Annotated in this window: 56 protein-coding genes (2 of these 56 cut by a window edge); 28 read left to right on the top strand and 28 right to left on the bottom strand. The window is 63.7% G+C overall.

Going from position 1 to position 55,991, the window contains the following annotated elements; translation table 11 throughout:
- A protein-coding gene (locus NKI66_RS05480; protein WP_023808843.1) for an NAD(P)/FAD-dependent oxidoreductase crosses the window boundary here: on the top strand, window positions 1–112 show its 3' portion. The gene continues 1,160 nt to the left of window position 1, outside the view; the window shows 112 of its 1,272 coding nt (coding positions 1,161–1,272); its start codon lies off the left edge, out of view; the stop codon is at window positions 110–112.
- Between the two features lie 2 nt (window positions 113–114).
- Here NKI66_RS05480 and NKI66_RS05485 read toward each other — a convergent pair whose 3' ends face one another.
- Window positions 115–1,008: a LysR family transcriptional regulator gene (locus tag NKI66_RS05485; RefSeq protein ID WP_023808842.1), complete on the bottom strand. Its 894-nt coding sequence runs from the start codon at window positions 1,006–1,008 to the stop codon at window positions 115–117.
- Window positions 1,009–1,136: 128 nt separating this feature from the next.
- On the opposite strand from NKI66_RS05485, the gene NKI66_RS05490 reads away from it, so the two are divergent.
- Both NKI66_RS05490 and NKI66_RS05495 read left to right on the top strand, forming a co-directional pair.
- The gene (locus tag NKI66_RS05490; RefSeq protein WP_023808841.1) at window positions 1,137–2,474 is read left to right on the top strand and encodes an aromatic ring-hydroxylating oxygenase subunit alpha; all 1,338 of its coding nucleotides are present in this window, start codon (window positions 1,137–1,139) and stop codon (window positions 2,472–2,474) included.
- An 86-nt stretch (window positions 2,475–2,560) separates the two neighbouring features.
- The gene (locus NKI66_RS05495) at window positions 2,561–4,207 is read left to right on the top strand and encodes an acetolactate synthase large subunit (protein ID WP_352751152.1); all 1,647 of its coding nucleotides are present in this window, start codon (window positions 2,561–2,563) and stop codon (window positions 4,205–4,207) included.
- Window positions 4,208–4,251: 44 nt separating this feature from the next.
- Here NKI66_RS05495 and NKI66_RS05500 read toward each other — a convergent pair whose 3' ends face one another.
- The 8 genes from NKI66_RS05500 to NKI66_RS05535 form a co-directional block, all read right to left on the bottom strand.
- Window positions 4,252–5,421, bottom strand: a complete 1,170-nt coding sequence (locus NKI66_RS05500; RefSeq protein WP_352751153.1) for a substrate-binding protein — start codon at window positions 5,419–5,421, stop codon at window positions 4,252–4,254.
- A gap of 42 nt (window positions 5,422–5,463) precedes the next feature.
- Window positions 5,464–6,165, bottom strand: a complete 702-nt coding sequence (locus tag NKI66_RS05505) for an ABC transporter ATP-binding protein (RefSeq protein WP_352751155.1) — start codon at window positions 6,163–6,165, stop codon at window positions 5,464–5,466.
- A gap of 2 nt (window positions 6,166–6,167) precedes the next feature.
- Window positions 6,168–6,872, bottom strand: coding sequence for an ATP-binding cassette domain-containing protein (locus tag NKI66_RS05510; protein ID WP_023808837.1), 705 nt, complete (start codon window positions 6,870–6,872; stop codon window positions 6,168–6,170).
- Window positions 6,869–7,855, bottom strand: a complete 987-nt coding sequence (locus tag NKI66_RS05515; RefSeq protein ID WP_352751157.1) for a branched-chain amino acid ABC transporter permease — start codon at window positions 7,853–7,855, stop codon at window positions 6,869–6,871. Before NKI66_RS05515 ends, NKI66_RS05510 begins: the two co-directional genes overlap by 4 nt.
- Complete coding sequence (gene urtB / locus NKI66_RS05520) at window positions 7,852–8,709, bottom strand: urea ABC transporter permease subunit UrtB (RefSeq protein WP_352751159.1); 858 nt, start codon at window positions 8,707–8,709, stop codon at window positions 7,852–7,854. Before urtB ends, NKI66_RS05515 begins: the two co-directional genes overlap by 4 nt.
- A gap of 4 nt (window positions 8,710–8,713) precedes the next feature.
- Window positions 8,714–9,835 (bottom strand): histone deacetylase-like amidohydrolase, encoded by a 1,122-nt coding sequence (locus NKI66_RS05525; protein WP_023808834.1) that lies wholly within the window; start codon window positions 9,833–9,835, stop codon window positions 8,714–8,716.
- Window positions 9,836–9,916: 81 nt separating this feature from the next.
- Window positions 9,917–12,643: a winged helix-turn-helix domain-containing protein gene (locus tag NKI66_RS05530; RefSeq protein WP_352628492.1), complete on the bottom strand. Its 2,727-nt coding sequence runs from the start codon at window positions 12,641–12,643 to the stop codon at window positions 9,917–9,919.
- A complete protein-coding gene (locus NKI66_RS05535; RefSeq protein WP_245273050.1) occupies window positions 12,640–13,341 on the bottom strand; it encodes a GNAT family N-acetyltransferase in 702 nt (233 codons plus the stop codon). Before NKI66_RS05535 ends, NKI66_RS05530 begins: the two co-directional genes overlap by 4 nt.
- Window positions 13,342–13,509: 168 nt before the next feature.
- On the opposite strand from NKI66_RS05535, the gene NKI66_RS05540 reads away from it, so the two are divergent.
- The 4 genes from NKI66_RS05540 to NKI66_RS05555 are packed head-to-tail and all read left to right on the top strand — an operon-like array spanning window position 13,510 to window position 17,841.
- Window positions 13,510–14,805 carry an ArgE/DapE family deacylase gene (locus NKI66_RS05540; RefSeq protein ID WP_164892806.1) on the top strand — a complete coding sequence of 432 codons (1,296 nt, stop codon included), beginning with the start codon at window positions 13,510–13,512 and terminating at the stop codon, window positions 14,803–14,805.
- A complete protein-coding gene (locus NKI66_RS05545) occupies window positions 14,802–15,860 on the top strand; it encodes a phosphotransferase (protein WP_023808830.1) in 1,059 nt (352 codons plus the stop codon). Before NKI66_RS05540 ends, NKI66_RS05545 begins: the two co-directional genes overlap by 4 nt.
- Window positions 15,861–17,171 (top strand): aspartate aminotransferase family protein, encoded by a 1,311-nt coding sequence (locus NKI66_RS05550; protein WP_031212279.1) that lies wholly within the window; start codon window positions 15,861–15,863, stop codon window positions 17,169–17,171.
- A gap of 13 nt (window positions 17,172–17,184) precedes the next feature.
- The gene (locus NKI66_RS05555) at window positions 17,185–17,841 is read left to right on the top strand and encodes a GntR family transcriptional regulator (RefSeq protein ID WP_023808828.1); all 657 of its coding nucleotides are present in this window, start codon (window positions 17,185–17,187) and stop codon (window positions 17,839–17,841) included.
- 8 nt (window positions 17,842–17,849) lie between these two features.
- Here the strand turns inward: NKI66_RS05555 and NKI66_RS05560 are convergent, their stop codons facing one another.
- Genes NKI66_RS05560 through NKI66_RS05580 form a run of 5 tightly spaced genes read right to left on the bottom strand, consistent with a single transcriptional unit; the run spans window position 17,850 to window position 22,579 of the window.
- On the bottom strand, window positions 17,850–19,154 hold the full coding sequence (locus tag NKI66_RS05560; RefSeq protein ID WP_023808827.1) for an NAD(P)/FAD-dependent oxidoreductase: 1,305 nt from the start codon (window positions 19,152–19,154) through the stop codon (window positions 17,850–17,852).
- Window positions 19,151–20,134 carry a branched-chain amino acid ABC transporter permease gene (locus NKI66_RS05565; protein WP_023808826.1) on the bottom strand — a complete coding sequence of 328 codons (984 nt, stop codon included), beginning with the start codon at window positions 20,132–20,134 and terminating at the stop codon, window positions 19,151–19,153. Before NKI66_RS05565 ends, NKI66_RS05560 begins: the two co-directional genes overlap by 4 nt.
- Window positions 20,131–21,039, bottom strand: coding sequence for a branched-chain amino acid ABC transporter permease (locus NKI66_RS05570; protein WP_352751163.1), 909 nt, complete (start codon window positions 21,037–21,039; stop codon window positions 20,131–20,133). The genes NKI66_RS05565 and NKI66_RS05570 overlap by 4 nt, the downstream gene beginning before the upstream one ends.
- The gene (locus NKI66_RS05575) at window positions 21,036–21,785 is read right to left on the bottom strand and encodes a branched-chain amino acid ABC transporter ATP-binding protein (RefSeq protein ID WP_352751165.1); all 750 of its coding nucleotides are present in this window, start codon (window positions 21,783–21,785) and stop codon (window positions 21,036–21,038) included. Before NKI66_RS05575 ends, NKI66_RS05570 begins: the two co-directional genes overlap by 4 nt.
- Window positions 21,782–22,579 carry an ABC transporter ATP-binding protein gene (locus NKI66_RS05580; protein ID WP_352751166.1) on the bottom strand — a complete coding sequence of 266 codons (798 nt, stop codon included), beginning with the start codon at window positions 22,577–22,579 and terminating at the stop codon, window positions 21,782–21,784. The genes NKI66_RS05575 and NKI66_RS05580 overlap by 4 nt, the downstream gene beginning before the upstream one ends.
- A 126-nt stretch (window positions 22,580–22,705) precedes the next feature.
- Here NKI66_RS05580 and NKI66_RS05585 point away from each other — a divergent pair, with 126 nt between their 5' ends.
- From NKI66_RS05585 to NKI66_RS05615, 7 genes are all read left to right on the top strand, one after another.
- Entirely contained in the window at window positions 22,706–23,440 is a 735-nt protein-coding gene (locus NKI66_RS05585) for a GntR family transcriptional regulator (protein ID WP_352751168.1), read from the top strand.
- The gene (locus NKI66_RS05590) at window positions 23,437–23,919 is read left to right on the top strand and encodes a DUF3830 family protein (protein WP_352673978.1); all 483 of its coding nucleotides are present in this window, start codon (window positions 23,437–23,439) and stop codon (window positions 23,917–23,919) included. The genes NKI66_RS05585 and NKI66_RS05590 overlap by 4 nt, the downstream gene beginning before the upstream one ends.
- Before the next feature lies 1 nt (window position 23,920).
- A complete protein-coding gene (locus NKI66_RS05595; protein ID WP_352673979.1) occupies window positions 23,921–24,274 on the top strand; it encodes a TIGR04076 family protein in 354 nt (117 codons plus the stop codon).
- Window positions 24,271–25,326, top strand: a complete 1,056-nt coding sequence (locus NKI66_RS05600; protein ID WP_352751170.1) for an aldo/keto reductase — start codon at window positions 24,271–24,273, stop codon at window positions 25,324–25,326. Before NKI66_RS05595 ends, NKI66_RS05600 begins: the two co-directional genes overlap by 4 nt.
- Window positions 25,323–25,751: a DUF4440 domain-containing protein gene (locus tag NKI66_RS05605; protein WP_023808818.1), complete on the top strand. Its 429-nt coding sequence runs from the start codon at window positions 25,323–25,325 to the stop codon at window positions 25,749–25,751. The genes NKI66_RS05600 and NKI66_RS05605 overlap by 4 nt, the downstream gene beginning before the upstream one ends.
- A gap of 48 nt (window positions 25,752–25,799) precedes the next feature.
- Complete coding sequence (locus tag NKI66_RS05610; protein WP_127327037.1) at window positions 25,800–27,059, top strand: ABC transporter substrate-binding protein; 1,260 nt, start codon at window positions 25,800–25,802, stop codon at window positions 27,057–27,059.
- Window positions 27,060–27,204: 145 nt separating this feature from the next.
- Window positions 27,205–28,608, top strand: coding sequence for an FAD-binding oxidoreductase (locus tag NKI66_RS05615; RefSeq protein WP_352751173.1), 1,404 nt, complete (start codon window positions 27,205–27,207; stop codon window positions 28,606–28,608).
- Between the two features lie 15 nt (window positions 28,609–28,623).
- On the opposite strand, the gene NKI66_RS05620 is transcribed toward NKI66_RS05615, so the two are convergent.
- The 8 genes from NKI66_RS05620 to NKI66_RS05655 all read right to left on the bottom strand — a co-directional run bounded on the left by NKI66_RS05620 (window position 28,624) and on the right by NKI66_RS05655 (window position 36,892).
- Window positions 28,624–29,424 carry an ABC transporter permease gene (locus NKI66_RS05620; protein WP_128302376.1) on the bottom strand — a complete coding sequence of 267 codons (801 nt, stop codon included), beginning with the start codon at window positions 29,422–29,424 and terminating at the stop codon, window positions 28,624–28,626.
- The gene (locus NKI66_RS05625) at window positions 29,421–30,293 is read right to left on the bottom strand and encodes an ABC transporter permease (RefSeq protein ID WP_352609326.1); all 873 of its coding nucleotides are present in this window, start codon (window positions 30,291–30,293) and stop codon (window positions 29,421–29,423) included. The genes NKI66_RS05620 and NKI66_RS05625 overlap by 4 nt, the downstream gene beginning before the upstream one ends.
- Window positions 30,290–31,393: an ABC transporter ATP-binding protein gene (locus tag NKI66_RS05630; protein ID WP_352751176.1), complete on the bottom strand. Its 1,104-nt coding sequence runs from the start codon at window positions 31,391–31,393 to the stop codon at window positions 30,290–30,292. Before NKI66_RS05630 ends, NKI66_RS05625 begins: the two co-directional genes overlap by 4 nt.
- A 75-nt stretch (window positions 31,394–31,468) precedes the next feature.
- Complete coding sequence (locus tag NKI66_RS05635; protein ID WP_352751178.1) at window positions 31,469–32,494, bottom strand: ABC transporter substrate-binding protein; 1,026 nt, start codon at window positions 32,492–32,494, stop codon at window positions 31,469–31,471.
- Between the two features lie 52 nt (window positions 32,495–32,546).
- Entirely contained in the window at window positions 32,547–33,545 is a 999-nt protein-coding gene (gene araD1 / locus NKI66_RS05640; RefSeq protein WP_352609329.1) for an AraD1 family protein, read from the bottom strand.
- A 34-nt stretch (window positions 33,546–33,579) separates the two neighbouring features.
- Window positions 33,580–34,356 (bottom strand): SDR family NAD(P)-dependent oxidoreductase, encoded by a 777-nt coding sequence (locus NKI66_RS05645; protein ID WP_128302381.1) that lies wholly within the window; start codon window positions 34,354–34,356, stop codon window positions 33,580–33,582.
- 11 nt (window positions 34,357–34,367) lie between these two features.
- The gene (locus NKI66_RS05650; RefSeq protein WP_128302382.1) at window positions 34,368–36,095 is read right to left on the bottom strand and encodes an IlvD/Edd family dehydratase; all 1,728 of its coding nucleotides are present in this window, start codon (window positions 36,093–36,095) and stop codon (window positions 34,368–34,370) included.
- The gene (locus tag NKI66_RS05655) at window positions 36,092–36,892 is read right to left on the bottom strand and encodes a FadR/GntR family transcriptional regulator (RefSeq protein ID WP_352751180.1); all 801 of its coding nucleotides are present in this window, start codon (window positions 36,890–36,892) and stop codon (window positions 36,092–36,094) included. Before NKI66_RS05655 ends, NKI66_RS05650 begins: the two co-directional genes overlap by 4 nt.
- 51 nt (window positions 36,893–36,943) lie before the next feature.
- On the opposite strand from NKI66_RS05655, the gene NKI66_RS05660 reads away from it, so the two are divergent.
- Window positions 36,944–37,873, top strand: a complete 930-nt coding sequence (locus NKI66_RS05660; RefSeq protein WP_023808809.1) for an aldose 1-epimerase — start codon at window positions 36,944–36,946, stop codon at window positions 37,871–37,873.
- Window positions 37,874–37,891: 18 nt separating this feature from the next.
- Here NKI66_RS05660 and pcaQ read toward each other — a convergent pair whose 3' ends face one another.
- Window positions 37,892–38,809, bottom strand: coding sequence for a pca operon transcription factor PcaQ (pcaQ, locus tag NKI66_RS05665; RefSeq protein ID WP_023808808.1), 918 nt, complete (start codon window positions 38,807–38,809; stop codon window positions 37,892–37,894).
- A 92-nt stretch (window positions 38,810–38,901) separates the two neighbouring features.
- Between pcaQ and pcaD the strand changes: the two genes are divergently transcribed.
- Genes pcaD through pobA form a run of 6 tightly spaced genes read left to right on the top strand, consistent with a single transcriptional unit; the run spans window position 38,902 to window position 43,711 of the window.
- Window positions 38,902–39,711, top strand: coding sequence for a 3-oxoadipate enol-lactonase (gene pcaD, locus NKI66_RS05670; RefSeq protein WP_023808807.1), 810 nt, complete (start codon window positions 38,902–38,904; stop codon window positions 39,709–39,711).
- Window positions 39,704–40,111, top strand: coding sequence for a 4-carboxymuconolactone decarboxylase (gene pcaC / locus NKI66_RS05675; RefSeq protein WP_023808806.1), 408 nt, complete (start codon window positions 39,704–39,706; stop codon window positions 40,109–40,111). Before pcaD ends, pcaC begins: the two co-directional genes overlap by 8 nt.
- Window positions 40,101–40,853 (top strand): protocatechuate 3,4-dioxygenase subunit beta, encoded by a 753-nt coding sequence (pcaH, locus tag NKI66_RS05680; protein ID WP_023808805.1) that lies wholly within the window; start codon window positions 40,101–40,103, stop codon window positions 40,851–40,853. The genes pcaC and pcaH overlap by 11 nt, the downstream gene beginning before the upstream one ends.
- Complete coding sequence (gene pcaG / locus NKI66_RS05685) at window positions 40,853–41,467, top strand: protocatechuate 3,4-dioxygenase subunit alpha (protein ID WP_023808804.1); 615 nt, start codon at window positions 40,853–40,855, stop codon at window positions 41,465–41,467. Before pcaH ends, pcaG begins: the two co-directional genes overlap by 1 nt.
- Before the next feature lie 19 nt (window positions 41,468–41,486).
- Window positions 41,487–42,539: a 3-carboxy-cis,cis-muconate cycloisomerase gene (locus NKI66_RS05690; protein ID WP_023808803.1), complete on the top strand. Its 1,053-nt coding sequence runs from the start codon at window positions 41,487–41,489 to the stop codon at window positions 42,537–42,539.
- A complete protein-coding gene (gene pobA, locus NKI66_RS05695; protein ID WP_023808802.1) occupies window positions 42,539–43,711 on the top strand; it encodes a 4-hydroxybenzoate 3-monooxygenase in 1,173 nt (390 codons plus the stop codon). The genes NKI66_RS05690 and pobA overlap by 1 nt, the downstream gene beginning before the upstream one ends.
- A 10-nt stretch (window positions 43,712–43,721) precedes the next feature.
- On the opposite strand, the gene NKI66_RS05700 is transcribed toward pobA, so the two are convergent.
- The gene (locus tag NKI66_RS05700; RefSeq protein WP_023808801.1) at window positions 43,722–44,192 is read right to left on the bottom strand and encodes an NUDIX hydrolase; all 471 of its coding nucleotides are present in this window, start codon (window positions 44,190–44,192) and stop codon (window positions 43,722–43,724) included.
- 173 nt (window positions 44,193–44,365) lie between these two features.
- On the opposite strand from NKI66_RS05700, the gene NKI66_RS05705 reads away from it, so the two are divergent.
- Window positions 44,366–44,899: a sterol desaturase family protein gene (locus NKI66_RS05705; protein WP_023808800.1), complete on the top strand. Its 534-nt coding sequence runs from the start codon at window positions 44,366–44,368 to the stop codon at window positions 44,897–44,899.
- A gap of 26 nt (window positions 44,900–44,925) precedes the next feature.
- On the opposite strand, the gene rsgA is transcribed toward NKI66_RS05705, so the two are convergent.
- Window positions 44,926–45,936, bottom strand: coding sequence for a ribosome small subunit-dependent GTPase A (gene rsgA, locus NKI66_RS05710; protein WP_031212275.1), 1,011 nt, complete (start codon window positions 45,934–45,936; stop codon window positions 44,926–44,928).
- Between the two features lie 412 nt (window positions 45,937–46,348).
- Here rsgA and NKI66_RS05715 point away from each other — a divergent pair, with 412 nt between their 5' ends.
- Entirely contained in the window at window positions 46,349–47,383 is a 1,035-nt protein-coding gene (locus NKI66_RS05715; protein ID WP_023808798.1) for a LacI family DNA-binding transcriptional regulator, read from the top strand.
- 10 nt (window positions 47,384–47,393) lie between these two features.
- Here the strand turns inward: NKI66_RS05715 and NKI66_RS05720 are convergent, their stop codons facing one another.
- The 3 genes from NKI66_RS05720 to NKI66_RS05730 form a co-directional block, all read right to left on the bottom strand.
- The gene (locus NKI66_RS05720) at window positions 47,394–48,335 is read right to left on the bottom strand and encodes an alpha/beta hydrolase (protein WP_023808797.1); all 942 of its coding nucleotides are present in this window, start codon (window positions 48,333–48,335) and stop codon (window positions 47,394–47,396) included.
- Window positions 48,336–48,345: 10 nt separating this feature from the next.
- Window positions 48,346–49,494, bottom strand: a complete 1,149-nt coding sequence (locus NKI66_RS05725; protein ID WP_023808796.1) for a Gfo/Idh/MocA family protein — start codon at window positions 49,492–49,494, stop codon at window positions 48,346–48,348.
- 267 nt (window positions 49,495–49,761) lie between these two features.
- Complete coding sequence (locus NKI66_RS05730) at window positions 49,762–50,523, bottom strand: DeoR/GlpR family DNA-binding transcription regulator (protein ID WP_023808795.1); 762 nt, start codon at window positions 50,521–50,523, stop codon at window positions 49,762–49,764.
- Window positions 50,524–50,684: 161 nt separating this feature from the next.
- Between NKI66_RS05730 and NKI66_RS05735 the strand changes: the two genes are divergently transcribed.
- The 5 genes from NKI66_RS05735 to NKI66_RS05755 form a co-directional block, all read left to right on the top strand.
- Entirely contained in the window at window positions 50,685–51,485 is an 801-nt protein-coding gene (locus tag NKI66_RS05735) for a beta/alpha barrel domain-containing protein (protein ID WP_023808794.1), read from the top strand.
- 3 nt (window positions 51,486–51,488) lie between these two features.
- Entirely contained in the window at window positions 51,489–52,439 is a 951-nt protein-coding gene (locus NKI66_RS05740; protein WP_023808793.1) for a PfkB family carbohydrate kinase, read from the top strand.
- 88 nt (window positions 52,440–52,527) lie between these two features.
- Entirely contained in the window at window positions 52,528–53,673 is a 1,146-nt protein-coding gene (locus tag NKI66_RS05745) for an ABC transporter ATP-binding protein (protein WP_352751187.1), read from the top strand.
- 110 nt (window positions 53,674–53,783) lie between these two features.
- Window positions 53,784–55,031: an ABC transporter substrate-binding protein gene (locus NKI66_RS05750; protein WP_352440061.1), complete on the top strand. Its 1,248-nt coding sequence runs from the start codon at window positions 53,784–53,786 to the stop codon at window positions 55,029–55,031.
- Between the two features lie 137 nt (window positions 55,032–55,168).
- Window positions 55,169–55,991: the 5' portion of a carbohydrate ABC transporter permease gene (locus NKI66_RS05755; RefSeq protein WP_352751188.1), read on the top strand. 74 nt of this gene lie beyond the right edge of the window; the window shows 823 of its 897 coding nt (coding positions 1–823); the start codon lies at window positions 55,169–55,171; the stop codon falls past the right edge of the window.

Here is a 55,991-nt window from a genome sequence, read left to right on the forward strand (position 1 = left end):
CCGTGTCGATCGCTACGCCTCCGATGCCTTCAAGTCGGAAGCAGAGATCGAGGCCGCCATGCCGGCCTGGGGCGCGCGTCATGAGGCGTCGCGATTTGGCCGCGAGGCTTGATGTCAGCAGTCGTCGACGCTGCCGAGCAGCGCCTGCGCCACCGCCCTGACCACCGGGCCGGCATTCTTCCTCGTGACGATGTGGAAGGAGCCGGCGTGACGACGCGAGGTCTTCGTCAGCCGGACGAGCTGGCCGCGGCGCAGATGCTCGTCGGCAAACCCGGCCCAGGCGAGCGCGGCGCCGCGCCCGGCGATGGTTTCGTGGATCATCGATATGTAGCCCGTGAACCGAGGTCCATCGAGTTTCCGGTCGGTTCCGATCCACGATTGCCAGCTGTCGATCGCGCCCGGCGGCGTCACCTGATGCAGCAGCGGCACTGCTATGAAAGCCTCTGGGTCTTCCGAGGCGAGCGCCGGATAACGCGCCAGGAACGCCGGTGCGCAGACCGGGAACCATTCACCGTCGAGCAGTTTTTCGGTCACGAATTCGGACCATTGCCCGGCTTCGCCGAAGCGGATCGACAGCGCCACTTCAGGCTGGTCGAAATCCCTGTAGTCGGTGGATGTCTGCAACAGCACCCGGCCATCGGCAACCTGCGATGTGATGAGGCCGAAGCGCGGCATCAGCCATGCCTGCGCGAAGTCGTGGCTGCAGCCGACCACGAATGTATCGCTGTCGTGCGCGGTCAAATCCTCGACCGCTTGCCTGATGGTGCCGAGACCCTCGCGGATCGCTTCGGCTAGCGTGTTGCCGGCCCCGGTGACGGCGACGCGGTTGCCTTTGCGCGCGAACAGCTCGACCGACAGCTGGCGCTCGAGATTGGCGACGTGCCTGCTGACCGCCGATTGGGCGATGTTCAGCTCCTGAGCGGCCAACGTCAGCCCGCCATGCCTGGCGGCAGCCTCGAAGACGACCATGGCGTTCAGCAGGGGAAGCGATGTCTTGAGGGTTTTCACAATCCAAACCTGCCTTCATGCCTTTTCGATATGAAGGTCTATCATTTCTGTGTTTGCCGCAAGCCTTTCCGCATCGCACATTCCTATCGAAACGTCATCCTAACGCCAGCGAGCAGAAAGGTGTTGCAGTGCAGGCCTATACACCGAACAGCCAGCCTATCGACAGAAGCGAGACCGTCAGGCTGATCGACCGGCAACGTCCGGACTGGTCGCTGGAACAGGCCTTTTATGCCGACCCTACGATCTTCGCGCTGGAACGTGACTTGTGGTTTCCGCGCCAATGGATGCTTGTCGCCCATGCCAGCGAGGTCCCTGAAAAGGGCCGCTACATCGTGCGCCAGCTGTTCGACGAAGAGATCATCGTCGTGCGCTTCGGCGATGGCGAGGAGGACATCGCGGCCTACTACAATGTCTGCACCCATCGCGGCTCGCGGCTCTGCGCCAAGGATGGTCGCGGCAAGCTTCTGGTCTGCCCATATCATGCCTGGTCGTTCAGGCTGACCGGCAAATTGCAGTCGCGGCAGGACCTTCCTACAAGCGCCGATCCGGAAACGCTCGGCCTGCACCGGGTGCCCTGCAAGAGTTTCGGCGGCCTGGTATTCTGCGGCCTCGATGCCAAGTCGTTGCCCGACATCCAGCCTGTCGCGGACGGGCTGACCGGTGGCTTGCGCGAGAACGGCCTCGACCGCGCACGCATCGTTGCGCGCAGGAATTACCTGACCAAGGCGAACTGGAAGCTGGTGCTCGAGAACTTCCTTGAATGCTATCACTGCCGTCCGGCTCACCCCGAATATTACCGCGTCAACGGTCATGTCAAAGTGACCGCGACCCGCGATGCCGACAAGGCGGTCGAGTGGCAGAACGAAATCGAGGCCTGGCACAGCGTCATCGGCGATGCCGAGTTCCACAAGGGCGCGTGGCAGGCTGGCGACCTGGACACGATGCCGTTCGCCATGCACCGCAAGCCGATCGGCTCCGGCCGTAACACGCTGTCCAATACGGGCGAGGGGGTCTCGTGCCTGATGGGTGGTCGTCGTGCCTATGATGGCGGCGAAAGCGGCTTTCGGCTCGGACGCCTGTCGTTTGCAAGTGCTGCCAATGACTATGTCACGCTGTTCCAGATGATACCGCGCAACGCCATGGAAACAGACGTCATCCTGACTTGGCTCGTCGACAAGGATGCCGATAACGACGTCGACGCCGATGCGATCAGCTGGATGTGGGACATCACCACGGTGCAGGACAAGAAGATCACCGAAGACAATGCCGACGGCATCATGTCGCGCGCCTACCGGCCGGGGCCCTATACGCCGCTGGAAAGCCAGACCTCGTTCTTCGTGCAGACCTATCTGTCGGAACTGCGCTCGCTGATCACCGGCACGCGCGGCGCGACCGTCAGCCAATGGTCTGCGCCGAAGGAACTTTTCGCTTCGCCGAAAGCGGCGAGTTGCAACACGCGCCTCTGACCCGCGGCCGAAGATGCCTCTTTGAGGCGTCGCATTCCGATGCCATATGAAGGGGGGCCGACGGAATGTTGCGGGAGAGACAGTTTATGACCAAAGGTTCGGATCTGTTCGTCGCGGCCCTCGAGAACGAAGGGGTCGAACGGATTTTCGGCATTCCGGGCGAAGAAAATCTCGATATCGTCGAATCCATCCGCCGCTCCTCGATCCAGCTGATCCTGACCCGCCACGAGCAGGCAGCGGCCTTCATGGCCGCCACCTATGGCAGGCTCACCGGCAAGCCGGGTGTGTGCATCACCACCCTTGGCCCAGGCGCGCTCAATCTTTCGACGGGTTCGGCCTATGCGCTGCTCGGCGCGATGCCGATGATCATGATCACCGGCCAGAAGGGCATCCTGTCATCCCGGCAGGCGCGCTTTCAGATCGTCGACATCGTCGCGGCGATGAAGCCGCTGACCAAGCTGTCGCGCCAGATCGTCTCGCCGAAGATGATCCCCTCGCTGGTGCGCGAAGCTTTCCGTGTCGCCCAGGAAGAGCGTCCCGGTCCCGTACATCTGGAACTGCCGGAAGACATTGCGGCGGCCGAGTGCGAACCGATCGCGCTGGTGCCGACGCACCCGGTCGAACTGCCGCTGGCCAGTCCAGGCGCGCTTGATCGCGCCGCCCGTATGATCCTGGAAGCCAGGCGCCCGCTGCTGATGTTCGGCGCGGCGGCGTCGCGACCGCGCGTGACCCCCGACGTCGCGCAGTTCGTGCTGCGGACGCAAATTCCCTATTTCACCACGCAGATGGGCAAGGGCACCGTGCCTGGCGGCACGGAGCTCTATATGGGAACGGCAGCCCTTTCGGAGCGCGACTACGTGCACGAGGCCATCGAGCAGGCCGATCTGATCATCACCATCGGTCACGACACCGTGGAGAAGCCGCCCTTCATCATGGGGGCGAAGGGGCCGAAGGTCATTCATGTCGGCTACCAATCAGCCGATGTCGAGCAGGTCTATTTCCCGCAAGCCGAAATCGTCGGCGACCTCGGCCCTTCGCTGGCGCTGCTGGCCGACCGCATCGAGGGCAAGATCCCCAACGCGCAGGTCCTGCTGCCGCTGCGGGAAGGCATTCTGAGCCGGATCGCCGCGCGGGCCACCGAAGATCGCTTCACGCCGCAGCGCATCGTGCACGACGTGCGCGCCGTGATGCCGGCCGACGGGATCCTCGCCCTCGACAACGGCATGTACAAGATCTGGTTCGCGCGCAACTACCGGACGCGCATGGCAAACACGATCCTGCTCGACAATGCGCTGGCCACCATGGGCGCGGGCTTGCCGTCGGCGATGATGGCGGCACTGCTCTATCCGCAGCGCCGTGTCATGGCCATCTGCGGCGATGGCGGCTTCATGATGAACAGCCAGGAATTGGAGACCGCCGTCAGGCTCAAGCTCAACCTCGTCGTCCTGCTGCTCGAGGACCATGCCTATGGCATGATCCGCTGGAAGCAGGCGGTTGACGAATTTCCGGATTTCGGCATGACCTTCGGCAATCCCGATTTCGTCAAGTATGCCGAGGCTTATGGCGCCAAGGGCACCAGGGTTGCAGAGATCGCCGACTTGCGGCCGGCGCTGGAACAGGCCTTCACCGGCGGCGGCGTGCATCTCGTCGTCGTGCCTATCGACTATTCCGAAAACACCAGGGTGCTCGTCGACGAATTGCGCGAGCGGCTGCCTGCGCCGCAAGCGGGCTGACGGCAGCGACAAAGCCGCCGTCAGGATTGCTTGGGCGGAAGACCCTACACCTTGCAGTAAGGCGTTACCGGCGCGATGGTGCCGAAATCCTTAGCGATCTCGTAGCCGATGCCGTCGGCCGCCGCCTTGCCTACATAGGAATGGCAGAGTGTGTGGTTGTTGGTGGCGTCGACGCGGATCTTGCCTTGCGGTGCGTCGAACTCGATCGACGGCAGCGCGACCAATACATCGTCGTCCTTCAGCGATCCCGCCTTCTCCGCGGCCAGCGCGTAGAGATGCAGGCCGTTGTAGCCGGCCTCCCCGATGCCGTTGACCATCTTCTCCTGGCCGAATTTCTCACGGAAGCTGGAGATGAACTTTTTGTTGACCGGATTGTCCAGCGCCATCCAGTAGGGCTGCGGCGCATAGGTGCCGGCCGCAACGCCGGGCGGCAGCGCGTCCTTGTTGAAGACCTCGTCGAGCGGGGCGATCAGCGGCTGCTTGATGTCGAAGCTGCGATACTGCTTGAGCTGGGTGACGGCGTCGTTGCCGACCACCATCGACCAGACGACATCGGGCTTCAGCGACTTGATCTTCTGGAAGGCCGGGCCGAAATCTGTGGTCCCGAACGGATAGTAATCGGCGCCGATGATCTTGCCGCCGGCCTTCTCATAGGCCGCCGTGATCGCCTCGGTCATCTTCTGCGGCCAGGCATAGTCCGAAGCCATGACATAGATCGTCTTGCCGAGGTTCTCTGCCACCCATGGCATCATCGGGTCGACCTGCTGCATCGGGATCGGGCCGGTGGCGACGAAGTAGCGGTTGCATTCGCCGCCTTCGAAATTGGTCGGGTAGAAGAACAGCTTCTTGGCCTTCGAGGTGACCGACAGCGTGGCGCTGCGCTCAGGCGAAATGATCGTGCCCATGATCACGTCGACCTTGTCTTCGTTGATGAGCTTGCGCGCCTTGTCGATGGAGCCCTTGGTCGTGGTCTGGTTGTCCTCGATGATGAGTTCGACCTGGCGCCCGCCAATGCCGTTGGCGGCGTTGAGTTCGGCGGCGGCGAGCTTGTAGCAATTGAGCAACGTCTCGCCGAGGATCGCCTGCAGTCCGGTGATCGGGATCGACAGGCCGACCTTGACGGTGTCGGCGGCGCGCAGGATCGACGGCGCGCCGACTATGGCGAAGGCGGCGGCAGCGCCGCCCGATTTCAAGACAGTTCTTCTGCTTATCATTGTTGTGTTCCCTTCCAGTCCCAGGCGCGCCCCATGCACGCCTTACAAAGCCAACAGGTCCTTCAGCAGGGTCTCGTCGGCGAAGGTCTCAGGCGCACCTTCGTGGACGATCCTGCCCTTCTCCATCACCAGGCAGCGGTCCGATGCCTTGAGAACGAGATCGAGATTCTGCTCGACAAGAATGATCGCGATGCCGCGCTCGCGGGCGATGCGCGGCACCAGTTCGGCGATCGACTGCACGATGTTCGGCTGGATGCCTTCCGAGGGCTCGTCGAGCAGCAGCACCGAGGGCAGGCCGCAGAGCGCGCGGCCGATCGCCAGCATTTGCTGCTGGCCGCCCGAAAGCGTGCCGGCGACCTGCGCTTCGCGTTCGCGCAGGATTGGAAAATAGCCGAAGATGTCGGCCGGAATGCCGCCGTCGCCACGGTCCTTGGCAGCGCGGGTGCCGACCTCCAGGTTTTGCCGCACCGTCAGCTGGTTAAAGATCCCGCGCCCCTGCGGCACATGCGCGATGCCTGCGCGCGCACGGCGGAAAGCCGGCGCGTTGGTGAGATCCTTGTCTCCGAGAACCACCACCCCGCCGCTTGCCCGCAAGCCGCCGGAGATGACGCGCAGCAGCGTTGTCTTGCCTGCGCCGTTACGGCCGAGCAAGCCCACGACTTCGCCCAGCGCGACGCTGAGGTCGATGCCGTTCAGCACGGGGAGCAGACCGTAGCCGGCCGACACCGCCATTGTTCGCAGCATGATCAGCGCCTCCCCAGATAGACATCGCGGACCATCTCGTCGGTCTCGATGTCATGGAAAGGACCGCTGCGCAGCCGGCGTCCCTGATGCAGCACCAACGTCTCGCAGTTCAGCGCCCGCACGAAGCGGATGTCGTGCTCGACGGCAACGATCGAGAATTCACCTTTGAGTCGCAGCAGCATCTGCGCCGTCGCCAGCGTCTCCTGCGGCGTCATGCCGGCAGTGGGTTCATCGAGCAACAGCAGGCGCGGCTCTATCGCCAACGCCATGCCGATCTCCAGCCATTGCTTCTGGCCATGCGCGAGTTCGCCGGCCAACGTGGCGGCGCGGTTGGTCAGCGCGACCAGCTCCAAGAGTTCGCCAACCGGGCGCGCAGGCGAAGGCGCCCCCCAGCGCGCGACCTTGAGATTATCCTCCACCGAGAGGCTCGGGAAGACAGAGGGGATCTGGAACTTGCGGGCAATGCCGAGCCGGGCGATGCGATGCAGCGGCAAGCCGGCTATGTCGTGGCCGAGGAAGCGCACGCTGCCGCTGGTCGGACGCAGCGTGCCGGTCAGCACGTTGAGGAAGGTGCTCTTGCCAGCGCCGTTCGGCCCGATGATGCAGCAGAGTTCCTTGTCGCGCACCGTGAGGTTCAGAGCCTCCAGCGCCTGCAGCCCGCCAAAGCGGATACCGACGTTCTCGGCCTGCAGCAGGATGTCGCTCATTGCGCGCGCCTCCCGCCCTTGAACAGGCCTTTCAGCCGCGCGTAGATCGACAGGATGCCATCCGGCAGGACGAAGACGATGATGACGAAGACACAGCCGAGCAGAAGGGGCCACAGGCTCGGGTTGAAGCTGCTGATCGTCTGCTGCGCGCGCTGAATGAAGATGGCGCCCAGTACTGGCCCAAGCAGCGTGCCGCGCCCGCCGACCGCCACCCAGACGATCACCTCCGTCGACAGGAGCAGTCCGGACAGGTCGGGCGCCACCAGTCCTGCCATGCAGACATAGAGCGCGCCGGCAAGTCCGGCGATCGCCGCCGACAAGACGAAAGTAACGAGCAGCCGCAACGGCGCATTGTGGCCGAGCGCGGCCGCCCGGACTTCATTGTCCTGGATTGCGGTCAGCACCGTGCCCCAGCGGCCGCGGCTGATCGACCACAGCGCCACCACCGTCACGGCGACGATAGCCGAGACGAAGATATAGGAGGGCAGATCCTGGCTCAGATCGACATGCAGGCCGCCAAGATCGAACTCGATCGGCGGAATGCCGATCAGGCCGCTGTCGCCGCCGGTGACCGAACTCCAGGAAACCGCGGCCTGCTGGCAGATGACGCCCATGGCCAGCGTGACGATGGTGAAATAGCTGCCACGAATGCCGCCGAAGAACAGGAAGTAGCCGATGATGGCGGCGACGAAGGCCGCACCCGCCACCGCACCGATGATGCCAAGCAGGCTTCCGAAGGGGATGGCATCATTGAGCGTAACCAGCGCCATGATGTAGCCGCCGATGCCGAAGAAGGCGGCGTGGCCGAAACACAGGATTCCGGTGCGGCCCCAGAAGAAGTCGAGGCTCGCCGCGAACAGGCCGAAGATCAGCGCGTCGCGGATCACCGTCAACTGATAGCCGCCGGCAAAGAACGGATAGATGATCGCGAGCGCCACGCAGACGGCAAAGATCATCAGCCAGTTGCGGTCGCGGGCGATCATCGCGACGCTCCGTTGAACAGGCCGTTGGGCCGCAGACGGACAGCGACGATGGCAGCCAGCAGCACGATCGCCTGCGCCAGCGACGGCGAAATCTGATAGTTGAGGATGCTGGTCAGTCCGCCGACGAAGACGCTGCCGGCGACAAGGCCGCCGATCGAGCCGACACCACCGACGATGACGACGAAGAAGGCGTTGGCGAGATAGTTCACCCCCATCTGCGGCAGCACGATTGCCAGCGGTGCGACCAGTCCGCCGGCAAGGCCGGCGATTGCCGCGCCGAAGGTGAAGGCGATGGCGTAGGTGCGCCGGGTATTGATGCCGACGCCTTCGGCCATCTCGCGGTTCTGGATGACGGTGCGGATGTCGAGACCGAAGGGCGTCCGGCTGATCAACAGGATGACGCCGAGCAAGGTCAGCATGGCAATGCCGATCAGGATCAGCCGGTAGGCCGGATAGACGGTAAAGAAAAGATCGAGCGTGCCCTCGATCGGCGGCGTCACCGGCTTGGCGCCGAGCCCGAAGATCAGTTCCAGCCCTTGCTGCAGGATCAGGCTGACGCCCCAGGTGGCAAGCACGGTCGAGACCGGCCTGGAATAGAGATGGCGGATGATGGCGAACTCGAGGATACAGCCGACCACCGCGCCGACAACGGGCGCCGCCGCCAGGCCCAGCCAGAACGAGCCGCCCACGCTCTGGACGAAATAAACCGCGAAAGCGCCGACGGTGACGAACTCGCCATGCGCCAAATTGGTCACGTTCATCAGCCCGAAGCTGATCGCCAGCCCGAGCCCGACCAGCATCAGGATACTGATCAGCGTCAGCGCATTGAGCAGCGTGGTGATGAGAAAATCCATCGCGTCAGGCCGCACTGGCGAGACGTTGGCGCAGGCCGGCGAGCAGGCCTTCGGCGGCATCGATCGCCGCGGCCTGATGCGACTGCAGATCCTGCCCCGCCCATTCGTCGATATGCTCCGACAACGGGTCGACCACTTCGGTGCGATGGTTGGCCAGAGTCTCGATGACGGCATGGCCGCAGAACGGCACATAGCCCTCGGAGTAGCCGCCCTCATGGGTCATCATCAGGCGCCCTTGCGAAGTTTCGGCGGCCAGCGCCACCATGCGCGCGGCGAGCCGCCTGAAGCATTCGCTGTTGAGCATCATGCGGCCGAGCGGATCAAAGCCGGACGCATCGAAGCCGGACGCGACGATGACGAGGTCCGGTCTGTAGGCACGCAGCGCCGGCGCGACGACACGGTCGAAAGTCGCTTCATAGGCGCCGGTGCCGCTGCCCGCCGGCAGCGGTATGTTTATGTTGTAGCCTTCGCCGGCATCTTTGCCGTTGTCGGCCAGCGCACCGCGCCCGGTCGGGTAGAGATTGTCCTGATGCAAGGAAATGGTCAGCACCGACGGGTCGGAATAGAACACCGTCTCGGTGCCGTTGCCGTGGTGCACATCCCAGTCCACCACTGCGGCGCGGCCAAGCAGGCCTTCATGCTGCAGCCGGCGGACAGCGACGCCGATGTTGGAGAACAGGCAGTTGCCCATCGCCTGATCAGGCTCGGCATGGTGCCCCGGCGGCCGCGCCAGCGCATAGGCATTGTCGACGCGTCCGGTCAGCACGGCGCGCATCGCGGCATAGGTGGTGCCGGCAGACAGCAGCGCGATGTCGAAGCTGTTGAGGCCGATTGGCGCCTGCGGCCCGGCGAAACCGGAGCCGCGCTCGCTGAGCATCCTGATGTCGTCAACGTGACGTTGCGTGTGGACGCGCAACAGGTCCTCGACCGAGACCGGCTCGGGGATAATCGGGACGAGATGGCGCGACAGGCCGCTGACCTGGATGAGGTTGTTCAGCCGCCGCTTCGAGCCAGGGGATTCCAGATGGCGGCCGGGTTCCACGAAACGGCCGGGAGGCATCATGTCGGCGCTGGAGCCGGTGTCATGCCACATCAGCTGTTCGTGAAAAACGTAGCCTGTCGCCATCGCAGCGTCCTCTAAAAACCAGGTGACGCTAGCAGGCTAACGATCATGTGGCCCGACCCGAAAGAGGGGCTGCGCCTGTATCTATGCCCCTCCTTTCGGAGGGGTATAGGCGCCTGCTGACCCTTGCGCGGCGCGCACCGCCTGCACCCGGTTGGATACCGCAAGCTTGCCGAAAATGTTCTTCAGGTGCCATTTCACCGTGGTTTCGCTCACCGACAGCGCCAAGGCGATATCGCGATTGGACATGCCCTCAGTGAGATAGCGCAGCAGTTCGGCCTCGCGCTGGGTGAGCTGTTCCTTCTCAGCGGCTGGTGCGGCCAGCTTGCGCGCCGCCACGGGCATCGCCTGCGCTGCATCGATGATGCGCGTGGCATAGGCTGACAGCGCGGGGTCGGTCTTCGCCTGGGCAGCACGCAGCCGCATCAACCCTTCGACGACAGACCTTCCCTCGTCGACGAAGGAACGGATGAAGCCGGAAGGTTGGGCGAGACGCAACGCATCGAGGAGATTGCGGTCTGCCTCGCGTTGGTCGTGGGCAGCGCTGGCCGCTTTGGCTCGCAGGATCAGCGCCAATATATGGCGACGCATGCGCCCGCTGGTTCTCGTGCGCTCCAGAAGCGCGTCGAAAACCCCCGCTGCATTGGCATAGGATTTTTCCGCCGTCAGCAAACGGCCCTCGGCAAAGAACTCGAACTCGTTTGCGGTGGTGATGACCGTCGAAGTCTCGGTCTCTTCGCCGCGATGCTCGGCCAGCAGCGCGCGCGCCTCGGCATTGCGGTTCTGGTCGAGCAGCACACGTACGCGGTCATGCATGATCATCGATGCCAGGCGGCGATACACCGTGCCGCGCACGCGTTGATAGACGCGCTCCAGCATGTCCAGTGCGGCTTCGGTGCGACCGGTCAGCTGCAGCACACGGGCATAGGTCGGCACGCTGGCAAGGGGATAGACGATGACCGCCGCGCCCTCGATCTGCGGGCCGAGATTCTCGACCAGGGTCAGCGCTTCGCCCGACGCATTGGTCTCGTAGGCGAGCTCGGCTAGCAGCGTTCCGGCCAAGGCCTCGGCATAGGAATTAGCACCGATCCGCGCCCTGGCCTCGATGATGGCGTTGCGCAGCAGCCGCTCGGCGGCGGGCAAGCGGCCCGCCGAACGCTCGACAACGGCCATGTAGCAATTGGCAATGGTGACGCCGAGCAGGCTGCCGCTTCGCTCATGCGCCCGTCGCGCCGCATCGATCGCGGCGCGGGCACCTTCGAGGTCACCCAGCGCATAGAGGTTGTAGCCGATGACATTGGCGGTCGCGCCTTCCATGAACCAGGCATCGGGTGAGATGACGCGCAGGGCCGCAAGTGCTGTGTCGCGCGCCTGATCGAACTGCTCCAGCGTGCTGTGGACGGCAGCGGCGAGAACCACCAGTTCGGCCTCGATCGTTGTGCCGGTCATGGTGCCTGGGTCATTGCTGTCAGTCGGTCCGGTCTCGACCAGCTTGCGCGCATTGCTCAGCGTCTGCTGGGCAATCTCGGGTTGGCTGCTGTGCACCGCCAGCCAAAGCACCACCAGTTGCAGCCGGATGCGCTGGTCGATCAGTTTCCTAGGCAGCAGCGCGAGCAGCTGGCGCACGTAGAGAAGCTGGCACTGGGCGATGAGGTCGAGCGCGTTGTTTTCGACGAATACCGCCGCGCGTGCCTGGTCGCCGGCGGCCAGCGCGTACCCGATCGCCTCGGTCAGCATCTTGCGTTCGCCGAACCATTCGGCGGCCGCCAGATGCAGCGGCGCGATCATCTCCGGTTCGCGCCGTTCCATTTCGCGGCTGAGGAAATCGCGGAACAGATGATGGTAGCGGAACCAGCGTCGCTCTTCATCGAGCGGCACCAGGAACAGGTTGCGCGTCTCGATCTCGGTAATCGCCGCCTCGGCATCCGCCGCGCGCATCACCGCCCGGCAGGCTTCGGCGCTGAAGCGTTCGAAGATCGAACTGTAGAGCAGGAATTTTGCGATTGCCGGCGGCAGCTCCAGAAACACTTCGCCCATCAGGAAGTCGGCGACGTTGCGGTTGGCGCCGGTAAAATTGCCGATGAAGGTTTCGGGTGCGTGTGCGGCACTCAGCGAGAGCGAGGCGAGCTGCAGGCCGGCGGCCCATCCTTCGGTACGCGAGCACAAGGTCTCCACTGTGCCGCTGCTGACGCTCAGGCCCAGCTTCTCGTTGAAGAAAGCCTCGGCCTCGGACGAGGCGAAACGCAGATCGTCGGGGCCGATTTCGAAGATGTCGCCCAGCACCCTGAGCTTGCCGAGTTGCAGATCGGGCAGGCTGCGCGAGCCGATGACGAAGGCGACGTTTGCCGGCGCCTGCCGGGTCAGGCGCTCCATGAACCGCTTCACCGCCGTCGCCTCGACAGCGTGGTAGTCGTCGAAGAACAGCGTGATGTCAGCTTCGCGCGCTGCAAGGCCCGTGACCAGTGCCGCGAGCATGACATCGAGCTGGGGGATCGGGCTGGACTGGAAGGCAAGGTCGAGTTCCGCTGGGCTCTGGACGAGATGGCGGAGCGCGCCCACCAGATGCGACAGGAAGGCGCCCTCGTCATTGTCGGTTGCCTCGCAGGATAGCCATGCGGTCAGCCGACCGTGGCGCGCGACCTCCGTGGCCCATTGCGCCATTGTCGTCGATTTGCCGAAGCCGGCGGGCGCGGCGAACAGCACGATCCGCGTGTCGATGTGGCGCTCCAGCGTCGACAGGATGGTCTCGCGGCGCACCCATCGGCGATGGTGCGGCGACGCTTGGCTGACGGATTGCGGAGCTGTTCTCATCTAGGTCCGTGCAACCTGCCGCTTTTCCGGGAAAGCGCGGCTCCCTTGCCATTGCTCCACTCCGTTTCGATCAGCGGAATCTGCGGTGCGGCATCGCGCGGCAAGGTTCCCTTGATCCGGGGATCGTCGATGATCTCAAATCCGGTCGCGAAGGGGACGAACCCGCAGGCACTGTAGAACCCGATGACACTGTGATGATCGAAGCTGCTTGTATGCAGCCAGATGCGGCTCGGGTTGAGACGCCATGCGAGGTCCAGTGCCCCGGCCATCAGCCGTTTGCCGAAACCCCTGCCGGTCAGGGACGGGAACAGGCCAAAATAGGTGATCTCGATCTCGCTGCTGTCGGCGACGAAGAATTCGACCATACCGAGATGCGCGCCGGTCTCGTCATGGCCGTAGTAGAGATGCTGGCGCGGGTCGGCGAAATGCTCGGTGATTTCGGCATCGGACATTTCGGAAACACGGTCCCAAAGCCAGGGCGCGCCGATCTCTAGGAAAATCGCCCGGTAGGAAGCGCAGTCGGGGGGCGTGATCCGTGTCATGGCCAAGGGGTGCGCGAGATCGGGCTGCGGCGAGCGCGCCTCCATCCACGTCACCGCATTGGCAAGCTTGCCCGCCGGCAGGCGATGGTAGCCAATGGCGAGATCGGTGATTTCGGCCGGCATCGTGTCTTCGGTGATCAACGCATTCCTCGTCATGTCTTCCAGAGATAGCAGTATCGGCTTGCTGCATCCGATGCCAACTCCCCAGACCATGGCAGCATTGAACGGCAAGTCCTGGACTGAAAGTTTGGCGCGTATGCCTCTTGCATTTCACAGAAATGGCATATGAGATATGATACACCATTCAGATGAAAGTGAAACATAATGCCTGAGCGGATTGCGGACGAGGCCATTCTCAGCGCGGTCGATGGCGGCTTCGCGCGGCAGGTAGCGTTTCTGCAAGACCTCGTGCGTTTTCCTTCGCAGCGTGGTGAGGAACATGCCGCACAATCGTTCATGGCGGCTGCCTTTGAGGCTGACGGCTATGCCGTCGACATGTGGCGCGTCGATGTCGATGCGATTCGCGACCTGCCGGGTTTTTCACCCGTGGCAGTTTCTTATGACGACGCCTTCAATGTCGTTGCCACGCATACGCCGCGAAACGCGACCGGCCGCTCGCTGATCCTCAACGGCCATATCGATGTCGTGCCGACAGGGCCACTCGACCGCTGGGTGCGCGATCCCTACGATCCGGTGATCGAGGACGGCTGGATGCATGGCCGCGGCGCCGGCGACATGAAGGCCGGCCTGTCCGCCTGCCTCTATGCGCTGGCCGCATTGCGCAGCCTTGGCTATCAGCCGGCCGCGAACTTGTATCTCCAGTCGGTGGTCGAGGAAGAATGCACCGGCAATGGCGCGCTTGCCTGTCTGCAGCGCGGCTACCGCGCCGACGCCGCCTTCATTCCCGAACCGCTGGAGCCGAGGCTGATGCGGGCGCAGGTCGGGCCGATCTGGTTCCGGGTCGAGGTCGACGGCGATCCCCAGCATGCGTCGGGTGCATTTTCTGCCGGGGCCAATGCCATCGAAAAGGCATTTGTCATCATCCAGGCGCTGAAGCAGCTCGAAATCGTCTGGAACGCGCGCAAGGTCGACGACAAGCATTTCCATGATCACCCGCACCCGATCCGCTTCAATCTCGGCAAGATCGAAGGGGGCGAATGGACATCGAGCGTTCCGGCGCGCTGTGTCTTCGAGATGCGCGTCGCCACCTATCCCGGCCAGAGGCTCGAAGACGCCAGGGCCGAGCTTGAGGCCTGTATCGCCGAAGCGGCGCGTGCCGATCCGTTCCTGGCCAATCGCCCACCGATGATGACCTACAACGGCTTCATGGCCGAGGGCTATGTGCTGGAAGGCGCCGACGAGATGGAAGCGGTGCTGCGCCGCAGCCACACCGCCGTGTGGGGCGAGCCGCTGACGGAGCACGTCACCTCGGCGACCACTGATGCGCGCTTCTTCGGCCTCTATGCTGAAACGCCGGCGATCGTCTACGGCCCGATCTGCCGCATGCCGCACGGCTATGACGAGGCCGTCGATCTCGACTCGGTGCGCAAGGTCACCCAGACGATCGCGCTGTTCATCGCCGACTGGTGCGGCCTCGAACCTATTGAGGCCAAGCCATGAATGCAGCCGTCCCCGATGCTTTCGGCGAAACGCTCGCCGAGGACGCGCCCCATGTCTCGACGACCGACGCGCTTGCCATCGTGCGCCGGCACTACGGGCTGACCGGCACCGCGCGTCCATTGCCTGGCGAACGCGACCATAACTTCCACATCCAGACCGACGGCGAGGGCGAGTTCGTCCTCAAGGTTTCCCATCCGGCGGAAGAGGCCGGCTTCACCGACTTCCAGAACAAGGCGCTCGACCACATCCTTGCAGTCGACCCCACCTTGCCGGTTCCCTCGGTGCGCAAAAGCCTTGAGGGCGAAGCGCAATTTACGGCCAGTGTTGGTGGATCGGCACCGCGCATCGTCCGGCTGGTGACTTATCTGCCCGGTCAGCTGCTGTCGCGCTCGCCGACTTCCGATGCGCAGGATCGCAATCTCGGGATCTTCCTCGCCCGCCTTGGCCGGGCGCTGCGCGGTTTCTTCCACCCGGCCGCCGGCAGCGACCTGCTCTGGGATATCCGCAAGGTCGCCAAGATACGACCGATGACGGTGCACATCACTGATCCGGGCCGGAGGGCGATGGTCGAGCGCGCGATCGACTCCTTCGAGCAGCATGCGGCGCCAATCATTCCGACCCTGCGCGCCCAGATCGTCCACAACGACATGAACTCCTACAATGTGGTGATGGACGCGTCGCGGCCGGAGGTCGTCAGCGGCATCCTCGATTTCGGCGACATGATCCATTCGCCGCTGATCTGCGACCTCGCCATCGGCGCCGTCTATCGCTGGCCGGCGCAAGGCCATCCGTTGGCGCCGGCCGCGCGCTTCGTCGCCGGCTATCAATCGGTTCAGCTGCTGGAGGAGGAAGAGATCGGCATTCTCTTCGATCTGATCCGTGCCCGGCTTGCGCTCATCGTCAACATCGCCAGTTGGCAGGCCGAGCGCTTCCCGGCCAAGCGCGACTATGTGCTGCGCCTCGCCACCGAGGTCTGGGCCTCGCTCGAAAAGCTGGATGGTCTGTCATCCACCGATGCCCGCCGCTATTTTCTCGACCATTCCAATCCGGAGTAAATGCTCGTGTCCCAGTCCTCGCCATATCCTTCAAATGCCGACGCGGCTGCATCGGAGCGCGCGCTGCTTGAACGCCGCGCCAGGCTGCTTGGGCCGACCTATCGCGCCTTCTACCGCAACCCTATTCATCTGGTGCGCGGCAGCGGTGTGTGGCTCTACGATGCCCAGGGCCGTAAATTCCTCGACGCCTATAACAACGTCGCCTCGGTCGGCCACTGCCACCCGCGCGTTGTCGAGGCGCTGTCCGGACAGGCCGCCACGCTCAACACCCACACGCGCTATCTCAGCGAGATCATCCTCGATTACGCGGAAAAACTGCTCGGCACCGTTCCGGCCCATCTTGGCCACGCCATGTTCACCTGCACCGGAAGCGAGGCCAACGACCTCGCCATCCGCATCGCCCAGCATTCCAGCGGCGGCACCGGCGTGATCATCACCGACTTCGCTTATCACGGCGCCACCATCGCGACGGCGCAACTGTCGCCGGCGGCGGTCGGAGCAAAGGGCGTGCGCGCGCAGCACCGCACCGTGTCGGCGCCGGACACGTTCCGCGACCATGGCCGGGCCGCGAATGTTTTCGCAAAAAATGTCGCCGCCGCCATCGAGGACATGCGCGTAAAAGATATCAAGCCGGCCGCACTCCTTCTCGACTCGGCCTTTTCCAGCGACGGCATCTTCTTTCCCGATGCGGCGGTGATGCGCGAGGCGGTGGATCACGTCAGAAAGGCCGGCGGCATCGTCATCGCCGATGAGGTCCAGTCCGGCTTCGGCCGGCTTGGCCAAGGCATGTGGGGTTTCGCCAATTATGGCATCGAGCCCGACATCGTCACGATGGGCAAGCCGATCGGCGATGGACACCCGATGGGCGCCGTGCTCGTGCGGCCGCAGCTAGTCGCTTCGTTCGGCTCGAACACCGGTTATTTCAACACTTTCGGCGGCAATCCGGTTGCTGCCGCCGTCGGTCTCGCCGTGCTGGCGGTGATCGAGGGCGAGGGGCTGATCGAGAATGCGCGCAATGTCGGCGCGTATACGAGTGAACTGCTGCGCACCCTGCAGAGCCGGCATGGCGCGGTCGCCGATATCAGGCATAACGGCCTCTATTTCGGTGTCGAGCTGACGGCGGACGGTGACGAGGCGCTGGCCGCCACCAAGACATCGGCGGTCGTCGAAGCCATGCGCGAGGACGGCGTGCTGATCTCGTCCTGCGGTCCGCGCGGCAATGTGCTGAAGATGAGGCCGCCACTGCCGTTTGCCAGGGACAATGCCGAGCAACTGGCCGAGACGCTCGATCGCGCGCTGTCGAACTGGTGATCGGGCCGAACGCATGCTGAAGCTCGAACATCAAACCCTGAATGACCGCGCCTATGGCGCGCTCAAGCAGGAGTTGATTTCAGGCGGCTTCAGCCCGGGGCAGACGCTGGTCATCCGCAAGCTCGCCGAAACGTTCGGCATCTCGACGACGCCAATCCGCGAGGCGCTGCAGCGGCTTGTCGCCGAGCGACTGCTCGAGATGCAGAACAACCGCTCGGTCATCGTGCCGTTGCTGTCCGCGCCCGCCTTCGAGGAACTGACGCGCATCCGTATCGCCGTCGAGGGACTGGCGGGCGAGATGGCGGCGACCAGGATGAGCGAAAGCGGACTGGCTGACATACAGGCGACGCTCGCCGGCATGCAGCGTGCCATCGAGGCCGGCGACGCCAGGGCCTATCTCTCGTTGAACGAGGCGTTCCACTTCGCCATCTACCAGCATGCCGGCGCGCCGATCCTGCTCAACATGATCCGCGACCTCTGGGGGCGGGTTGGGCCTTATCTCAAGCTGCTGATGCAGGCCGATCGCTACATCCCGCAGTCCAACGACGCGCATCGCAAGATCGTCGCCGCGCTGGAGCGGCGCAGCGGTCCCACTGTGCGGACTTTCATAGAAGAGGACATCGCCGTGGCGGCCGCCGTATTATCTGCAAACCTTGACGCTGCCAGGTAGCCGTCGGCCTAGCTCGTCCCGTCCAGCCGGTCGCGCAGCATGCTCCAGCCGAGCAGCATGTTGGGCGCATGCCGCAGCAAGGCATGGAACGGGATAGGCGCCGGTGGCGCGAAGGGCAGCGGCAGGTCGCGGGCCTCGGCTCCAGCGGCCCAGTCGGCCAGCACCTTGCCCATCGCTGTGGTCATGGCGATGCCGCGGCCGTTGCAGGCGCGTCCGGCGATCAGGCCCGGACCGAGGTCGATCAGGTGCGGCAGGAAATCCGGTTCGACCGCCGCCATTCCCGACCAGCTGTAGGCAAGCGGCGGGAGATCGGGCAGACCGAGATGCCGGCCAAGCCTTCGCCAGATCGTCTGCGGTACGCGCGTATCCGCACCGGCGCCAAGGATATGCATGCCGCCGCTGATCAGCCGGTTTTCGGCGTCGAAGCGGAATGTGAACAGATTGCGCCTGGTGTCGCCGACACCTTGCCCACCGGGTAACAGGCGCGCGCGGATTTCGGGCGGCAGCGGCGCCGTGGCGATTTGGAAAACCTTGAGCGGGAAATAGGTTCGCTGCAATGACGGGTTGAGGGACCAGCCATAGGCGTTGGTGGCGATCAGCACCTTTGCGGCGCGTACCGATCCCACCGGCGTTTTCAGCACCCAGCCATCGGCTATGCGATCAACCGAGGTGACGCGCGTCTGCTCGAAGATCTTCGCGCCGGCCTTCTCCGCCGCATCGGCGAGCCCGCGCGCATAGGCGACCGGATTGAGCACGCCGCCGCAACGATCCATCCAGCCACCGACATAACCTGGCACTCCCGTCAGGGCTTCGACATCCTGCCGATCCAATGTGACAGCCGGCCGGCCACGCTGTGCCCATTGCCCGGCACGTGACTTGACCTTCTCGAAGGCGGCAGGCGAATGCGCTGGCTGGATCCATCCGTTCTGCACGGCGTCGCAGTCGATGCCGTGCTGCCGGATCAGGCGGAAGACCAGGTCGGCGCTGCCGGCGGCGAAATCGATCAGCCTTTCGCCGCGCGACGGTCCGAGATGGGCCAGTATGTCGGCCGGGTCCATCTTGGCGAAGTTCGGCACGACAAATCCCGCATTCCTGCCGGTCGCGCCCCAGGCGATGAATTCGGCTTCGAGAACGGCGACGGAAAGGCCTTTCCCGGCGGCGTGCAGCGCGGTTGAAAGGCCGGAAAAGCCGCCGCCGACAATGGCCAGGTCGACATTGAGCCCACCTTGCAGCGCCGGCCGCTCGCGGCGGCTACCGCTGACGGCATGCCAGAGCGAAGCGCCTTGTGCCTCCTGCCGGATCACGGCATTCATGAGCCGGAACTGCTCTCGCCCGCAGCGATCTTCGCCCGCTTGCTGAAGCGGCGCCGCCGCGGCCTGTCGCCGAACAGGCCGTTCGGCCGGATCAGCAGGATGACGCAGAGCATGACGCCGATGGCGGCGATCTGCAGCGCGGCGGCGCGAGCCTGCTGTTCCGGCGGGAACAGGATGCTGGTCAGCGTGCCCGATCCGGCCCATATCGCCCACACCAGGATGCTGCCGATGACGGCGCCAAGATTACTGCCCGAGCCGCCGACGATCAGCATCACCCAGACCTGGAAGGTCAGGATCGGCAAATAATTGTCCGGCGCGATGAAGCCGGTGAAGTGCGCCTGCAGCGCGCCGGCCAGCGCCATGATGGCGCCGCCGACGGCAAAGGCCTGGACGCGGTAGAAACGCGCGCTCTTGCCAAGCGAGATCGCCGCCCGCTCATCCTCGCGCAACGCCTTCAAAACCCGCCCCCATGGGCTGCGCGACAGGTGCTCCAAAGCGAGATAGGCGATCAGCGTCACCACCGATACGACCGCGAGGTTGGACAGGTTGAACAGCAGCGGCGTCTCGGCAAGGCTGCCGAAGGGGCGCGGGATGAAACCGATGCCGAACGGGCCGCCGGTCAGCTTCTGCGCGTTGAGCGCGACCAGTTGCACCACCACGGCGACGCCGAAGGTGGTGATCGCAAGATAGTCGGATCTCAGCCGCAGCGTCGCCATGCCGGTAAGCGCCGCGGCGATGCCGCCGACAACCATGGCGCCGAGCCAGCCGACAAGGATCGGCAGGCCGAAGCCGCCCAGCCGCGCGGCATCGTCCGGTGTGGTCAGCAGCGCCGATGTATAGGCGCCGATGGCGACGAAGCCGGCGAGGCCGACATTGAACAGGCCGGTCAGCCCCCATTGCAGATTGAGCCCCAGCGTGACCAGCGAAAAGATCAGCGCGGTGGTCAGGAAGAAGGCGCCGTAGCCGAGCAGGTCCATCAGCGTTCCCTCACACCAAATAGGCCGATAGGCCGCACGAACAGCACCGCCATCAGGATGATGAAGGAGACGGCGGCGCGCCACTCGGCTCCGATCAGCTGTACTGCACCGGCTTCGGCGAGCCCGATGATCAAGCCACCGAGCACCGCGCCAGGAATGCTGCCGATGCCGCCGAGAATGGCGGCAGCGAACATCGGCAGCAGCATGTCGAAACCCATGAACGGGCGGATCTGCACCAGAATGCCGATCATCACGCCGGCCACGCAGGCCAGCGCCCCGCCGATGACCCAGGTAACACGCACCACGCTGGCGACGTCGATACCGACGATGCGGGCCAGTGCCGCGTTCTGGCTCAGGGCCTGCATTGAGCGGCCGGTCTGCGTGCGCGTCATCAACAGATGCGCGCCGAGCACCAGCACCGCGGTCAGCAGCAAAAGCGCGATCTGGTCGGGCGTGATGCGGATGCCGAAGCCGACCGGCATGGCGATCTGGATTGCTCGGCTGAAATAGGTCGGCCGCGAGGTGAAAGTGAATTCGAGCAAGCTTCTCAGCGCCATTGAGGCGCCGAAGCTCGCCATCACCACGATGATCGCCTGGCCTTGCGAGCGAAGCCGCGAAAACAGCACCTTGTCGAGCAGCAGCGCCAAGAGCGCTGTGAAGGCCATGCCGATAGCGAGCGCAACAATGAGGGGCCAGCCGAAGGACAGCGGTGCGATCGGCGCCACCTTGCCGAATGTCGCGCCGATGGCGCTGACGACGGCCAACGTCGCATAGGTGCCCCAGGCCATGAAGTCGCCATGGGCAAAGTTCGAGAAGCGCAGGATCGAATAGGTGAGCGTCACGCCGATGGCGCCGAGGCCGATCATCGAACCCGTCAGCAATCCGTCGACGACAAATTGCAGGCTCATGCCGCACCTCCTGTGTCGGCCTTACGGGGGCGCTGGCCAAGATAGAGTTCGGCGACCACCGGGTCGTTCCATAGTTCGGAGGCGATGCCCTCGTGCCGGTCCTTGCCTTCGACCAGCACATAGGCGCGGTCGCCGATGGCAAGTGCAGCCTTGGCATTCTGCTCGACCAAAAGGATGGTGACGCCGGATTTGCGGATGTTTGCGAGCATCTCGAATACCATCGAGACGAATTTCGGCGACAGGCCGGCTGACGGCTCGTCCAGCACCAGTACCTTGGGATGGACGATTAGGGCCCGTGCGACGGCCAGCATCTGCCGCTGTCCGCCCGACAAATTGCCGGCGGCGGTGCGGCGCTGGCGCACGAGGTCGGGGAAGGCCGCATACATCTCCTCGGTGCGCGCAGGAATCTCGCGCCGCTCGAGGATGCCGCAAGCGACTTTCAGATTGTCCTCGACCGACATCAGCGGAAAGATGTTTTCGGTCTGTGGAACGAAAGCCAGCCCGAGCCGCACCATGGTGTGGGCAGGCGCGGCAGTGATGTCCTTGCCGTCCAGAAACACCGTGCCGCCGGTGATCGGGACGAGGCCGGCGATGGCCTTGATGAAGCTCGACTTGCCGGCGCCGTTGGGGCCGAGCACGACGACGATCTCGCCTTTTTTGACAGTGATCGAGGCGCCGCGCACGATCGGCACGCCGGGCTCGTAGCCGGCTTCGAGGTCGCGGACATCGAGGACGATCTCGCTCATGCCGCGCCTCCGAGATAGGCCCCGATGACGCGCGGGTCGCGAGCGACCTGTTCGGCCGTGCCTTCGCTGAGCAGCTGGCCGCTCGCCATGACGAGGACGCGATGGCAAAGCCGCGTCACCATGTCGATATTGTGCTCGATCAGCAGGAAGGTGATACCGCGCGCATTGATGTCGCGGATGCGTTCGATGATGACTTCGAGCAGCGTCGCGTTGACTCCGGCGGCCGGTTCGTCGAGCAGGATGATCGCCGGGTCGGCCATCATGACGCGGGCGAGTTCGAGGAGCTTGCGCTGGCCGCCGGAAAGCACGCGCGCCGGCTCATGTGCGAGGCGGGTGAGGGTGACCAGTTCCAGCAGTTCGAGCGCCTTTGTCCTGGCGGCTCTTTCCTGCGCGGCGACGCGCCATGGCGTCACGAAATTGGCGAGCAGCTTTTCGCCGGCCTGACCTTGTGCCGCCAGCATGATGTTTTCGATCAGCGTCAGATTGGGCAGCGGGCGCGGGATCTGAAAAGTTCGGCCAAGGCCACGACCGATGCGCAGATGCGCGGCTTCGCCCGAGACAGGCGTGCCGTTGAGTAGGATCTCGCCGCTGGTCGGCAGGATGCTGCCGGCGAGCAGGTCGAACATCGTCGTCTTTCCGGCACCATTGGGGCCGATCAAGCCGAGGATTTCTCCCGCTTTGACGTCAAACGAGACATCGTTGACCGCGACAAGGCCGCCGAACCGCCTGACGACATTCCTTGCCGTCAGAACCGGCGCGCGGGTTTCCCCTTGCCGTTTGGTTGCCTCGCTCATCAAACCCTCTGGCCGAAGACGATCGTTGCCGTGTCCTGATTATGATTTGTGATCACACTTGCTTTGATCACGCTATTCGGCTTTAATTTCATCCGCAAGCCGAAAACCGGCCAAGAACGGAATTCCATGCAAAAGGCTGCCATCGAAAAGAACAACGAGGCGATCGCGGCCCAACTTGCGCCGGTCGGCCGCGAAACGGTGCAGGACCGCGTCTACTCCGAACTGCGCCGCGCCTTGATCGGCGGCCTGTTCGAGCCAAGCCAGGTACTGACCATCCGGGGCTTGGCTGACGCCTTGGTCACCTCGACCATGCCGGTGCGCGAGGCGCTCGGCCGGCTGATCACGGAAAAGGCGCTGGAGGCGTTGCCCAACCGTTCGGTGCGCGTGCCGCCGATCACGCTGGAACGCCTCGACGATCTCCTGCGTGCCCGCATCCTGATCGAAGGCGAGGCGATCGCGCTGGCGGCCGCCCGCATGGGCCCGCGCCAGATCGCCACCATCGAAACCATTCTCGGCGAATGGGACGAGATGCGGGCGCTGAAACACAAGAAGGACGTCGATCGCGAAGTGACGCTCAACCAGAGCTTTCATTTCGAGATCTACCGCTCCTGCGGCTCGGCCGTGCTGATCCCGATGATCGAGAGCCTGTGGCTGCAATCGGGCCCCTGCATTCGCGTCGCCATCTACGCCTTCTCGGAAGCCGGCGAGGTCGACACCGCACAGTATCACCGCCGCATCGTCACTGCGCTGGCCACGCAGGATGCGCAGTCGGCGCGCGAGTCGCTGGTCGCCGACATCAGCCGCCCCTTCACCTTCCTGCGTAGCAAGCTGCAAGCTGCCGCCGCGAAAGACCAGACATGACCGCCATCAGGATCACCGAGCCACGTTCGAAGCTTTCCGTCACCGCATTGTTGCTGTCCGAGAAGGCGCCGGAAAACGCTGCCTTCCTCTTGGCCTATCTCGGCACGCCACGCGTCGTTCCGGGTATCCATGCGATGTGGACAGGGCCTGAGATTTCCTGTCCAGTTCCCGCCGCCGCCCTCGAGGGCCAGGCCTATGCAAAACCGTTGCCGGCCGAGAACGCGACGCTGACGCCGCAGCCGGGCGACATCGTCCTGTCCTATGTGCCGCCACGCATGTGGGGCGGCAATCCCAATGCGATCTTCGACATCGGCCTCTACTACGGGCAGGGGGCGCGGCTGTTGTTCCCGATCGGCTGGCTGGCCGGCAGCGTGGTGGCGCAGGTGCGTGCCGGGGAGCGCGATCAGTTCGCCGCCGCTTGCGGCGTCATCCGGCGCAACGGCGCCTGCGATGTCACCTTCAGCCTGGTGGAGGCCTGAAATGACCGACGACAGTTTCGAACTCTTCGATCTTCGCGTCGAGGCGGTCATCCCCGAGGGAAAACCGATCTATTGCGGCGCCAGGGCCGGCGACTATTTCGAGCTCAAGGGCGAGATGCTTTCGATGCCGGCAGGGCAGGGGTTTTCGATCTATTCGCTCGCCGCCGTCTTGCCGCTGCTGGCGGCCAAGCAGCGCCCTACCGACAGGAACGACTGGATGACCTCGGACGCCGAGATCGCTTGTCCCGATCCCAATTGCGCCAGCCGGCTGCGGATTGTCAGGGTGGCCAAGCGACGGTTCAGCCACGCCGAGACGACGGCCGTGCCGCTGCCGAAGGAGGATGACCAGAGATGAGTGCCAAGACCTTCGAACTCGGCCCCGGCTACACCATCTCGCGCGTCATTCGCGGCGGCTGGCAGCTGGCTGGTGGCCACGGCGCCATCGACCGCAGCCAAGCGGTGGCCGATCTGATCGCCACTTTCGATGCCGGCATCTGGACCTATGATTGCGCCGACATCTACACCGGCGTCGAGGAACTCATCGGTGCCGCGCGCCTGCGGCTGGCCAGCGAGCGCGGCCTCGACGTCGCCGCCCGGATGAAGGTGCACACCAAGCTGGTGCCCGACCTCGAACGGCTGGCCAGCATCAGCCGCGACTACATCAGGGGCATCGTCGACCAGTCGCTGCGGCGGCTGAAGACCGAGCGGCTCGATCTCGTGCAGTTCCATTGGTGGGATTATGACCAGCCGCGCTATGTCGATGCGATGGGCTGGCTCAACGAGCTTAGGCTGGAAGGCAAGGTGCGCAATCTCGGCACCACCAATTTCGATACGCCGCGGCTCACCGAAATCCTCGCCGCCGGCATCCCGCTTGTCAGTCAACAGCTGCAATATTCCGTGCTCGACCAGCGGCCGGGCAACAGCTTGGCGGCACTCGCAAAACAGAACGGCGTCAGCTTCCTCTGTTACGGCTCGGTTGCCGGCGGCTTCCTCAGCGACAAATGGCTCGGTGCGGCCGAACCCGCCACGCCGCTCGAAAACCGCTCGCTGGTCAAATACAAGCTGATCATCGATGATTTCGGCGGCTGGGATCTGTTCCAGCACCTGCTTCAGGCGCTGAAGGCGGTTGGCGACCGTCATGGCGTCGACATCGCCACCATCGCCAGCGCCTGGGTGCTCGAACAGCCGCAAGTGGCGGCCGTCATCGTCGGCGCCCGCAATCAGGCGCATGCGCTGGCCAATGCGAAAATAATGGACGTTGCACTCGACGCCGAGGACCGGGCGCGGATTGCTGCCGTCATCGCGCAAGGCACCGGCCTCGAAGGCGATGTCTACACGCTGGAGCGCGACCGCCATGGCCGCCATGGCTCGATCATGCATTACAACCTCAATGCGGGGAAGAAATGAGCGGCGAACCCTCCCTGTTTTCACGCGCCAGCGCCGAAATCATCGACCTGCATCGCTTCTTCGTCGACTGGTTCGTCGCCGCACGCGCCAATACGGTGGACTTCGGCCGCTTCGAACGCGCCATGGGCAAAGACCTCAGCATGGTCGCGCCGGACGGGCAGGTCCTCGATCGCGAAGCGGTCGTCGACCATGTCCGCTCAAGCCGCGCCTCTTGCGACGACGGTTTTGCCATTTCGATCGAGGACATCCGGCCCGGCTGGCAGGACGCCGATACCATCGTCGTCCTTTATGTCGAAGCGCAGCTGCGCGCAGGCAAGCACAGCCGCCGCCAGTCGAGCGCCGTCTTCACCACCAGTTCATCGGCGCCCAACGGCGTCGAATGGCGACATCTGCATGAGACCTGGCTGCAGGTGCCGGAACGCTGAACAGGCTCCAGAATTCAAATACAGTCGAGTAACGAAAGGGGAACAACAATGACAAAGACGATACTCCAACTCACCACCGCGCTCGCCCTCGTCACGATGGCGGGTGCCGCGCAGGCAGCCGATTGCAAGATCACCGTCGGCCTCGTCATGGAACTGACCGGCCCGGCCGGCGAATACGGTCAGGCCGGGGCCAAGTCGGTCGAGATGGCCTTCCGCGACATCAACGGAGCCGGCGGTGTGCGCGGCTGCGATCTCGTCACCGATACGCGCGACAGCCAGAGCCAGGGCAACATAGCGGTCGACGCAGCCACCCAGCTGGTTCAGGTCAAGAAGGTGCCGGTCATCATCGGCGGCATCATCTCGTCTGTGTCGATCCCGATCCTGACCTCCGTCACCGCGCCAGCCAAGATCGTCCAGGTCTCGCCGGCTTCGTCCTCGCCGACGCTGACCGCGCTCGGCCGCGACGGCAAGACCAACGGCATCTTCTTCCGCACCATCACCTCGGATGCGCTGCAGGGCGTCGCCGCCGCCAAATACGCCGTCGACAAGGGTTTCAAGAAACTGTCGATCATCCACGTCAACAACGATTTCGGCGTCAACATGGTGGCCGAATTCTCGCGTGCCTATAAAGCGCTCGGCGGCACCATCGTCTCCGACACGCCCTATAACGAGAAGCAGTCGAGCTATGCCTCCGAAGTCACGGCGGCGATGGCCGGCGAACCGGACGGGCTCTATCTCGTCAGCACGCCGGTCGACGGTGCAACGGTCGCCCGTACCTGGATCTCGCAGGGCGGCGTGCAGAAATTCCTCCTCAATGACGGCATGAACAGCCCTGATTTCATCGAATCCGTCGGCGCCGATTATCTGAAGGAAGCCTACGGCACGTCGTCCGGCACCAGCCCGACGGCCTCGACGGAGTATTTCACCAAGAACTACAAGGAATTCTCCGGCATCGAACCGACCAATCCGGCAGCCGACCGCTCCTATGACGCCGGCGCGATTGTTGGCCTCGCCATCGCCATTGCCGGTTCGGAGGATCCGGCCAAGATCAAGGACGCGATGTACAAGGCGGTCGATCCGGCCGGCACGCCGATCTTTGCCGGCAAGGAAGAGTTCGCCAAGGCGCTTGGCCTGATCAAGGACGGCAAGCCGATCCGCTATGAAGGCGTCATCGGCCCTGTCGCCTTCGACAAATATGGCGACATCACCGGCCCGTTCCGGCTGTGGAAGATCGTCGATGGCAAGGTGGCGACCGACGGTGAAATGACCACCGACGACGTCAACGCCCTGCAAGCGAAACTTCAGTAAGACTACCTATTCTCCGGTATCGATCACGATCCCATCGTGGTCGATACCGGACGATTGTCCTGTTTTGCATTACCACGGGCACGGACGACGTCGCTTTGCGTGGACGAGCGTTTGACCGGCAGGCGATCATGGATAGGATCGGCCGATGTCGCCTGAAATCCAACAGCTCCTCTCTGCGCTCGGCGACCGGCTGGGCGCGGGCGGCGTGCTCGCCGGTCCGGAGGTGGATCAGCGCTATCGTGACGATCCCGACGGCAAGCTGGGGGCGCTTCCCGAAGCGGTGCTGCGCCCGCGCGACACACAAGGTGTCGCGGCAGCGCTGGCGGTTTGCAACGATCTCAGCCAGCCGGTTGTCGTCCAGGGAGGACGCACCAGCCTGGCAGGCGCCGCCCGTGTGCAGCCGGGCGAGGTGGTGCTGTCGTTGGAGCGCATGACCGACCTCGCCGTTCCGGATCGCCAGGCTGCTAGCATCGTCGCCGAAGCGGGCGCGACGCTGCAGGCGGTGCAGGAGGCGGCCGACAGCGCCGGGCTGATGTTCGGCGTCGATATCGGCGCACGCGGCTCCGCGACGGTCGGCGGCAACATCGCCACCAATGCCGGCGGCATCCGCGTGCTGCGTTACGGCATGTACCGCGCTCAGGTTCTGGGACTGGAAGCCGTGCTTGCCGATGGCAGCGTGATGACCTCGCTCAAGGGCTTGCCCAAGGACAATTCCGGCTACGACCTCAGTCAGCTCTTTATCGGCACGGAAGGAACGCTCGGCGTGGTCACCCGCGCCGCGCTCAGGCTGCATCCCAAGCCGGCGTCCGAGGTGAACGCTTTCTGCGCGCTCTCTTCGCTCGATGCGGCAATCGCCCTGCTTGGGCTGCTGCGGCAAAAGCTCGGCCCGCTCCTGTCCGCCTATGAGGTCAACTTCGCACCGCTCTATGACCTCATGGTCGCCAGCATGGCTATGCCGGCGCCGCTGCCGGCAGGCTCGCCCGTCTATGTGCTGGCCGAGATCCAGGGCAGTCAGCCGGAACGCGACGGCGAGCGCTTCGCCGAGGTGTTGATGCAGGCGGTCGAAGACGGTGTCATCGACGATGTGGTGGTCTCGCAATCGCCGCGCGAGTTTCGCGCTCTGTGGGACGTGCGGGAGGACGCCAATCGCGTCCTGTTTTCGATCAAGGGTTTGATCGGCGTCGACATCAGCATCCCGTTGGCCCGCATGGGAGCGTTCCTGCAAGAGGCGGACGCAGCCATCCACGCCGTCGATCCCGGCGCCGACATCTATTTCTTCGGCCATCTCGGCGACGGCAATCTGCATTACCAGGTCCGCACGGTCGATGCGGCGGCGGCATATGACATCGTCTATCGCGGCGTGGCGGCGGCCGGCGGCGGCGTTTCGGCCGAACACGGCATCGGCCTCGACAAGAAGAAGTGGCTGCATCTGGTCCGCAGCGACGCCGAGATCGCCACGATGCGGCGGCTGAAGACAGCCCTTGACCCCAGAAACATCCTCAATCGGGGACGGGTCTTCGACCTCAACCCGACCGCCTTCTCCCGATGACGATTGCCCGCTATCTCAAGTCCGTTCCGTTGCGAGCTGTCTGGGGATGAGAAAGCGGGCGGCAAGCACGCAGAGCAGCACGGTGAACATCAGGATCAGCGCCACCAGCGCATTGATGTCGGGTGAGAAGCCAAGCCGCATCATCGCCCACAACCTGACCGGCAGCGTGCTTTGCGTGCCGGTGACCAGGATGGTGATCATGGTCTCGTCGAACGACAGGGCGAAGGCCAGGATGGCGCCGCCGACCATGGCGCTCGACAGGTTCGGCAGGATGATGCGCCAAAAGGTCTGCCAGCCCGTGGCACCGAGATCGTAGGACGCTTCGACCAGCGTGCGGCTCATCGACTGCAGCCGCATCAGCACCGTGCGGTAGACGATCGCCAGCACGAAAACCGTATGGCCGATGACGACCGTCAGCAGCGAGCGTTCGAGACCGATTTCGCGAAAGAAGATCAGCAGCGCCAGGCCGCTGATGATCGGAGGCATCAGGAACGGCAGGAAGATGATGAACTGCAGCAGCGAGCGTCCGGAGCGGCGCCCATGATAATAGAGCGCCAGCAGCGTTCCGCTGACCACCGACAGGATGACGGTGCAGACGCCGACGATCAGCGTGGTGCGCAAGGCGACCAGTATGTCGTGGTTTTCAGCCAGCGCCACATAGGTCGACAGGGTCGGCGCCGACCAGTCGACGGAGCCATGCGAAATGGTGAAGAACGACGACACGATCGGCACGAACAGCGGGCTGTAGAGCAGCACCGCAACCAGTGTCGTGATCGCGGCCAGAAAGATCGTGGACAGTCGGGGCAGGGCGCTCATACCGAAGTCCCCCGGTTGCGGCCAAAGCGTTCGCCGACGAGGATTGCGGCGATCACCACGACGGCCAGCGCCACCGACAGCGCCGCGCCGAACGGCCAGTTATAGGCCGTGCCGAACTGGCTGTAGAGGATGCGGCCGAAGGTGAAGCCGCTGATGCCGCCGACCATTTGCGGCGTCAGGAAATCGCCGATCGCCAGCACGAAGACGAAGCTCGCCGCCGAAGCGACGCCGGGCAGGCTGAGCGGCAAGGTGATGCGCAGGAAGGTCTGCAAGCTGCTGGCCCCCAGATCGTCCGAGGCACGCAGCAGCACCTGCGGAATCCGCTCCAGCGACAGGAAGATCGGCAGGATGGCGAAGGGAATCAAAAGTAGCGTCAGCGTCAGCAGGATGGCGTTCATGTTGAACACGAAAAGCGTCGACGGTTCCTGCAGGATGCCGAGCGCCACCAGCGCCTTGTTGAGGAAGCCGTTGAGGCCGAGGATGCTGCGGATCGCATAGATCTTGATGACGTAGCTCATCAGCAGCGGCACCAGCAGCAGCATCAGCAAGGCATAGCGCCAACGGCCTTTCAGCGTCGTCAGGAAGTAGGCGGCGGGATAGGCAAGTAGGATGCAGATGATGGCCACCGACACGCACAGCACGATGGTGTTCCAGAACACCGGCAGAAAGACCGGATCGGTGAAGAACCTGATATAGTTGCCCAGGGACAACCCGTAGACGATGGTGCCCTGGTCGACACTGAAGAAGCTGTAGCCGAGGAAGATCGCCAGCGGCACCAGGACGAAGACAACCGGCAAGGCAAACGCCAGCACCGTGACCAGCAGCGACAGTCGTCTTTCCGCAGTGAGTGTCGAGCCGGCTTCGCTCATGCCAGCACCAGATGGCCTTCATGCGGCGCAAACGAAAGCGATACAGCCTCGCCGGATTTGAGCGCGCTGCCGTCGATGCGGCTCGGCACGCGCAGCCGCAAGCGTTGCGCAGCATTGTCTGGGCCTGCCGCGATGGTGGCGACGCTCGATGAGCCGGCAAAGGCCATGTCGGAGATCGTGCCGGAAAAACGGTTGTCGGTGTCCTTTGCGTCTGCAAGATGCAAGGCCTCGGGACGGAACGCAGCGTAGGCGCTGGCGCCATCTGCTGCGGCCTTCAAATGCGGCTGGTCACTGATCGAGCAGACCAGGCGGCCGAGCGCCGTCTCGATCGATCGCAGCTCGCCCTGCACCGGCCCAAGTTTTCCGGACATCAGATTGTTCTCGCCGAAGAAGCGCGCGACGAACTCGCAATTCGGCCTGTAGTAAAGGTCGTGCGGCGTGCCGTGCTGGCGGATATGGCCGGCCTCCATGACGCAGATCCGATCGGCCATGCCGATGGCTTCTTCCTGGTCATGGGTGACGAACAGGAAGGTGGTCTTGATTTCGCGCTGGATGGACTTCAGGAACACCTGCATCTGCCGGCGCAGTTCGAGGTCGAGCGCCGCCAGCGGCTCGTCGAGCAGGATCAGGCGTGGCTGGCAGATCAGCGCACGGGCAAGCGCGACGCGCTGGCGTTGGCCGCCGGAGAGCTGCGCGGGAAAGCGGTCGGCGAAACGCCCAAGCTGGACTAACTCCAGCGCCTCCGCGACACGGCGCGCGATTTCCTTGCGCTGGATATGGCGAACCGAAAGCCCGTAGCCGACATTGCCGGAAACGGTCAGGTGCGGGAACAGCGCATAGTCCTGGAACACGGTATTGAACGGCCGCCGGTTGATCGGCATGCGGCTGATGTCTTGCCCATCAAGGTGGATCTCGCCCGACGTCAGCGGCTCCAGCCCGCCGATCAGCCGCAGCACCGTGGTCTTGCCGGAGCCGGATGGTCCAAGAACGGTGAGGAACTCACCGTCCCGGATCGACAGGTCGATGTCGTGCAGCACGGGAACCGTGCCGTAGGATTTCGAGACGGACCGCAGCGTCAAGAGGTCGGTGTTCTGGTTCATGAAATACTCTCGCATACGCTTCGGCGGTCCGGAATTCCGGACCGCCTGGTCCTTCGAAGGCATGGTGCGGAAAGATCAGGGCGTCGCCTTGACCTCGTTCCACATGTCCGACCGCTTGAGCGGGTCCTCGACATTGTTGAGCCAGACCAGCGTGTCATTGCCACCGGCGCTGCCGGTTTCCGTCACTGTGTTGCCGAAGCCGGTGCGCTCGGAAAGCTCGCCGCCGACCTTCTTGCTCAGCATGAAGTCGATCCATTTCTCGGCTGCCGCATTGTCACGGACACCCTTGGAAATGACCCAGTTGTCGAGCCAGGCGAGCGCGCCCTCGCTTGGGTTGACGTAGGCGACATGGGCGCCGATCTTCTGCAGCGCCTTGACCTGCTGCTGGCCGTAATTGGCCCAGATCAGGGCCACGTCATTGTTCTGGTAGATCTGCTGCGCCTCGTCGGCGGTGGTGTAGAAGCTCAGCACGTTGCGCTTGAGTTCGACCAGCTTGGCCTTGACCGCCGCCATCTGCTCTTCGTTGAGGTTGAACGGATCCTTGTAGCCGAGCGTCAGTGCGGTGAACGAGAAATTGTGCTCGCCATTGTCATAGGCCAGAACCTTGCCCTTGTAGGCCGGGTCCCACAGAACCGACATCGAGGTCGGCGCCGGCTTGACCTTGTCCGTGTCGTAGATCAGGCCGATGGAGTCGAAGCAGAACGGAATGCCGTAGACCTTGCCGTCCTTGGTCACGCCGCTGACCGCCGTCAGGTCGCGGAAGCGCGGCAGCACTTCTTTCTGGTTGGCGAGCTTCGTGACGTCGATCGGCGACACCAGGTCGGCCTTGATGTAGCGCTGCAACTGGGCGGTGTTGACGGCGAAGACGTCGAAGTCCTGGCCTTCGCTTCCCTTGATCTTGGCCCAGATCTCGTCGTCGCTGCCGATGAAGACGACATCGACGCCGATGCCGGTCGCGGCGGTGAAGTCCTTGACCCAGTCGGCATCGGCGTAGCCGTCCCAGGCCAGTACCCGCAGGTTCGCGGCGAGCGCCGCCGATGTCATCAGGCCGATGCCGAGCCCGATTGTCGCTAGTCTTAGAAACGCTTTCTTCAGTCCCATTTTTAATCTCCCATTGTCGTTCTGGTGGACCGTAATTTTCGGGCCTGCGCCGTCACAGCTGGGTAACAGCGACAAGTCCCTCGTCCGGCACCGACACCATCCGGTTGCGCAGTGGCTTGCCGAATGTCTGTGCCTGGATTTCATACTCGTCGCCGGAAGCCGTCTTGACGCCGGAGGCGTAGCTCATCACCGCCGCGCCGAAGAAATAGGCATGCAGGTCGCCCGCCCTGCGGTGCATCGGGTAGCGGAAATGGAAGTGTTCGAGATTGGCGATCGAGTGCGACATGTGCGCTTCGCCCGACAGGAACTCCTGCTCCCAGATGACAGTGCCGTCGCGCAGGATGCGCGAATGGCCGCGCACTTCTTCGGGCAGGTCACCGATCAGCAGCTCGGGTCCGATGGAGCAGGAGCGAAGCTTGGAGTGGGCGAGGTAGAGGTAGTTCTCGCCCTCCGTCACATGGTCGGAATATTCGTTGCCGAGCGCATAGCCGATCCGATAGGGGCGGCCGTCCGGACCGTTGAGATAGAGGCCGACGATCTCGGCCTCTTCGGCGCCGGCGCGCGCGAAGGCCGGCATCGGTAGCGGCGCGCCGGGCGGCACGACACAGGTGCCGACGCCCTTGAAGAACCATTCGGGCTGGATGCCGATCTGCCCGGCGGCAGGCTTGCCGCCTTCCAGGCCCATACGGAAAATCTTCAGCGAATCCGATTCCTCGGTACCTTCGCCATGGGTCAGAACATGCATCTGGTTGCGCGCGGCGGCGCTTCCCGTGTGGGTCAGGCCGGTCCCGGTGACCAGGAAGCGCGCCGGTTCCGGATGGTCGACCGGAGCGAGCACCTGGCCATCGCGTAACAGTTGGTCGTAGTCGATTTTCGCTGTGCCCGTCTGCTTCTCGACCAGCGCTGCGATCGACGTGCCCTGGGCAATTGCCGCTTCGGCCAGCTCCAGCACGCTGCCGGTCTTTTCGAGCGGGTGCAGATGATTGCCGTCATCCGAGACACGGCCAACCCCTCTGCTGCCGTCGGCCATTCTGAACTGAACAAGACGCATGAATACTAACCTTCTTCCCTTGGAGCCGTACGGGTCACACCCAGCCCGCATCGACGATGAACTGCTGGCTCGTGCACATGCGGCTGTCGTCTGCGGCGAGAAACAGCGCCATGCGCGCGATATCGGAGGGTTGCAGCCGGTCGGGCAGGCACTGCCTTTCCGCGATCTGGCGTTCGCCGGCCGAGTTCAGCCACAGCCGCATCTGGCGCTCTGTCATCACCCATCCCGGCACCATGCAGTTGACGCGGATGCGTTCGGGGCCGAGTTCGCGAGCCAGCGCCCGCGTCATGCCGTAAACAGCCGCTTTCGCGGTGACATAGGCTGGGCAATCCGGATCGCCGACCATCCAGGTGATGGAGCCGAAATTGATGATCGAGCCGCCGCCCAGCGCGTTCATCTGTGGACGCACCGCCTGCGCCGCGAAGAACTGATGGCGCAAATTGACCGCCATGCGGTCGTCCCAGTAGGCAACCGTCACGTCCTTGGTCTGGTGGCGGTCGTCATTGCCGGCATTGTTGCACAGCGCCTGGATAGGGCCGTTGTGCTGCATCGCCTGAACGGTTGCCGCCTGCAACTCTTCGACGTTGCGCAGGTCGCAGGGAATGAACAGCGGCGCGGCATGTCCCTCGGCCGAGATCGCGTCGACCAGACGCCGGGAAGGCTCCTCGGCCATGTCGACGAAGGCGACGCGGCTGCCTTGCGCGCAGAAATGGCGCACCAGGCTTTCGCCGATGCCACTGCCGCCGCCGGTTATGAAGACGCTGCGGCCCTTGAGGCTTGGATAGATCGCATAGCCGATTTCATCCGTCATCGCGCGCCTCTCTAGTGCGAATGCCGAGGAATGCCGGCATCGCGCCGACCGACGAGAAAGTCGAAATCGCAGCCCTTGTCGGCCTGCAGCACGCGCTCGACATAAAGGCTCTGATAGCCGCCTTCCGGCGGCGCCGGCGGCTTCCAGTCACGCCGGCGGATTGCGAGCTCTTCGTCCGATACCAAAAGCTCCAGCCGGCGGCCGGCGACATCGAGCTCGATAAGATCGCCGTCGCGCACCAGCGCCAGCGCGCCGCCTGCGGCTGCTTCGGGTGCCACGTGCAGAACCACGGTGCCGTAGGCGGTGCCGCTCATGCGCGCGTCCGAAATGCGCACCATGTCGGAGACGCCTTGCTTCAGCAGTTTCGCCGGCAGCGGCATGTTGCCGACCTCGGCCATTCCGGGATAACCGCGCGGTCCGCAATTCTTTAGTACCATCACCGAGGAGGCGTCGATGTCCAGCTCCGGATCGTCGATGCGGGCGTAGTAGTGCTCGATGTTCTCGAACACCACCGCCTTGCCGCGATGTTGCATCAGCGCGGGCGTTGCCGCGGACGGTTTGATGACTGCCCCGTCAGGCGCCAGATTGCCGCGCAGGATGGAGATGCCGCCTTCCTTGGTCAGCGGCTGGCTCAGCGGCCGGATCACCTCGCTGTTGTAGTTGGGCGCGCCGTCGATCAGTTCACCGATGGTCTTGGCGCTGACGGTCATGGCGTCGCGATGAAGAAGCCCCACTTCATCAAGCGACGCCATGACCGCAGCTAGCCCCCCGGCGTAGTAGAAATCTTCCATCAGGAACCGGCCCGACGGCATCAAATCGACAATAGTTGGAATGTCCCGGCCAAGGCGGTCCCAGTCATCGAGGCTGAGATCGACACCGATCCGGTTGGCGATGGCGATCAGATGCAGCACCGCATTGGTCGAGCCACCGATCGCGCCGTTGACTCGAATGGCGTTCTCGAATGCTTCCCGGGTGAGGATCTGCGCGATTGTCACGTCCCTGCGGACGAGGTCGACGATCTGGCGTCCGGCCATCTGGGCGAGCACGCCACGGCGCGAATCCACCGCGGGGATCGCGGCGTTGTCCGGCATGCCGATGCCGAGCGCCTCGACCATGCTGGCCATGGTCGAGGCCGTGCCCATTGTCATGCAGCTGCCCGCAGATCGGCTTTGGCCCTGCTCGGCGGCGAGAAAGTCGGCGACCGGCATCCGGCCGGCCTTAACTTCCTCGGCGAATTTCCAGACATGGGTGCCCGAGCCGATATCCTGTCCGCGGAACTTGCCGTTGAGCATCGGCCCGCCGGAAACAGCGATGGTCGGCAGGTTGCACGACGCAGCGCCCATCAAGAGTGCCGGCGTGGTCTTGTCGCAGCCGACCAGCAGGATGACGCCGTCGATCGGATTGCCGCGGATGGACTCTTCGACATCCATGCTAACCAGATTGCGAAACAGCATGGCGGTGGGGCGCATGTTGCTCTCGCCGAGCGACATCACAGGGAATTCGAGCGGCAGGCCGCCCGCTTCATAGACGCCGCGTTTGACGTGATCGGCCAGCGCCCGCAGATGGGCATTGCATGGGGTCAGTTCCGACCAGGTGTTGCAGATGCCGATCACCGGGCGGCCATCGAAAGCGTCGGCGGGGATGCCCTGGTTCTTCATCCAACTGCGGTGCATGAAGGCGTTCTTGCCCTCACCGCCGAACCAGGCCTCGGACCGCAGCTTGCGTTTGGTGTCGGTCACGATGTCTGTTCCCGATCCTGGCGGCGCTTGTTGCGGCTTTGGACGCTGCGGCGCACGTCTTCCTCGGCATTGTCGATGAGCACCAGCAGCGCGTTTTGCGCACCAGTGGCGTCGCCGGATGCGATCTTTTCGGCCACTTCCCGATGCAGCGGCAAAGAATGACGCTGCCCGTCCGGATTGTCGTTGGAGAGGCGAAAGCTCATCACCAATGCGGTTTCGACCAGTGCCGCCAGCGAGCCGATCAGCTCATTGCCGGTCATGCGCAGGATGGTCTGATGGAACAAAAGATCGGGCTTGGCGAAGCGGTCGCCGTCGTCAACCACCGCTTCCATTTCGGCCAGCGCGGCATTGATCTCGGCAATCTGCGCCGGCGTGGCGCGTTGCGCGGCAAGTGCGGCCGACATCGGCTCGATGGCTCGGCGCAGCTCGAACAGCGCCCGGACATCGTCGGCGCTGACGCCGCCTGCGTAGCGCCATGACAGGACGTCCGGGTCGAGGAAATTCCAGTCGGCACGGGGACGCACCCTTGTGCCGGTCTTCGGCCGCGATTCGACCAGTCCCTTGCCGGCCAGCACCTTGATCGCCTCGCGCAGCACCGTGCGGCTGACCCCCAGCATCTCGCTGGAATCGTCGGCATTGGGCAGTGCCTCGCCGGGCAGGAAATCGCCTTGCACGATGCGCAATCCGATCTGCTCGACGACAGTCGCATGCAGCGCCGTCGAGCCGCTGGAGACCGCGACCGCAACCCTCGACGTGCGCGCCGTGCTGAAAGATTTCTTGTTCTTCATACTATTCATATGATATGTCTTATCGGCATTGCGACTGGAGTCAAGGGAGGGGGAATGCCGGTGACAAAGAATTCCGCTGCCGTTGCCGAGCGGCATCAAGAGCTGCTCTCGATCAGCGATGGCATTGCGACTGTAGAGATTGCCCCGGCCGCCGGCGGCGCGCTGGCGTCGTATCGCTGGCGGCAAAACGGATCCGTCGTGGATTGGCTGCGTCCTGCGGATCAGGCGGCGATCGACAGCCGCGATGCCGGCGCCATGGCCTGCTTCCCGCTGGTTCCCTATTCCAATCGCATAAGGGGCGGGCGCTTCGCATTCGCGGGCCGCACCGTCGAACTGCCGACCAGCCCGGAAGATCCGCATCATGAGCATGGCCATGGCTGGCGTCGGCCATGGACAGTCGTCCGGCACGAAGCCAGCACCACCCTCCTATCTTATCGCCATGCCGCCGATTCCTGGCCGTGGAGCTATGAGGCAAGGCAAGCGATCTCGCTGGTCGATGGCGGGCTGATCATTGCCCTTTCGCTGCGCAATCTCTCGGACATGCCGATGCCGGCAGGCTTCGGCCTCCATCCCTATTTCCCGTCGACACCGTGGACACATGTCCAGGCGCAGGTATCCGGCATGTGGGAGACCGATGCGGAAATCCTGCCCACCCGGCACGTCCTGCCGCCCGCTGGCTCCAATCCTACCACCGGCTTCGACGTGTCGGAGACGGACTTCGACACGGTCTTCACCGGATGGACGCGCCGTGCCCGGATCTCCTGGCCGGAGCGTGGGCGGCAACTGGACATCGAGGCCGAGGCGCCGCTCGATTTCCTCGTCCTCTACACGCCGCCCGGCGAGCCATTCTTTTGCGCCGAGCCGGTCAGCAACATCACCGACGCCTTCAACCGCACGGGTGAAGCAGGCATCGACACCGGTTGCATCGTGCTGGCGCCTGGGCAGATGCGATCCGCAAGCGTTCGCTTCACGCCTTCGCAGGCGGCCTGATCGCCAATCTGAGCCGCATCAACTGCTTTGCTTTGCTGCTTCGCGGATGGTCTGCAGCAGGATGGAGAAGGCCGGCGAGGGCGCCGTGTCGGTGCGCATGGTCAGACCGACCGGTCCCTTGGTTTCCTCGGTGTTGACCGGCAAGGCGACGAAGGCGCCGCTGCCGAGTTCGTTGGCAACGACGCCAGCCGAAATGATCCAGACGGCATTGCTCTGCCGCAGGAAGGCTCGGCCGAAGGAGTCCGAGACGGTTTCGATCTCGGTTGCCGGCGCCGTCATGCCGTTGGTGATGAACAGGCGGTCGACGAAGGGGCGGATGACCGATTCCCGCGTCGGCATCAGCATCGGGAATTCGTCGAGCCGTGCGAACACATCCTGTCCTGGATCGAGCAGCGGATGTCCCGCCCGCACCACGAACAGCACCGGTTCGGAATAGAGGTGCTCGAAGAAGAAGCCGGTCATGTTCTCCGGCGCCGCCAGCCGTCCGACGACGAGATCCAGTGCGCCGGTTCGCAACTGTTCGAGCAGCACCGCATTCTCGCCGGTGACGATCTTGATCGCCGCACCGGCGCTCTCCTTGAGGAACAAGGTCATGGCGAGCGGCATCACCCGCGCCGAGACCGTCGGCAGCGCGCCGATGCGGATCGGGTGCCGGTTGACCGCTCCGTCCTGCCGGACGGAATCGACGCCTTGCTTGAGCGCCGTGATCGCCGTGCCGGCATGGCGAAGGAAGATTTCGCCGATGCGCGTCAGTCGGATGCCGCGGCCGTCGCGCTCCACCACCGCCACCCCCAGCGCCTCTTCCAGTTCGCGCAATGTCTTGGTCACCGCCGGCGGGCTGACATGCAGCAAGTCGGCCGCTCGCGCCACGCTTCCTTGCCGCGCAACTTCCAGGAATGCCTGCAGGTGACGGAACCGGATGCGGCTATGGGACATGGATTGATAACCCATGAGTTAATGAAACGACGCAAAATATCATTTTACCGAACCAAACGCCTTGTGCAATGTGGAGGCGGAGGACCAAAACCGTGCCATTCGTCACCATCGGCGGCATCACGCTGCACCATCGCCACACCAAGGCGGCCGGCAATGCACGCCCGATCATATTCATCAATTCGCTGGGCACCGACTTCCGGGTCTGGGACGAAATTGTCTCGGCGCTCGATGGTGAAATGCCGCTGCTGGTCTATGACAAGCGCGGCCATGGGCTGTCCGATATCGGCGACATCAGATCGATCGACGATCATGTCGACGATCTCTCGGCGCTCGTCGATCATTTCGGGTTGAGCAAGGTCGTGCTGTGCGGCCTGTCGGTCGGCGGCCTGATCGCACAAGGCTTCTATCGCCGGCGCCCAGAAATGGTCGAAGGCCTGATCCTTTGCGACACGGCCCACAAGATCGGCACGACAGACAGCTGGAACACACGCATCGCGACGGTCGAAAGCAAGGGCATCCAGGCCGTTGCGGATGGCGTGCTCAAAGTGTGGTTCACCCCCGCCTTCCACGCGGCGCGTCTGGCCGAGCTGGACGGTTATTGGAACATGATGACCAGGCAAGCGCTTGCCGGTTACGTCGGGACTTGCATGGCCGTTCGCGATGCGGATTTCACCGATGCCGCACGCCACATAGCGGTGCCGACGCTCTGCGTCGCCGGCGATCAGGATGGCTCGACGCCTCCCGATCTTGTCCGCTCCCTGGCCGAGCTGATCCCCGGCGCGCGCTTCGAAATCATCCGCGACGCCGGGCACATTCCTTGCGTCGAACAGCCAGAGGCGCTGGTCGCCCTGATCCGCGATTTTATCGCATCGCTTGCCCCTGGAGCCGAAACCCATGGATGAAGTCCCCGGCAACGAAGCCAGATATCGCACCGGCCTCGCGGTGCGGCGCTCCGTGCTTGGCGACCGGCATGTCGACCGGGCCGAGGTCGCCGCCACCGATTTCGACCAGCCTTTCCAGGAACTGATCACCGAGGCCGCCTGGGGTACCGTGTGGGCGCGGCCGGGCTTCACCAAGCGCGAGCGTTCGATCGTCACGCTGGCGCTGCTCGCCGCACTCGGCCATGATGAGGAGGTCGCCATGCATGTGCGCGCCACCGTCAACACCGGTGCTTCGCGCGACGACGTCTGCGAGGCGTTCCTGCATGTCGCCATCTATGCCGGCGTGCCGGCCGCCAACCGTGCCTTCAGAATAGCCAAGGACGTGTTTTCGGAAATGGACGGAGCCAGGAATGCCCGCTGAGTCCGGCTCGACGAGGCCCGAGACCGGCGCCTTCTTCCGGCGCGATCGGACCTGGCATCCGCCGGCTCTGACGCCGAATTATAAGACCTCGATGCTGCGCTCGCCGCAAAAAGCCCCCCTCGTCTTCGACAACACGCTGTCGGAGATTGCAGGCCCCGTTTTCGGCCACGCAATATTGGGCGAACTTGACGCCGACCTGATCCACAATTTCGCCAGGCCCGGCGAGAGCGCGCTCGGCGAGCGGATTATCGTCCATGGCCGAGTGCTCGACGAGCGAGGCGTTGGCGTGCCCGGCGCGCTGCTCGAATTCTGGCAGGCCAATGCCGGCGGCCGCTATCGCCACAAGAAGGATGGCTATCTGGCGCCGCTCGACCCGAATTTTGGCGGCTGCGGCCGAGCCCTCACCACCGAGGACGGCGGCTATGCGTTTCGCACCGTCAAGCCTGGACCCTATCCCTGGCCGAATGGGCCGAACGACTGGCGCCCCTCGCACATTCATTTCTCGGTGTTCGGCCACGGCTTTGCCCAGCGGCTGATCACGCAGATGTATTTCGAGGGCGACCCGCTGATCTGGCAGTGCCCGATCGCGCGCGGCATTCCCGACAAGGCAGCCGTTGAGACGCTGATCGCCGCGCTCGACATGCAAGCGACGATCCCCTTCGACGCGCGCGCCTACAAGTTCGACATCGTGCTGCGCGGGCGCCGCGCGTCGCTGTTCGAAAACAGGCTGGAGGGCAATTGATGGCCCAGTCGCTCGACCGGCTCAGGGAAAGCCCTTCGCAGACCGCCGGACCCTACGTTCATATCGGGCTGACACCCAATTTCTGCGGCATCGGCGGCGTCTATCCCAGTGATCTCGGCGCCACCATGGTCAACGACAAGACCAAGGGCGAGCGCATCGGCCTGCGCATCCGGGTGCTCGATGGCACCGGCACGCCGCTCAAGGACGCGCTGATCGAGATCTGGCAAGCGGATGCGGATGGGCTCTACAATTCGCCGGCCGAACTGCGTGGTGCTGCCGATCCGAATTTCTTCGGCTGGGGCCGTTGCCCGACCGATATGGACACCGGCCTCTGCACGTTCGAGACGGTCAAGCCTGGCCGCGTCCCGTTCAACGATGGTCGCCTGATGGCGCCGCATATCACGCTCTGGATCGTCGCCCGCGGCATCAATCTCGGCCTGCACACAAGGCTGTATTTTTCCGACGAGGAAAAGGCCAATGCCGGGGATGCGATCCTGGCACGCATCGAGCACCGCGTCCGCGTGCCGACGCTAATCGCCGAGCGCAAGGGCGATACCTACATCTTCGATGTCCATCTCCAGGGGGAGAAGGAAACGGTCTTCTTCGATAGCTGATGCTCAGGAGGCCTGTGACATGACTGTATCGCCTTTCGACCATCCGCTGCTCTCCGCTCTTCTCGGCGACGAAGAAGCGGCGAGGCATTTTTCCGTTGAGGCGGAAATCGAGGCCATGCTGGCCTTTGAACAGGCGCTGTCGCAAGCGGAGGCCGATAACGGGATAATCCCCAAGGATGCCGGGGCAGCGATCGTGGCGGCGCTTGGCACCTTCCGGCCGGACACGGCTCTGCTGCGAGCCGGGGTCGCCAAGGACGGCGTCATGGTGCCGGAGCTGGTGCGCCAGATCAGGGCTGCGGTCGGCGAACCGCATGGCCGGAAAGTGCATTTCGGTGCGACCAGCCAGGATGTGATCGACACCGGCCTGATGCTTCGGCTGAAATCCGTCGTCGAGCATCTCGATCTGCTGTTGACCGAAACCGTCATACGCCTCGCTTCGCTCAAAGAGCGTTTTGGCGGCAGGGCGCTGACCGGGATGACGCGCATGCAGAAGGCGCTTCCGATCAAAGTGGCCGATCGCGTCAGGGTGTGGCGGGCGCCGCTGCAACGGCATCAGGAGAGGCTATCCGAGCAGTCCAGGCGTCTGCTGGTGGTGCAATTCGGCGGTGCCGCCGGCACGCTGGAAAAGCTTGATGACAAGGGGCCGGCGGTGCGCGCGGCACTTGCCGCCAGGCTTGGTCTTGGCGACGCACCGCAGTGGCACAGCCAGCGTGACGCGCTCGCCGACTTTGCCGGCCTGATGTCATTGGTATCAGGCAGCCTCGGCAAGTTCGGCCAGGACATCGCGCTGCTGGCGCAAGGTGGAACCGAGATCGAGCTTTCCAATGGCGGCGGCTCGTCGGCCATGCCGCACAAGAAGAACCCGGTGAAGGCCGAAGCGCTGGTGGCGCTTGCCCGCTTCAACGCCACGCAGCTTGCCGGCATGCATCACGCGCTCGTGCATGAGCAGGAGCGGTCGGGTGCTGCCTGGACGCTGGAGTGGCTATTGCTGCCGCAGATGGTCGTCGCAACGGCCGCGTCGCTGCGCCTTGCCGCCGAACTGGCCGCACAGGTCGAAAGTCTCGGCCACTGATGCGCACGCAAATCGTCGTCATCGGGTCCGGGCCGTCCGGGCTGCTGCTTGGGCAACTGCTGGCCGGCATCGGCGTAGAGACGGTCATTCTGGAACGTGCGAGCCGCGAGCACGTGCTTGGCCGCGTGCGGGCAGGGGTGCTCGAACAGGGCACCGTCGAATTGCTGGAACAGGCCGGCGCGGCGGCAAGGCTGCATGCCGAAGGGCTGCCGCACACTGGCATCTCGCTCGCCTTCGACGGACGCTTGCATCGCATCGACCTCGAGGCGCTGACCGGCGGCAGGCATGTCACCGTCTATGGCCAGACCGAGGTGACGCACGATTTGATGGACAAGCGCGACGCGGCAGGGCTGACCACGATCTACGAGGCGGCAAATGTCGCTCTGCACGATTTCGACGGCACCGCGCCTTTCGCCACCTATGACAAGGACGGCGTCACGCATCGCATCGACTGCGACTTCGTTGCCGGCTGCGACGGCTATCATGGCGTCAGCCGCAAATCGGTGCCCGAGCGTGCGCTAAAAATCTTCGAGCGGCGGTATCCGTTCGGCTGGCTCGGCGTGCTGGCCGAGGTGCCGCCAGCCGACCGCGAACTGGTCTACGCCAATCACGAGCGGGGTTTTGCGCTGTGCTCGATGCGCTCGACGCATCGCAGCCGCTACTATGTGCAGTGCCCGCAGGACGATCGCGTGGAGGCGTGGTCGGATGAGCGCTTCTGGGACGAGTTGCGCCGCCGCTTGCCGGAGCAGACGGCGGCAAATGTCGTCACTGGACCGTCCTTCGAGAAATCGATCGCGCCGCTGCGCTCCTTCGTTGCCGAGCCGCTGCGCTTCGGCCGGCTCTTCCTGGTCGGTGATGCCGCCCACATCGTGCCGCCGACCGGCGCCAAGGGCCTCAACCTCGCCGCCAGCGACGTGCGCTATCTCTTTGCCGGCCTGCACGATTTCTATCGCGACAAGTCAACGGCCGGCATCGACGCCTATTCAGGCAAGGCTCTGGCACGGGTCTGGAAAGCGGTGCGTTTCTCCTGGTGGATGACGACGATGCTGCACCGCTTTCCAGACACCGGCGAGTTCGGCCAGCGCATCCAGGAGGCCGAACTCGACTACCTCGTGCAGTCACGTGCCGCATCGACCGCGCTCGCCGAGAACTATGTCGGCCTGCCGTACTGAGGGCCGCGGATCATCCGGCGCCTTGCTGCCTGGCAAAGTCCGACAGCATCGGGCGCTGCCCTTTGAGGATCTTCACCTCGGCCTCGGCCAAGGTGAACCAGCCCGCTCTGTCCACCTCCGGGAACTCCTTCAGGAATCCCGACCTTGGCGGCCATTCCATGGTAAAAATGTTGCTCGTGATGGCGGCGACATCAATGTCGGCGGTCGCCTCGACAGACCAGGCCATGACGATCTTTCCGCCTGGTTGCCTGTAGTCGCCGAGACGCGTGAAGGACCCATCGACCCTGATGCCGAGCTCTTCCTCGGTCTCGCGCTGCGCTGCCGCCAACTCGTCCTCGTTCTCGCCGATGAGGCCCTTCGGTATCGACCACGCACCGTCGTCCTTCTTCGCCCAAAACGGTCCGCCCGGATGAACCAGCAACACCCTGAGATCGCCGTCGCCGCGGCGATAGATCAGCAATCCCGCACTGCGTTTTGCCATTGTGATACGTCCGTTTGCGAAGCCGGCAGCCTGCCGATGGTCCTTGAATCGTTGACGCGAACCTTGCACCTAGGGATTGCGACGCTATGTCAGGTTCGTCTGCATTGCACCTCACCCGCGAGTCCGGCAATCTGATACCATCGCTTATTTGGCGGCTCGAAGGCTAGGTGACGATGCAACTCGGTCTTATTGGCTACTATAGCGACTTCGTCGTGTATCCGCTGGTAATCGCCGTGCTGGCAGTGGCCGGGCTGCTCGAGGCCGGCGAAGAGAGTGCACCAGGCTGGATCGGCACGGTCCTCGCCTGTCTAGGCCTCTGGACGCTGATCGAGTATGTGCTGCACAGGTTCGTTCTTCACCATATTCCCTACATCAAGGACCTGCATGATCGTCACCATGTCGAGGAGCGCAGTTCGGTGGGCACCCCGACCTGGCTCAGCCTCGGGGTGCATGCGCTGATCGCGTTTGTGCCCGTTTGGGTGGTCTCGGACTTCGCAACCGCGAGCGCGGTAAGCTGCGGGCTGATGCTGGGGTACCTCTGGTACATCAGCATCCACCACATGATCCATCACTGGCACCCCGCCCATCCGAGCTATCTCTACACGCTCAAGCGCCGACACGCCGTGCATCATCATGTCGACGAAAACGCCAATTTCGGCGTGACGTCGATATTCTGGGATCGGGTTTTCGGGACGGCGCGGCTCTAGTCCGAGGCCAGACCAACCCCAACCGTTCAACGCCTCTTCCCGCGACCGCCGGGAGACTTGGCTCCGCGGGGGCCGCTCTGAACCGGCGTGTTGTTCTGGTTCTCGTCGGACAGTTTTCGCCAGCGGGCAAGGCGCTCCGGATCGAGCGTCCCGGCCTTTAAGGCAGCCTGCACAGCGCAGCCCGGCTCATGCACATGCGTGCAGTCGCGGAACTTGCAGAGCGGCGCGAGCTCGGTGATTTCGGCAAACAGCGTGTCGATGCCGGAGGCGACGTCGCTGACCTGCAAAGTCCGCATGCCCGGCGTATCGATCACCCAGCCGCCGCCGGCAATGGCGTGCAGCGATCGCGACGTGGTGGTGTGGCGTCCCTTGGAATCGTGCTCGCGAATGCCTCCGGTCTGTTGCGGCGATTGCTGCGCCGATCCGGCCAGCGTGTTGACCAGCGTCGATTTGCCGACGCCGGAGGAGCCGATCAGCGCCACCGTCTGGCCGACACCGCACCAGGCAGCCAGGGCGGTTGCCGCATCCGATGTGCGGGGGTTCAGCATCACGACCGGCAATCCGCGCTGCAACGCGGCAGCCTGCCTTTCATAGGTCTCGGCGTCTTCAGCGGTATCGGCCTTGGTCAGCAGGATCACCGGCGTCGTTCCGGCTTCATTGGCCAGCGCCAGGTAGCGCTCGAGCCTGGCGGGATTGAAGTCGGCATTGCACGAGGTGACGATGAACAGCGTGTCGACATTGGCCGCGGCAAGCTGCGGCACCCTGCCGCCCTGGGTGCGGCGTTCCAACACCGTCTTGCGGGACAGGCGGCGCTGGACAAGGTGTTCATGCCCATCGACCAGCACCCAGTCGCCGACCGCATAGTCACCGGTGTTCGCCTGCGCCGGCAGCGTCAGATCGACCGGCCCTGCCTGCGACAGGCCGGTCAGGCGATCGCGGTGGACGGTGGCGATCCGCGTCGGCACGAGATCGGCGTCGTCGGGCTCGAGCTGATCAGCGAAAAAATCCGTCCAGCCCAGGCTGGCGAGAGATGGCATGGAAGAATCCGTCACGGCTTTGACCACGGCGTCGCAGACATCGGACAGTATCCCTGGCAGGTGGCGAACGGGCGAGGCGATTGCCCAAGCCGTGTATGGGCGGCATGGCGACATTTGGCAAGCAGGCCCGTAGCCGAGAGCGAGCGGCAAGCTTCTGCAGCCTATCCCTTGATAGTCGAACTGACGATCAAGTCGACGAAACAGCGCTGTCCGAAAGCGTTTGGCGGGAAAACGGCGGCGAGCCACGTCAGCTTTAAACGTTAACAAATAATTTGACGCATGCAATTTTTTTGCGCTCTATTGGTAACCGTGAAAATTGACTGAATAAGTTCTGTCGAGCATTGTCGCATCCGGTCAACGGCCGCATGACTGGTGGCGGGGCCGATCATGGCAGGGGATCAGGAATATATCGATGGCGGAGAAGACACACCGCACGATGGACGACTTCGCCCAGGCATGCGGCGTGTCCCGGCCGACGCTGTCCAAATATTTCGACGATCCGGCGAGCGTGAAGCCGGCGACGCGGGCGCGCATCGAAGCCGCCCTGCGCTCCTCGGACTATCAGCCCAACCTTTTCGCCCGCAACCTCAACCGCAAGCGCACCCGCAACATCGGCATCGTCGTGCCGACGATCACCGATCCGTTCTACGCCGAGATGGTCAGCCGCATCGAATTTCGCTGCCGCGACGAAGGCTACTGGCCGATCGTCATCTCCTCGCATGGTTCGCCGAAGCTGGAGGCGGAGTCGGTCAGGACGCTGCTGTCCCTGAAGGTCGCCGGCGCGATCATCGCCCCACTGGGCCTGGCTTCTGACCGCGGCGTCTTCGACAAGCTCGGGCAGGACATTCCGATCGTCTATTTCGACACCTATATCGAGGGCGATACGCCGTTCGTTGGCAACGACAACCGGCAGAGCGTCTCGACCATCGTCGACTATCTCTGCCGTTCGGGTGAGCCGCCGGTCTATCTTGACATCCCACACGTCAACCACAACTCCGGCGAACGCCAGGAAAGCTACATCGTCGCGATGGAGACCGCCGGGTTCAAGCCGGTCGTCATCGAGGCCGCCCGCGATTACACCTGGGACTTCGAACGCATCGGCTACGAGCAGACGGAAAAAATGCTGGAGGCCGGCGCCTTGCCCGGCCGCACAATCCTGTGTGCCAACGATCGTCTCGCCTTTGGCGTGATGGCGGCTGCGTTCTCGCGCGGCCTGAAGGTCGGCCGCAGGCCCGATTGCGATCTGCGCGTTGCCGCGCATGACGATCATCCGCTGAGCCGCTACACCTGCCCGGCGCTGACCACCATGGCGCAGGATTTCGCCGCCATGGCCGGGCGCAGCGTCGAGATCCTGCTGGCCTTGCTGGACGAGGCCGATCCGCCGAAGCAGGGCATGGCGCGCACCGTCAAGCTCGGCGCCACCCTGGTGATGCGTCAGTCAGCCTGAGCGACCGGCATCAGCTTTTCTCGAACTGGCGCCAGGCGGCCACCGCCTCGGCCACCGCTTGCCGGGCAGCGGGGATATGGCGTCCCATCGAGACGAAGCCGTGGATCTGGCCCGGCCATTGCCGCAGGATGAGCGGAACGCCCGCGGCTTGCAGGCGCGCCGCATAGGCTGCCCCTTCGTCGGCGAGGATGTCGCAGCCGGCAAGCGCCACAAAAGCCGGCGCCGCGCCGGCGAGGGCAGGCGCCAGCAAGGGCGAGACGCGCCAGTCCGTGATATCGTCGGGCGTTCGCAAATAATGGTCGCGGAACCAGGCCATGGTGGTTGCGGTGAGCCCGAAGCCGTCGCCGAAACGCCGGTAGCTGTCGGATGTCTGCCGCGCGTCGGTGTTGGGATAGATCAGGATCTGCGCGGCAAGGGACGGCGCCAGCCCATCGCGGGCGAGCAGCGCCAGCACGGCGGCGAGATTGCCGCCGGCGCTGTCGCCGGCCACACCGATGCGTCTGATGTCGATGCCGAGATCGGCGGCGTTCTCGGCTAGGAAACGAAGAGTTGCCAGACAATCCTCGAGCCCGGCGGGAAATTTATGGTCCGGTGCCAGGCGATAGTCAGGACAGACAATGACGGCGTTGCCGAGATTGGCCATCAGGCGACAGATCTCGTCATGCGAATCGAGGTTGCCGATGACCCAGCCGCCGCCATGCAAATAGAGCAGCGCCGGCGCCCCGCTTTGCGGTGCGCCGATGCCGCGATGGATGCGGAGCGCAATAGGCCCATTCGGCCCGTCGATCTGCCGTTCCTGGGTCGCAGCGACCGGCTCGTGCTCACCCTGTAGCGCCGGGAACGAGGCGTTGTAGGCAGTTCGCGCCGCCGCCACGCTGCCGGTCTCGAATGGCTCGCCGCCGGCTGCACGACCAATTTCGAGGACGCGCAGCGCATCCGGATCGAGCGTCATGATCATACCCTCAGGCCAGCAGGCTGCTCGCCTCTTCCTCGGTCAGCAGAGCCGGCTGCACGACATCGCCCGCGATGGCGACCGAGCCCTGTGTTTCACCGGAGCGCAGGATAGCCTCCATGACCTCCAGTACATGCAGCGCAAGGCTGCCGCAGGCCCGTGGGGTGTTGCCGGTTTGAAGCGAGCGCACCAGATCGGCGACGCCGAGCATGCGGTAATTGGCGCGATCGGGTGCCGCGTAAGGCCAGTTGCGGGCGCCGTAGAGCTCGCCCTCGCTGGCGAAATCCTGCCAGTCGGTGCCGCGTTCCGACAGCGACACCGTGCCGCCGAACGTGTCGGGGTCGGGCAGGCGCAGCGAGCCCTCCGTGCCGTGCAGTTCGATCGGATGGTTGGAGTGGCGAAAGACGTCCCACGAGGCGCCGAAGGTGACGGTCGCGCCGGAGCGGAACTCGAGCAGCGACAGCACATTGGTCGGCGTGCCGACCTTGAATGTGGTGTTCTTGAATGGCCCTTCGGCGGTGATCAGCCTTTCTTCCTGGCCGCGTGTCGCCATTGCCATGACGCGCTCGACCGGGCCGAGCAGATTGACCAGCATGGTCAGATAGTACGGACCCATGTCGAACACCGGGCCACCGCCTGGCTGGTAGTAGAATTGCGGGTTGGGGTGCCAGTGCTCCATGCCGCGGCCCATCATGAAGGCGGTGCCGGTGACCGGACGGCCAATGGCGCCCTGGTCCATCAACCGGCGCGCACGGCGCCCGGCAGCACCGAGGAACGTGTCGGGCGCCGAGCCGAGCAGCAGGCCGCGCGACCGCGCCTCATTGACCAGGCGCTGTCCATCGGCGGCCGAGGTGGCGAGCGGCTTTTCGGTGAAGACGTGCTTGCCGGCCGAAAGCGCGGCAAACGAAATATCGAAATGCGCCGCCGGAATGGTCAGGTTGAGGACAAGATCGATCTCGGGGTCGGCCAGCAGTGCATCGACGCCGAGTGCCCGTATGCCATATTCCTTCGCCCGCACTGCCGCCATGTCGGCGGAAATATCGGCGCAGGCGCGCAATTCGATGCCGCCGAAGAGGGCGGCATTGCGCAGATAGGTCATCGAGATATTGCCGCATCCGATGACGCCGATCCCGAGTTTCGTCATTGGTATCCCGTGCATTTTCGATCGTACCTCCCGATGCGCCATGCTCCGCCGGATTCGCCCAGCCGGCAACGGATCCCTTTCGCAAAGGGCTATACAACATTTTAAATATTGACGCGCGTAAAATTTTTATACAACATGCGAAAATGCTGGCGCGATATCGGGAGGCTGCCAGCCCTGGGAGGAGAAAATGACCGACATGAAAAAACGGCCGACCGCCGATGCGAATCCGGTGGGTCATGCGCGCATTGGGTATTTCCGTCGTGGCCAGGGACCGCGAGGGAGTCAGGCATAGATCACCTTGGCCCCGGTCCTATCAAGCTGGCTGCGTATCGCGCCGGACAGGCCATCGTCCGTGATCACGACATCGACGCTCGACAGCGAAAAGGCCTTTGAGGTCCCGCTGACGCCCCATTTGCTCGAATCCGCAAGGAGGACAACGCGCCGGGCCATGCGCACGAGGTTTCGCTTCGTTCGCGCCATGTCTTCGTTCACGTCGACCACATCCAGTGACGAGTCAATCGCATGCGCTCCAACAAAGACCTGATGCGCTACCAAGCCGCCGAGAGCCGTGTCGGCATCGGTGATCAGTGTGCTCACCGTGTCTGGATAGACCCGGCCGCCGATCATGTGAACGTCGAGCCCGGGCCGATGCATCAGATGCTGCACGATATTCATCGCCGTGGCCGCGACCACGACATTGCTGAGCGGCGGTAACAGCATGGCAACCTGCATCAATGTCGAGCCGCCGTCGAAGATGACCGATTGGTTGTCCTCGAACAGTTCTACCGCTGCCCGGGCGATGCGTTTCTTTGCATCGAGGTTCGTTTGCATCCGCCGGGCGAACGCGGCCGTGGTCGAATCCGTGGTCCGGGTCACTGCGCCTCCACGGGTCTTGGTCAGCAGTCCCTTACGGTCCAGTATCTCGAGGTCGGAGCGCACCGTGACTTCCGACACGCCAAAATCGTCTGACAGGTCCTTGATGCGAACCTGTCCGCTGCGTTGCACTTCACCCAGGATCGACTGGCGTCTCTGCTCTGACAACATGCCCTGTCCTTGCCTCCATGCGCCAAGCGATCGCCCTGGCTTCGGTTCACTCTACCAAAAATATGCGAATTCGAAAGCTTTCGAAAGATTGCATTTGTCTTTTCTTTCGCAAACACTGGGTCCAGGATTTTGAAATCAATCGATTGGAGAGTTTTGGACTCATGAGCCTCGGAACCAAGGTGCGCCTGGCGCGCCTCTTCTCACATCCGTCGGGGAATCTTTTTGGCGGCGCGGTCGACCACTTTGTCGGCTATGGCGACGTGCGCAAAGGAGGTCTTGCCGACCTGCCGGGCGCGCTTGCACGCGTCATGGTAGGCAAACCCGACTACGTCAGCATCCAGCCTGGCACTGCGCGCCATCTGTGGCCGCAATACGCGGGCAAGGCTTGCCTGGTGATCCAGGCCGGCTGCTTCACCCCGGACGATCGCATCAGTGAACTAATTGGAACGCCCGAGGATGCGGTGCGCGCTGGCGCCGATGCGTTGGCCGTGGCCATTCCGGTGCGCGGCGCGACCGAGGGCAAATACATACGCTGGCTGACCGATTCGGTGAATGCGGCGGCCCGTTACGGCATGCCGGTGGTGGCGCATATCTACCCTCGCGATTTCACCGACGGGGCAAAAATCGTCTTCACCCCCGACGAGATCGCCTATGCGGCACGCATCGGCTACGAGTCCGGCGTCGACGTGATCAAGATCGGTTACACGGGCGATTTCGAGTCGTTTCGAGAGACCGTTCGGACCTGCCCGGTGCCGGTTGTGATCGCCGGCGGTCCGAAGACCGACACGCTGCTCGGCGCCCTTCAGCAGACGGCGGACGCCATCCGTGCCGGCGCGCGCGGTGCCGTGGTGGGCCGCAATCTCTGGGGGCACGGCGATCCGGAAAAGGCAGCGATCGCCTTTCGAGGCGTCATCCATGACGGCCTTTCGGCGCAAGACGCCTTGGCGAAGGCGGGTGCCTGAACGATGCCCACCGTCCCTTCAATCCTCGGCTTCGGAGCTATTGCGATCGACGACATCGTCTATGTCGATCAGCCGTTGTCGGCGGGCAAGGGGAAGGTTCTGCAAAGTGCCCGAGCTTTCGGAGGAAATGTCGCGACGGCACTTGCCGCCGTCGCGCGGCTCGGCGGAAGCGCCGGGTTCGTCGGATGGCTGGGCAATGCCGCCGACGACGCCGTGTTGTGCGATCTCGTTGCGAGCGGCGTTGAAACCGCGTTCGCGCCGCGCCACCCGCACGCGCGCCCGGTGCGCTCGCGGATCACCGTCGGTTCGGATGGCGAGCGATTCATCGCGTATGACGACGAAGCGATGCTGGGCACCGCGCCGGACTTTCCGGACGAGGTTCTCAGCCGCGCGACAGTCCTGATCGTCGACAGTTACGGGATCGGGTCGCTGGATGTCGTGGCCCGGGCTCGCGATCTCGGCCTTGCGATCCTCGGTGATGTCGAATGGAGCCACGGCCCGGCCACCGAGAGACTGATCGGGCTCTGCGACCATCTCATTCTTCCGCTCGGCTTTGCGCGGACCGCCACCGGCCGCCGGTCGCCGGCCGAGATACTCGACGCATTGTGGTTGCCGTCGCGGTCCGCCGTGGTTCTGACGGATGGCGGCAGGGGCGTCTTCTATCGCGGACGCGACCAGACAGGGCTCTGGCACCTGCCTCCGCACCGGGTTGCCGTCGTCGACTCGACCGGCGCCGGTGACTGCTTTCATGGCGCCTATGCCTTTGCATTAACGCGCGGGGCCGACACCGCAGGCCGGGTCGCATTCGCGGCTGCGGCGGCGGCCCTTTCGATAACGGGGCGGGGCGGACGCGAGGCGCTTCCGACCAACGACCAGGTCATGGAACTTCTGGCATCGACGAAAGCGCCGTCGGCAGTCGAACTGAAATATGCGCGGCTCGATACCGGAACTTAGTCCGAACTATCCGAGGAATATTTCGCAGGTGAACATAAGCCGAGGACAATCATAAAAATCAGTGGCTTAGACTTGTGGAGGGAGGAATATGGCAGAAGTCGTTCTTGAGAATATCTGCAAGACATACGGGAACAATTTTCACGCAATCGACCAATTGAACCTGTCGGTCAAGGACGGCGAGTTTTTGATTCTCGTCGGGCCGTCCGGCTGTGGCAAATCCACCGCGCTGCGGATGATCGCGGGATTGGAGGACGTCACCAGCGGCAGCCTTCGGATCGGCGGAGTCGACGTTGTCGACATGCCGCCCAAGGACCGCGACATCGCGATGGTCTTCCAGAGCTACGCCCTCTACCCGCATATGACGGTGTTCGAAAACATCGGCTTTTCGATGCGGCTGGCGGGCAAGCCGAAGGCCGAGCGCAAAAAGCGCGTGGACGAGATCGCCAAAACCCTTCAACTGACGTCTCTGCTGGACAGCAAGCCCGCGAACCTTTCAGGCGGACAGCGTCAAAGGGTTGCCATGGGCCGCGCCATGGTGCGCGAGCCGGCAGCCTTTCTCATGGACGAACCCCTTTCCAATCTGGACGCGAAACTGCGCGTTCAAATGCGCGCCGAAATCACCAGTTTGCAAAAGCAGCTCGGCGTAACGACCATATATGTGACCCACGACCAAACCGAAGCCATGACGATGGGCGACCGGGTCGCGGTGTTGAAAGGCGGCGTGCTGCAGCAGGTCGACACACCCAAGAGCCTCTATGAATCGCCGGTGAACGCCTTCGTTGCCGGCTTCATCGGGTCTCCTTCAATGAACCTTTTCGAGGCGACCCTGACGGGCGACGAACTGATGTCCGGCGCCTTAGCCATCCGGCTGCAGGATGCAGCCTTCGTCCGCAGGCCGGACTTGAGGTCGTATGCGGGGCGCAAGGTCGTGTTCGGGATACGACCGGAGGATCTCTATGACAGCAGCCTCGAATCCGGCCGCAAGTATCAGACGATACCGGCAAAGGTGACCTCGATCGAAGAACTTGGATCCGAACAAATCGTCCATCTCGACATCGACGCGGTCCGGGTGGACTCCGGCGACCCCGACGCGGTGCAGGATTTCGGCCTGGCGTCGAATGCGGTGGCGAAATTCGAACCGGTCAGCACAGTCCGCTCCGGCTCGGAAATCAGGTTGGCCCTGGATGATACCAAGCTCCATTTCTTCGATCCCGAGACGCATCTGGCAATCTGAATATCAGCGATAAGACCCGCGGGTGAGGGTGAGGCACCTGCATAAGAAGACTTGTGAATAACCAGACGATCGGCCGCATTGTGCGGTCGAATATAAAGAAGGAGGAGAAGATGACGTTTCGTATAAAACCCGCGATGCTGAAAATAGCCGCAGCCGCATGGTTGCTTGGCGCAACCGGCGCCATGGCGGATACGACGCTGGAATTCACCCAATGGTGGGAGCCCGAATTGCCGGCTGGCTCGCTCAGGGCAATCATGGATGACTTCGAGGCCGCAAATCCAGGAATCAAAGTGACGCTGGTCAGCGGCCCCTACGCGACCACGCGCGACCAGATCTCGGTTGGTGCTGCAACCGGAACGCTCAGCGACGTCGTCGGTCTCGACGGTGCCTGGGTGAACAATCTGAATGCGCAGAGCGCACTCGCCGACATGAATCCGATGATGGATGCGAGCGGTTTCGACAAGAGCCAGGTCGCGGACATCGTCAAGGTGGACGGCAAGGCGGTGATGTTTCCCGTGGCTTCTTTCGTCTATCCGGTCTTCGTGAATTTGGACCTCGCCGCCCAGGCAGGCGTGACCAAGCTGCCGTCGACCCGTGCGGAGTTTCTCGAAGCCGCCAAGAAGATGACGATCGCCGACAAGAACCAGTATGGCTGGGTGCTGCCCCTCTCGCTGCAAACGCCATCCGGCGTCCAGAACGACATGATGTCGTGGGTTTGGGCTTCGGGTCAGTCGATGATGGCGGACGGCAAGCCGGACCTTGAGGGCAAACCGGTGGTGGATATGCTCACCTTCGTCAAATCTCTCAACGACGCCGGAACCATCTCGCCCGGCATCGCCACCAAGACCGAGCAGGAAAAGGTCGAGGAGTTCGTCAACAACCGCGTCGGGATGATGATCGACTCGCTCGCGCATGTGAACCTCATCCGTAAGCGCAATCCCAAGCTGAACTTCGACCTCATCCCGGTCCCGGTCGTGGAAAACTATACCGGCAAGCGCGGCCTTCCCTATGCCTCCTGGGGCATCGGCATCTCTGCTGCCTCGAAACATCAGGAAGAGGCCTGGAAACTCGTCCAATATGTGATGAGTGAAAAGGTGAACGCCAAGCTCGTATCGCTTGCAAACGCCTTCCCGGGCAACGTCAACGCCCAGCCCGATTTCGTGACCTCGGACAAGGCTTTCGGCAAGGCTTTTGAAATCTTCAAGACCGGTTATCTCGCCAATGAGTTCACGGGCCTGCCGGTGGCAGAAGACCTGATGACCCAGTTCGACGTGCAAGCTCAAAAGATGCTCGCCGGCGAGCAATCTCCGGAACAAGCCGCAGCCGCCGCTCAGAAGGGCTGGATGGCGAAATTCTGATCGGCCTGTTCCCGTTTGCTATCTTTGACCGGGTGGCCTGACTTCGGGCAGGCCACCCGGCAACAACGGATCGGCAATTTGAGTGGACCTGTTTTTGAAGCTTACCTTCTCTTGAAGGCGTATCCCAAGGTTGGCACATGACCCGGCAAAAGCGCTCCCACCATAAGCTTAAACGAGCGGTCGCACCCTACCTCTATCTGTCGCCCTCGCTGCTCATAATCGGGCTTCTGATGCTGCTGCCGATGGTGACGGTGATTGGCTACTCGTTCCAGAACAGCGCGGTGCTGCGTCGTGACCCATCCTTTGCCGGACTGAAACACTACCAGGCGATCTTCGACGACCCCGTGTTCTGGGCTTCGCTGTGGCACACGCTCTACTTCACATGCATGAGTGTCATTTTCCACATGACCATCGGCATGGTTTTCGCGCTCATGCTGAACAGCGACCGCATCAATCCGACGCTGCGCAATATTCTGCGCGTGCTCTACATATTGCCCTGGCTGTTCACCGCGGTGATTATCGCCGTGATCTGGCGCCTGCTGCTTGAGCCGAACGGTGTCGTGAACAGCATACTCATGCAAATCGGCATCATCGGTTCCAAGGTCGAATGGTTTTCCTCGCCTGAGACCGCGCTGCACGCCGTCACCTTCGCCAATATCTGGGCGGGCTATCCGCTCTTCATGGTCAGCCTGCTCGCGGGTTTGCAGGGCATTCCCAAGGATTTCTACGAGGCCGCCGATATCGACGGGGCGAAAGCCTACCAGAAGCTGATCTTCATCACCGTCCCGCAGCTGATGCCGATCATCATCAGCATCTCGCTGCTCGACTTCATCTGGACCATGCAGGTCTTCCCGTTAATCTGGATAACGACGGGCGGTGGCCCGATCTACTCGACCGAGGTCCTCAGCACCTACACCTACAAGCTGGCGTTTTCGAGCTACAACCTGTCGCAGGCTTCGG

The sequence above is a fragment of the Mesorhizobium sp. M0518 genome, assembly GCF_040321125.1.
In the GTDB taxonomy this organism is placed as follows: domain Bacteria; phylum Pseudomonadota; class Alphaproteobacteria; order Rhizobiales; family Rhizobiaceae; genus Mesorhizobium.

Coding starts and splice junctions, on each gene's coding strand:
- NKI66_RS05495 (WP_352751152.1), top strand. CDS start 2,561: ATGACCAAAGGTTCGGATCTGTTCGTCGCGGCCCTCGAGAACGAAGGG.
- NKI66_RS05500 (WP_352751153.1), bottom strand. CDS start 5,421: ATGATAAGCAGAAGAACTGTCTTGAAATCGGGCGGCGCTGCCGCCGCC.
- NKI66_RS05505 (WP_352751155.1), bottom strand. CDS start 6,165: ATGCTGCGAACAATGGCGGTGTCGGCCGGCTACGGTCTGCTCCCCGTG.
- NKI66_RS05510 (WP_023808837.1), bottom strand. CDS start 6,872: ATGAGCGACATCCTGCTGCAGGCCGAGAACGTCGGTATCCGCTTTGGC.
- NKI66_RS05515 (WP_352751157.1), bottom strand. CDS start 7,855: ATGATCGCCCGCGACCGCAACTGGCTGATGATCTTTGCCGTCTGCGTG.
- urtB (WP_352751159.1), bottom strand. CDS start 8,709: ATGGATTTTCTCATCACCACGCTGCTCAATGCGCTGACGCTGATCAGT.
- NKI66_RS05525 (WP_023808834.1), bottom strand. CDS start 9,835: ATGGCGACAGGCTACGTTTTTCACGAACAGCTGATGTGGCATGACACC.
- NKI66_RS05530 (WP_352628492.1), bottom strand. CDS start 12,643: ATGAGAACAGCTCCGCAATCCGTCAGCCAAGCGTCGCCGCACCATCGC.
- NKI66_RS05535 (WP_245273050.1), bottom strand. CDS start 13,341: ATGACGAGGAATGCGTTGATCACCGAAGACACGATGCCGGCCGAAATC.
- NKI66_RS05540 (WP_164892806.1), top strand. CDS start 13,510: ATGCCTGAGCGGATTGCGGACGAGGCCATTCTCAGCGCGGTCGATGGC.
- NKI66_RS05545 (WP_023808830.1), top strand. CDS start 14,802: ATGAATGCAGCCGTCCCCGATGCTTTCGGCGAAACGCTCGCCGAGGAC.
- NKI66_RS05550 (WP_031212279.1), top strand. CDS start 15,861: ATGCTCGTGTCCCAGTCCTCGCCATATCCTTCAAATGCCGACGCGGCT.
- NKI66_RS05555 (WP_023808828.1), top strand. CDS start 17,185: ATGCTGAAGCTCGAACATCAAACCCTGAATGACCGCGCCTATGGCGCG.
- NKI66_RS05560 (WP_023808827.1), bottom strand. CDS start 19,154: ATGAATGCCGTGATCCGGCAGGAGGCACAAGGCGCTTCGCTCTGGCAT.
- NKI66_RS05570 (WP_352751163.1), bottom strand. CDS start 21,039: ATGAGCCTGCAATTTGTCGTCGACGGATTGCTGACGGGTTCGATGATC.
- NKI66_RS05575 (WP_352751165.1), bottom strand. CDS start 21,785: ATGAGCGAGATCGTCCTCGATGTCCGCGACCTCGAAGCCGGCTACGAG.
- NKI66_RS05580 (WP_352751166.1), bottom strand. CDS start 22,579: ATGAGCGAGGCAACCAAACGGCAAGGGGAAACCCGCGCGCCGGTTCTG.
- NKI66_RS05585 (WP_352751168.1), top strand. CDS start 22,706: ATGCAAAAGGCTGCCATCGAAAAGAACAACGAGGCGATCGCGGCCCAA.
- NKI66_RS05590 (WP_352673978.1), top strand. CDS start 23,437: ATGACCGCCATCAGGATCACCGAGCCACGTTCGAAGCTTTCCGTCACC.
- NKI66_RS05595 (WP_352673979.1), top strand. CDS start 23,921: ATGACCGACGACAGTTTCGAACTCTTCGATCTTCGCGTCGAGGCGGTC.
- NKI66_RS05600 (WP_352751170.1), top strand. CDS start 24,271: ATGAGTGCCAAGACCTTCGAACTCGGCCCCGGCTACACCATCTCGCGC.
- NKI66_RS05605 (WP_023808818.1), top strand. CDS start 25,323: ATGAGCGGCGAACCCTCCCTGTTTTCACGCGCCAGCGCCGAAATCATC.
- NKI66_RS05610 (WP_127327037.1), top strand. CDS start 25,800: ATGACAAAGACGATACTCCAACTCACCACCGCGCTCGCCCTCGTCACG.
- NKI66_RS05615 (WP_352751173.1), top strand. CDS start 27,205: ATGTCGCCTGAAATCCAACAGCTCCTCTCTGCGCTCGGCGACCGGCTG.
- NKI66_RS05620 (WP_128302376.1), bottom strand. CDS start 29,424: ATGAGCGCCCTGCCCCGACTGTCCACGATCTTTCTGGCCGCGATCACG.
- NKI66_RS05625 (WP_352609326.1), bottom strand. CDS start 30,293: ATGAGCGAAGCCGGCTCGACACTCACTGCGGAAAGACGACTGTCGCTG.
- NKI66_RS05630 (WP_352751176.1), bottom strand. CDS start 31,393: ATGAACCAGAACACCGACCTCTTGACGCTGCGGTCCGTCTCGAAATCC.
- NKI66_RS05635 (WP_352751178.1), bottom strand. CDS start 32,494: ATGGGACTGAAGAAAGCGTTTCTAAGACTAGCGACAATCGGGCTCGGC.
- araD1 (WP_352609329.1), bottom strand. CDS start 33,545: ATGCGTCTTGTTCAGTTCAGAATGGCCGACGGCAGCAGAGGGGTTGGC.
- NKI66_RS05645 (WP_128302381.1), bottom strand. CDS start 34,356: ATGACGGATGAAATCGGCTATGCGATCTATCCAAGCCTCAAGGGCCGC.
- NKI66_RS05655 (WP_352751180.1), bottom strand. CDS start 36,892: ATGAATAGTATGAAGAACAAGAAATCTTTCAGCACGGCGCGCACGTCG.
- pcaQ (WP_023808808.1), bottom strand. CDS start 38,809: ATGTCCCATAGCCGCATCCGGTTCCGTCACCTGCAGGCATTCCTGGAA.
- pcaC (WP_023808806.1), top strand. CDS start 39,704: ATGGATGAAGTCCCCGGCAACGAAGCCAGATATCGCACCGGCCTCGCG.
- pcaH (WP_023808805.1), top strand. CDS start 40,101: ATGCCCGCTGAGTCCGGCTCGACGAGGCCCGAGACCGGCGCCTTCTTC.
- pcaG (WP_023808804.1), top strand. CDS start 40,853: ATGGCCCAGTCGCTCGACCGGCTCAGGGAAAGCCCTTCGCAGACCGCC.
- NKI66_RS05690 (WP_023808803.1), top strand. CDS start 41,487: ATGACTGTATCGCCTTTCGACCATCCGCTGCTCTCCGCTCTTCTCGGC.
- pobA (WP_023808802.1), top strand. CDS start 42,539: ATGCGCACGCAAATCGTCGTCATCGGGTCCGGGCCGTCCGGGCTGCTG.
- NKI66_RS05700 (WP_023808801.1), bottom strand. CDS start 44,192: ATGGCAAAACGCAGTGCGGGATTGCTGATCTATCGCCGCGGCGACGGC.
- NKI66_RS05705 (WP_023808800.1), top strand. CDS start 44,366: ATGCAACTCGGTCTTATTGGCTACTATAGCGACTTCGTCGTGTATCCG.
- rsgA (WP_031212275.1), bottom strand. CDS start 45,936: ATGCCATCTCTCGCCAGCCTGGGCTGGACGGATTTTTTCGCTGATCAG.
- NKI66_RS05715 (WP_023808798.1), top strand. CDS start 46,349: ATGGCGGAGAAGACACACCGCACGATGGACGACTTCGCCCAGGCATGC.
- NKI66_RS05720 (WP_023808797.1), bottom strand. CDS start 48,335: ATGACGCTCGATCCGGATGCGCTGCGCGTCCTCGAAATTGGTCGTGCA.
- NKI66_RS05725 (WP_023808796.1), bottom strand. CDS start 49,494: ATGCACGGGATACCAATGACGAAACTCGGGATCGGCGTCATCGGATGC.
- NKI66_RS05730 (WP_023808795.1), bottom strand. CDS start 50,523: ATGTTGTCAGAGCAGAGACGCCAGTCGATCCTGGGTGAAGTGCAACGC.
- NKI66_RS05735 (WP_023808794.1), top strand. CDS start 50,685: ATGAGCCTCGGAACCAAGGTGCGCCTGGCGCGCCTCTTCTCACATCCG.
- NKI66_RS05740 (WP_023808793.1), top strand. CDS start 51,489: ATGCCCACCGTCCCTTCAATCCTCGGCTTCGGAGCTATTGCGATCGAC.
- NKI66_RS05745 (WP_352751187.1), top strand. CDS start 52,528: ATGGCAGAAGTCGTTCTTGAGAATATCTGCAAGACATACGGGAACAAT.
- NKI66_RS05750 (WP_352440061.1), top strand. CDS start 53,784: ATGACGTTTCGTATAAAACCCGCGATGCTGAAAATAGCCGCAGCCGCA.